Origin of the sequence: Runella defluvii (assembly GCF_014195535.1) — a bacterium.
Classification (GTDB): Bacteria; Bacteroidota; Bacteroidia; order Cytophagales; family Spirosomataceae; genus Runella; species Runella defluvii.
The window spans coordinates 57,672-114,950 of record NZ_JACIBY010000002.1 but is presented as its reverse complement, the minus strand read 5'-3'; the positions used below and the strand labels follow the sequence as shown (position 1 = coordinate 114,950).

The following is a 57,279-nucleotide window of genomic DNA, read 5'->3' as shown; positions in this document are numbered from 1 at the left end:
ATTCCAAGGCTTCTAGCCTAGTTTGGTAATAGCAAGGCTAGAAGCCTGTAAATAAGGGATACGAGCGGGGACGCTTGTACCATCGAACGGTGATGTGGTCGTTGTTATTTAATCTGCCATGCAATTAGTTTTCCAATTTCTAAAATAGTCCGATATTACCTTGTCAATATTCTCTCTTGTCGCTCCTTCCCAATACCATTGATTTTCTGAATAGGATAAGTCGTCTTTAGCGAAATAAAGGGAATAGAAATCATACAAATATTTTTTATAGCCAAGTTCAATACATATGTCTTTCAGTATACCAAGTACGTTGAAATTGTCGAGTTGTCCTTCAAAGGACTTGTCAATTAAATAACTCGTATAGTTTTTTATAGTTTGGTCTTTGTCCGAAGAGTCAAGTTGCAACTCCGCCAAAACTTTGTCTGTAAGCTCTTGCATTTGGAATTGATTAAAAGGCTCACTTTCGCCCGCAAGAATTGTCAAATTTTCGGTGTCGAAACCAACCATAAGCATATCAACTGCCCAATCAACCCAAGTCTTGTCAATGTCTCGGTTGAGTGCTTTAAAGGCTAAAATTTCAGATGTAGCTTTTACTGGTTTCATCTTATCTGTTCGGTCGTCCAATAGTGCAGCATAATGATTTCGGGCTTTGTGATTGGGCGGGTTTCGGAGCATCCAGAAATCTTTCGGTATTAACCAGCACTGAACTTGAATAGAAACACAAAGCTCTAAGTTTGCACGCCACCCTGCCTAACGTAAAACCCGTGTTATGAGTCCGTTGTTAAATCAAAATTTGCCCAAATAATTTTTCTGTTTTGCGTCGTAAAACGCAAAAAATGATTGTAAATCGAAGTCACATTAAAAGAGGGGGCTAGTGTCAACCACCATGTTTCGTTGTCATCTTTCAAATTTATAGCAGCCAAAAAATACATTTTCTCTATTTCGTTTCTTGTCACTTCAAATTCTGTATTCTTGTATTTTTTGTAAGCGAAGTCGTAAAAATTGGCTGCAATAGCCTCATAGTCAGCGGCAAATTTTTTGACTAATTCAATTTTTTTATTTAGGTCTTGGTCAATATTCTCAACAGAAATACTTAGTTCGACTTTGTTGCCTGGGCAAATATTATCTATAAGTCCAAACCACTCTTTGTCTCTCTTATTAAATTCAATATTTCCAAAACCTTCTATTGTCATACAGTTGTCACTTAATATGCACTCAAAAATATACGAAACCCCAACTATACAGCCGTTTCGTACAACTAGACAAATATAGGGGTATTCGCGAAACTGCCGATAGCGCGAGCGTTTCGCTTGTGCTGACTATTCCAAGGCTTCTAGCCTATTTTGTCAATAGCAAGGCTAGATGCCTGTAAATAAGGGATACGAGCGGGGACGCTCGCACCATCAAACGTCACTCGCCCCGACATCCGTCGGGGCGAAACAACCTAGCGTCTTTGACGCCATGGAAACGAATTCACTGCTTTTGACGAGTTACCCGATTCAAGGCAATCAGGGAGCCTAGCATGAGAGCGATGCCCATTAGTTGCGAGAAACTGATGGGTTCTTTGAGCAAAAAATGTGCCGTCAATACCGCTACGGGCAGCTCGGCAGTAAGTACCAAACCGCTCGTCGAAGCACCAATTTTGGGCATACCGATGGCAAAGAGAATAGGGGGTAATACCGTACCGAAAAATGCTAAAAATACCCCCCATTTGAGCAGACCTAGGCCGAAGTGGTTTTCAAACACAAGGCTGTGGAAGTTCATCAAAAATATCGCGACCGCCGAGCCAATCATCATCCAGGCGCTTTTGGCTTGCCACGAAGTTGCTTTGTCGGCTCGACTGTTGATGACAATGTAAAGGGCATATACCACCGAGGCGCAGAGCACAATAACAACTCCGCGCAACGACAACAAAAACGGCCCTTGCGCGAGTAACCCACTCGCCAATACGCTGCCCCCTAAAATAACAACCGTAATGATGCCTTCGGAAAGTAAAGGTCGTTTGCGGAAGAATAGCCATTCGAGCAATAAACTAAACCACGTAAACTGCATCAACAACACGATAGCGACGGAGGCGGGAATGTACTTGACCGATAGGTAGTACAAAAAAGTAGCCGCTCCAATAGCCGCCCCCGCCACGAGCAACAACGGAATTTGGGAACGGGAAGCATTAGGTTTGCCCGATGCCCCCCATACGCCTAGCAAAAGTAACGCCCCGAGCAGGGCTTGTAAAAACGCGATTTCGGCCGAATGATACCCGTAGCCGTAGGCCAACTTAACAAAAGAAGACAGAATTCCGTAACTAACAGCGCCCGTTAGTACCATCAAAATGTATTTAGTCATAAAAAAGATTGTCTAGCGATGAATACAATAAAAACTGCGTGTATGGGCAGAAACTAAACAACCGAGCGGGCTTGCCAATAGGCAATACAAACACGCTTCTTCCGAAGAAGAATGGACTCAAAACCCAAACAGACTGCTTAGTTTAGCAGGCTACTGGCGGAGGAAGTAAGCTTGAAAATGTAGAAGGATACATAAACAAAAAATTGAATGAGGCGAAGGTAACGATTTTTGGGGAAGTAATAAAGCTGATAGCGCGAGCGTTTCGCTTGTGCTGACTATTTACAGGCTTCTAGCCTATTTCGGTAATGGCAAGGCTAGAAGCCTGTAAATAAAGGGGTACGAGCGGGGACGCTCGCACTGTCGAAATGTTCAAAATGATGTAATGAATAGAGGAAGAATGGGTTTGAAGTAGGTTATTGATGCCGTAGTTTAGGGTATCAACATCATTTTTACTGATATATCGCATAAATTGAAGAAGCATTTACCCCAAACTCTCTTTTGAAAGCTGTTGAAAAATGCGATAAATTTTCAAAACCAACCTCCAAATACACATCAGATGGCTTTCTGTCCTTTTGTGCGATAAGAAAATAGGCCATCTCCAACCGACGTTTTTGTAGCCATTTTTCGGGAGTTGCGTTGAATATCTTCGTAAAATCCCTTTTAAACGATGAAATGCTGCGACCTGTGAGCTGAGCGAATTGCGTAATAGGAACATTGTATGAAAAATACCTGTTCATATACGCTTCTAAATCAATTTTATGGGGTTCGCTAAAATCAAACAAAAAGTTTTTCATGGCTGGTTTTTGAAGCAGTATTTCAATTATTTCGGTCGTTTTTATTTGGGCTAAAATTGGCGTCAGTTTTTCGGGTTGAGAAAAATACGGCATAAGCGAATTGAAATAGGCTTTCATAAACGCATCATTTTCTATTGCGATATTTGGCTCACCCAAATAGACTCCGTCTGCTTTTACGTCATATTGATCACTAAATCTTTTTAATGTTTGGTAATCAATACAAATGCTGATGGATTTAAACGGTTTTTCTCCATCGGCTTTTTTTACAGTTTTTACCAATTGATTTTTTCGTACCAAACCCAATGTCCCTGGAGGGTGAGAAATGACTCCTTCGGGTGAAAATACTTCTGAAAAGCCCGATACAATAAAGACCAGCCAATGCTCGGATACGAAAGGGTCATGCGAAAATTCTCCTGTGAGTGAGGAGAATAATACGATATTATGTTTTACTAAATCTCTCATTGTACTAGCCTTTAAATTGATTCATAATTATTTTATCCAATACCTTATCAGAAACGATTTTTCGAGCAGTTAAAATTTGTTTTGCATTAAAGCCCCCCGAATACCGTGTTTTCGGACTTTTAGCTTCAATGCTTTCTTTTATCAGTTTGGCAATGACAATAGGTTCTGGAAAATTATCGCTTGCATTTAATTTTTCTAAACTATCGGCCATTTCTTTGTAAATCGTGTTGGATGAAGTACGTTTCAATGTTTGGTTGGCAACATCTGCCCATTCCGACTTTATTCCGCCTGGTTCAATCACAATTACATCAATTCCGAATGACTTTACTTCCAATCGTAAGCTATCGCTCAATGCTTCAATTGCAAACTTGCTTGCGTGATACCATCCTGCCATCGGAAAGGCGATTTTTCCACCAATGGAAGAAATATTGATTACTTTTCCGTACTTGTTTTGTCGCATTTTGGGGAGCACCAATTGCGTTAAACGCATTGCGCCAAAGACATTTACCTCTAATTGGTAACGTGCATCTTCCATTGATACGTCTTCAATTGCACCTGACGAACCAAAACCTGCATTGTTTATCAAAATGTCGATACTTCCTGCTTCTTTGGAAATTTGCTCAACACAGGCTAAGATGCTTTCATCTTTTGTAACATCCAACGAAATTGGCTTAATTCCGTAACTTTTTAAGTCTTGCATTTTTTCTGTTCTGCGGGCAGCACCATACACATTGTAGCCATTTTGTGCTAAATAGATTGCGGTTGCTTTACCAATTCCTGCCGAAGCTCCTGTTACCAATACTGTCTTTGTCATGATTTTTTGTTTTTAAATGATGACACAAAAGTAGGCAAGTGCAGTGGGGGAGAGGTTTTCCGAAAAGTCCAAATTTGTTTGGTGAGAAGCTCAAGGGGTGGGGAGCAAAAAAAGTAAACCAATCATGATTTACTTTTTTGAAATTGTATTAATCAGCCGATAGTGCGAGCGTTCTGCACCATCGAAAATAAGTTTAACCAATTTTGTTTGTATTTTATACTCGATAAAGGCTTCAATAAAAGTAGCATCCAAATAATATAACAGGTGTTTTCTGTATCAAAATAATTGGCCGTTTTAAGCTATTCGGTTATAAACTGTTTGATGTTCTTAATATCAATTCAGCGACTTTTTATACTCAATTGGCGTCACATTTGTTTTTTTCTTAAATAATTTGTTAAAACTTTGTGAATGTTCAAAACCTAATTGATAGGCAATTTCGGAGACTGATAATTGTGTAGCAGTAAGATATGTTTTGGCTTTTTCAATCAACTTTTCATGAATATGTTGTTGTGCATTCTGTCCTGTGAAGGAACGTAACATATCACTTAAATATCGTGGGGAAACATGTAGCTGACTAGCAATGTATTCAACAGTAGGTAAACCGTTTTGAAGGGCGTCCGCATTGTCAAAGTAGTTATTCAGTAACTTTTCCATTTTTATCAGCAAATCATTGTTTACCGTTCTTCTTGTTATAAACTGTCGTTTATAGAAGCGGCTGCTCAGGTTGAGTAATACTTCAATGTGAGAAACTAAAACCTCTTGGCTAAACTCGTCAATTGAATTGCTTAATTCATCTTTTATGTTTTCGAAGACAGATATTAAAGTTCGTTTTTCTTTATCAGAAACGTATAAACCTTCATTGGCATCATAATTAAAGAAACCGTAATTTTTTATTTTTCCCCCTATGGGCGAGTGACGGATAAAATCAGGGTGAAAAAGCAATGTATATCCCGAGTAATCAATACCATCTTCAGCACTTGAAATGACCTGGTGGGGCGAATAAAAACAAAGCCCGCCTTCGGCGAAGTCATAATAACCTTGCCCGTATTTAATTTTTCCCGCGAAATTGAACTTGAAAGAGATTTTATAAAAATCCAACACCAGCAATTTGGGGATTTCTTCATCGGGTAGTTTTATGTCGGAATAGTTTACTAAACTAACCAATGGGTGCAACGGTTTGGGCAGTCCTAAAGCCGTTTGTAATGCTGATATAGAGCTGAAACTTAGTGGTGTTTTTTGTTTCGATTTCATCTTGCAAATTTAAAAATAAGGCTTAGCGGAATTGAAAATATTCTCAAAATAAAGTGTAACAAAAAAACGTTGTTTGTTGCTCATACTTTTCTGGCTTTGTGCTCGTACTGCCAACGGGCAAATACCCATTCGCAGCACGAACATGATTAATTTTTATGTCATTTTATAAGGTTTAAAACCCTATGGTGGGTTTTCTGTCTCTGCCAATTGCAGTATGGCCTGTGCGACTTTTTTCTTTGACTTTATAACGTTTCTGCCAATTCGATTAAATTGCCGTCAAGGTCTGAGAAGAACGCCAGCCGCTTGCCGATGGCAGGCAGGTTGAAAGGTTCGCCTACGATCGTTACGCCACGGGATGTAAGTTCAGCAAGCGTTTCATCAACGCTATCTACATTTAGGCAAAAATGATGATAACCTTCAGGATGCAGGCTTTCATTAAGGTCTGTGAATTTTTGTTGAGGAGCAGGATTGGCACCAGCTAATAATTCAATCCAAAAATTATCATCGTTAGCGGGGGCCAGATAAGCCAGTTGTAAGTCTCCAAAAGGCCATTCATGGACTACCCTGAAGTCTAACTTTTCGGTGTACCATCTTTTACTGGCTTCAAAGTCTGGAACTCGTAGTGCAACATGTGCTCCTTTGATGCTGCTGAGTTTGCTGTCGGTGTTCCGTGTAGGAACGTTGATAATTGTGCTCATATTTTTTTGTTTTAATTTGATGGCACAAATTTCAATAGGTTTTATCTTTTGTGTGTAGCTGTATTGAGTTAGGTTGTAGCCAAAATGACGGTGTTCAGATTTTGGGAAAGAATCGTCTGGCCATTGCTACCGCCGACAGCGCGAACCATTTCAATGCTTCGGGCCTAGTTTGGTAATAGAAGGCTGGAAGCCTGCAAATAAGGGGTACGAGCGGGGACGCTCGCACCATCGAAATTTACAAAAGTTTCGCCGTACTTTTTATAACGTTACGCCCACCAATCACCCTACTACAAATTTACAAAAAAAGCCCCGACAACATCCCGTCGGGGCGAAAAAGGTTTAGCGTCTCCGACGCCTTGGCAGGAAAAACTAAAACTGAATGGGTAACTCAATCACGGTGGTGTCCCAGCCCATGCGTAGTAGGGCATTGGTTCCTTTCGGAAACTGAATAGAGAAATTTTCGATGACCGTGTCTGATTTTTTCGGGCTCACCGTAAAACGCGCCACGTCGTTGGCTTCTTTGTACTGATACGCCCCCCAATAGTTGAGGTCTTTGTTCAAAATTACTACCCATTCGTTTTCATTGGGAATGGTAAAAAGGGAATACGTACCCGCCTTGATTTTTTTGCCTTGGAGGGTCGCATCTTGGTAAAACGTAATTTCGGTGTTTTCATTGGCACCCGTCCGCCAAACTTGACCGTAAGGAATGAGCTTCCCAAAAATTTCACGGCCATTTTTCGCAGGGCGACTGTACAAAATGCGCACCAAGGCTTTTTCATCTCCTTTGCGGTCATGGGCAAAGTTGTCAGGGAAGTAAGCCGCATCCATCGGACTTTTGTCCACGTTGCGAAACCCTTGGGCCGACGCTCCCACCCAAGCAAAAAGTACGAAAGCGATGATTACTAAGCTATTTTTCATAATTGTGAATTGGTTATCTGTGTATTGGTTATCCGTTATCCGTGTACTGGTTATCTGTTATCCGTGTACTGGTTATCTGTTATCCGTGTACTGGTTATCTGTTAACGAGGTTGATGTCAGCGAATAACAATTAACGGATAACAGTTAACGGACTGTCTTGTCCTAGCATAGGTTGACCACAAAATCAACTATTAACTATGGACAAATTGCACAATTCTAAGAATTTATCAAAGGTTGTTCGACATTTCAGTGTTGACTTTAAGAAACAAATCATTGCTCAATTAGATGCAAACCTACTTACTATTGCTGATATTGTCAGACAATACGAAGTATCTGCTGTAAGTGTATGCCGATGGCGACAACAGTATTCTAAACATTACCAAAAACCGACAAGATTAGTCATCGAAATGGAATCAGAAGCACTAAAAACGAAGGCTTTATTAGAACGAAATGCGGAGTTAGAGCGCATTATTGGGCAAAAACAATTAAAAATCGACTACTTAGAGAAGCTAATAGAAATAGCTTCTTCGGACTTAAAAATTGACCTAAAAAAAAGTACAAATACCCCACTTTCGATTACTTCAAATCTCATAGAAAAGACTTGAAAGTAACGATGAAAACTCTCTACGAGTTAGAGAAAGCAAGTAAACAAGCACATGCCCAACATCAAACTAAGGAGTTGATGGCAACTATCAACGAACAAGAAATTTTGAATCAAATTGCTCAATTGCGAATTAAACACCCTGTGTTAGGGTTGAAAAAGCTCTACCACAAAGTTAAGCCCGTTAACATGGGTCGAGACCGATTTATTACTCTGGCTATGTCGGCTAATTTAGGCATAGAAAAAGCTAAAAACTATCGTAGAACGACCTATTCAACCAAAAGCAATCGGTATAGAAACTTGTTAGAAGGGCTTTTAATCGATGATATTAACCAACTATGGGTAAGTGACATTACTTACTTTTGGGTAGTAGACAGGTTCTTTTACATCGTACTAATTATGGATGTTTATTCCAGAAAAATCATTGGCCATTATGCCTCAGCCTTATTGGTTGCATTGGCAAATGTAGGAGCATTAAAACTGGCCCTTAAAACTCGAAAAGGGCAAATGCTAAATCAGCTTATTCACCATTCGGACAAAGGTACTCAGTATGTTTTCAGTGAATATGTGCAATTACTCCAAGATAATAACATTCAAATTAGTATGGCTAATACAGTTTATGAAAACTCCCATAGTGAACGCCTGAATGGAATTATAAAAAATGAATATTTATCGCATCGAAATATTCAAACTTTACAACAACTCATCAAGCACTTAGATAGAGATGTTAAACTTTATAACCAGGATAGACCCCACTGGGAGCTAAACATGATGTCACCCATTGAGTACGAAGAGTCTCTCTCAAAAACACCAAAATGTCAAAGAACAAAAATGTCTATTTACGTAGACAGTAATACAGTTTGTAACCAAAAATTTGCAAACCAACTTGTACTTTTCTAAGTTTACAATTTATAAAATAAGTCAACCTATTTCAGGACAAGACAGACGACGTCCCCCTACCTCATACTAGGACGGGGTAAAACGGGGAGGCTCTCGTGGCCATCTTCGCCAACGGCTTGGACGGCAAAGAAATAATTGTCTTTGGAATAAGGCAACGTGAGGCCGTTTTTATCCGTAAAAAACTTCTTTTGCCAAAAAGGCCAGTTCGTTTCGCGCATCAACACGTAGTACCCTTTGACCTTGCCAGCCTTGGGCGCTTGCCAAAACAGCGAAGTGCTGTTGGTGAGGTTACGGGCTTCGAGCGTGACGTTTTGGGGCATCGACGGCGCTTTGGCCAAGTTCGACAGCGTAGCAAGGTTAACCGCCGTGTTTTTGCGCAAATACTCAAAATCCATGTTTTTGGCATAATCGCCGTATTCCACGCCTTTTTCGGTGCGCAGGTCTTGGTGTTGGTTGTTGAAATTTTCGTTCATCTCCGTCAAACGCACGGCGGCAAAATCGCGGTTGACAAACGGAGTGTGGTCGCCGCCACGGAGGTAGCGGTCGTTGCGGTAAATGAGCTTGATTTCGAGGTTGTCCACGTAACGCTCGCCTATTTCCTTGACGTAACGGGCCAACGTACGCGCTTTTCCGTCGTTTTCAGTGCCGTATTGGCGAATGCCGTTGGCGCGTTTGTCGGTGTCAAACGCAGGTAATCCTTCGCTGAATACCCGCAGTTTGGTGTTGTCAATCAGGCGGGTGTCGGGGCTGTGGTTCGAGCCCATAATGTCGTTGTTGAGGAGCGCTTCCAAGTTCCATTTTTCGTTGGTGGCTTTTTCGGCCAAATGGTTCGCACCGTACAAGCCCTGCTCTTCACCGCTGACTACCACAAAAATAATGGTGGCAGGAAACGAGGCTTTGCTCATCACCCGAGCCAACTCAATCACCGCTGCCGTTCCGCTACCGTCGTCATTGGCACCTGGAGCGTCGGCTTCGCGGTTGTTGACGTCGGTCACGCGGCTGTCGATGTGCCCACTGACCATAAAGATGCGGTCGTCGTTGGGGTCGGTGCCTTTGAGGGTCGCCATCACATTCCCGATTTCGTGGGCTTTGTCCACGCGCCGCCCGTCGGGTTCCAGCATCCAGGTGTCAATGACAGCCGTCATGCGTCCGCCCGACTGCTTGGCGTAGTCATTAAACTTGCTCAAAACCCAACGGCGAGCCGCGCCAATGCCCCTTTTGGGGTCGGTAACGGTGCTGAGGGTGTGCCGTGTGCCAAAACTGACCAATTTGTCAACGTGACTGCGGAGGCTGTCGGGCGAAACTTCGGCAACGAGCGACGAAATTTGCGGGTCGCGCAAAACGACCTGTTGCGCACGGACAAAGCTCGAAACTAAGAGGGATCCAATAAGTAAAGTAGTGGTTTTTCTCATGCGTGTAGGTTTTGACAGATAACTTATGGCAACGACGAAAAGTTGATGGCAGGCGGCGACTTTGCGGCATTTCTTTGGAATGTGCCGTCGAGTGGGACAAAATCGTTGAAAAAACCACAATTTTTCAAGAAAAATGCGCCCTTGGAAAGTCCTCCCGCGTAGTCTTTTCGGTAGTTTTTGCGGGCCGTGGCGTCACCCGTAAACTTGGCTTCGGTTAGCTCTATCCATTGATTCTGAGACGTCCATACCCATTGGTTTCCGTACAAAGCCATGCGGGATTGGTTGCCCGTGTCAGGGGTGAAATTTTCCAAAAACGAATAAAGTGATTTGAGGTAAGTATTGGTTTTGGGACGCTTAAAACTGGCAATCAACCGCCATTGATTTTCTTCAGGGGCAAAGAAATAGGCCGTGTAACTGGTGTAATTGTCGGTGGTTGGTTTGCCCTGCAACAAAAAACGGTACGTGTTGCCTGCCTTCCACGGGTACTTGAGGTAGCTTTGGCCACCTGAGCCTTCGTTGCCAAATTCACCTGTATAAACATCCGCCCCTTTCTTGAGCATCACAATTTTCTGGTCGTCGGGAATGGCGTTAGGGTTGTCGGTAGAAAACGGACTCCAAACCGAAAACAGCACCCTACGCTCCGTCGGGGAGTTGACCTGCATTCCAAAATATCCTTCGCCAAAGCCGTTGGCCATGTAATACGAGCCTATCACGTCTTCTTTCTCAGGAACAGTCAGTTCGCTGTAAAACCACTCGATGTTTTGGTTGGCAGGAAGCGTATAGCGAAGGTGTACCGAAGGGCCTCGACGTCCCCAGTAAAAGTAGTTGTCAGTATTGTTTTTGACAAAAATAGTACCGCCCCCAAGCGCGCTTCCGCTGAGGGTAAATTGCTGTAAATCACCAAAGTTGTTGCCGCTTCGGCGCATACCTTGCGCGTCGATGGCAACGTAGCCCGCTTGCGAAATTTCCCATTCACCGATGGCGTATTCTTGCGTTGTAGTAGGGACGATTTTCACCTGAAAAGGTTTTCCCAAAACCGTAAATTGAACCTCACTTTCGCTCGCTCCGCCTTTGAGGGTAGCCGAAAGTTTGAGCTTTCCTGCTTGACTTACCCGAACGTAGGTGCGGCAAATTGTCGAAAGTTGATTCCATTGAACCAGTCCATCGTTGGTGATTTTTTCATTTTTATCGGTCGAATTCAGCAACCACGCGTTGCCTCCCACGGGTACGATTTGAGAAGGGGTTTCGTGAAACGGAGCAGGAACTTGAGAGGTGGCAGTACAAGCCGACAAGCAGCTAAAGATAGCCCAAAGGAGCAAATTAAAACGGCAAAATTGACGCATAGAAATGTAGAAAAGAGAGTGGTTTTGGTTGTTGGAACAAAACTACAGGAAAAAACGTGGAAATAGCTATCTATAACTTTTAGTAATAATTGATGCGTTTTTATGATTGGCGTGTTATTGCAAAACGTTCTACTTTTGCTGTCGTAAATCTGACTGGTTAAGCAGCGGATAAAACTGAAAAAAGTAATAAATTTTTCAAAAAATAAATCTTTTCTGTTAAAATCCGTGATAACCCGTGTTGGAACATCCGTTCAATCCGTGTCCCAATACCGTGCACCGATAAAATTACTAATAGTTATGATAACAACAGATATTTGTATTGTAGGAGCAGGGCCCGTGGGGCTGTTTAGCGTTTTTGAAGCAGGACTTCTCAAAATGCGTTGCCATTTGATTGATGCCTTGCCGCAGGTAGGGGGGCAGTTGTCAGAAATTTATCCCCAAAAACCTATTTACGATATTCCAGGCTACCCCACCATCAAGGCGCAAGAGTTGGTGGATAACCTCATGGCGCAAATTGCTCCCTTCAAACCAACGTTTACGCTGGGCGAGCGCGTGGAAAAAGTAGAACGCCAACCCGACGGTTCGTTGATCGTACGTACGTCTGACGACACCGAGGTGCATTGCCAAGTGATGGTCATTGCGGGTGGGTTAGGATGCTTTGAGCCACGTAAACCAGAAATTCCTGATTTGGAACGGTTTGAAGGAAAAGGAGTGGCTTACATGGTCAAAAACCCAGAGAAATTTAGGGACAAAAACGTGGTGATTGCAGGCGGTGGCGACTCTGCCCTCGACTGGACGGCCTACTTGGCCGACGTGGCCAAAAACGTTACCTTGATTCACCGCAGCGATTCGTTTCGTGGCGCACCCGATTCGGCAGAGAAAGTGTTTGAGTTGGCGCAACACGGTCGTATTAACCTGTTGTTGCAGTCAAATGTAGTTGGCTTAAACGGCAATGGTCATTTGAAAGAGGTAGTTGTGGCGGCCAAAGACAAAAGTACCACCCAACTGTCGTCCGACTTTTTTATTCCGCTGTTTGGTTTAAGTCCGAAACTCGGCCCCATCGCCGATTGGGGGCTAAACATCAGTAAATCAGCCATTGAAGTAAATACGCTCGATTATTCGACCAACGTCGAGCGCATTTATGCCATCGGAGACATTAACACCTATCCTGGCAAACTCAAACTGATTTTAACGGGTTTCCACGAGGCCGCCATGATGTGCCAAAGCGCCTTCAAATACGTGTATCCCAATCAGCACCTCAGTTTTAAATACACGACGGTAAACGGAGTAAATGCTTTTTAATAACGCTGCAAACGACATGATACAATTCACAATAGAAGACCGCACGGGTGAGCGCCAAACGCTAGAAATTCCCGAAGGAATAGGACTCAATTTAATGGAGGTTTTGAAAGCTTCCGAGTATTTGATTTTGGCCACTTGCGGAGGAATGGCGCTCTGTGCCACTTGCCACGTGGGTGTCTTGGACGGGGGAGAAAACTTGCCATCGGTAAGCGACGCCGAACTGGATATTTTGGACACTTTGCCCTCTGCTACCTCGTGCAGTCGACTCGCCTGCCAACTACGGGTGGACGAAACCCTGCAAGGAACGACGTTTCAACTACTGGGGGAGGAGGAATAACGCCTCCCCAATCTATAACTACTCTATTGACAGCCTTTTATTTCGGCCAGAAACGTACTTGTTTTTTCGGCAGAAAAGCCAGGAAGCAAGGTGATGGAGTTACCTGCTTCATAGACGACGTTGGCGTTGGGCGTAAAATTGACGTTGCCCACTTTTTTATTGGAAGTAAGGGTCGTGGATGCTTTGAATCGCTCCTTTTCGGTGACCACGTTGTAACCTACTGCTAGGGTATTGGTGGCTACTTTCACCGTGACAGTTTCCGTGCCGCCTGTGCTGCAATTGGCGGAATAAGAAGTAGTAAGCGTAGGACTTACGGTGATTGAAGCCCCCGTTTGTGGACTTGCTCCACCCCGCCAAGTTATCGTGCCCGCGCATCCACTCGCTGCCAGGGTAATGGACGTTCCTGGACAAATAGCAGGCCGCTCGGGTGAAATGGCAATCACCGCTGGGACAGTGCAGTTTTTAGAATCTCCCGAGATGCTCCAGCCCTTACCTCCCGAGGCGACGGGCGTAGTAAGGAGCGTGCGGGCCGTTTCTGCATTGCAGTACGTAAGATTTGAAGCACCCATATTTCTACCCGTTACCGAGCCAGCCGCAAAAGCGGTGAGCGTCGCATCGTAGTTGGCCACACTCATGCCGCAGTTACCCAAAAAATTAACGAGATCCACATTGGGGTTAAGATGGTTACCCCAAGAAGCTAAATTTTGGTTAAAGGAACTACAAGCATAAAACATACTAATTAAATTTGTCGCGGAAGCAGTGTTAAAATTGTTCACTGATTGGTTAAAATCACGGCAATTGTAGAACATAGAACGCATACTTGTAACGGCAGCGGTATTAAAATTGCTCACTGATTGGTTAAAGACAATACAACTAGAAAACATTTCCCACATAGTGATAACCTTTTCGGTATTAAAATTACTTACCGATTGATTAAATGCACGACAATTAGCAAACATAGAACGCATATTTGTAACGGCAGCGGTATTGAAATTGCTCACTGATTGGTTAAAGACATAACACTCATTAAACATGCTATTCATACTGGTAACCTTTTCGGTATTAAAATTGCTAACTGGTTGGTTAAAGCTATGACACAAAGTAAACATTCCATCCATATTAGTAACGGCAGCGGTATTGAAATTGCTCACAGATTGGTTAAAGACAAGGCACTCCCCAAACATATAACTCATATCAGTAACGGCAGCTGTATTAAAATTGGTCACTGACTGGTTAAAGACATAACATTCATTAAACATATAACTCATATCAGTAACGGCGGCTGTATTAAAATTGCTAACCGATTGATTAAAGGCATGACACAATGTAAACATTCCATACATATCGGTAACGGCAGCGGTATTAAAGTTGCTCACCGATTGGTTAAAGGCAAGGCAGCGCCCAAACATTGAACTCATATCAGTAACGGTAGCAGTATTAAAATTGTCCACCGATTGGTTAAAGGCACGACAATCATAAAACATACCGCTCATATCAGTAACGGCAGTAGTATTAAAATTGCTTATTGGCTGGTTAAAGGAGCGACAAAAAGCAAACATAATACTCATATTGGTAACGGCGGCGGTATTAAAATAGCTTATCGATTGGTTAAAATTACGGCAATCATAAAACATAGCACTCATATTGGTAACGGCAGCAGTATTAAAATTGCTTATCGATTGGTTAAATATATAACAACCAGCAAACATATAACTCATATTGGTAACGGTAGCGGTATTAAAATTGCCCATCGATTGGTTAAAGGAACTACACCCGAAAAACATATAGCTCATATTGGTAACCTTTTCAGTATTAAAACTGCTCACTGATTGGTTAAAAGATCTACAATCAGCAAACATATAACTCATGTCCGTAACAGCAGAAAAGTTGGGGGTATCAGTGGCCGTGAGTGTCATGTTTGAGCAGCCGTAAAAAGCGTTCTGCATACTGGTCCAAGCCACTGTACCCCATTGCTTTATTTCCATGAGTCGTTGGCGGTCTGTTCCATTGTTGATGATAATCCTTTGAAAATTAACGGGGTCAATGCTTAGGTCGATGATGGCATTGGCAGGTAAGTTTGTGATGATGAGCGTACTTCCGCTAAACGTTCCACTGCCAGAGGCTGCTCCACCTACCTGCTGCCAAATATAACTTACGGTACCAGCGGTGGCTACGCCAAATGTCAAGGTCGTGGCAGCGCCGCCTGTTTTCGATAAATCCCAACGGGTAATAAAGGGGCTGCTTTGGGCTTGGGCAGAGTGCCACATAGTTCCCCAAGCAAGTAAAAAAATAGTCAAAAAATGGAGTACGATTTTGGGCATAAAACGTTTTTTTCGAGAGAATATTTACAAATGTAGAAAAACGTAGGTTTTAAATACGAATACTTTAAGTGCTAAAGCACAAGTTATCCGTTCAATCCGTCTCATCCGCGTGTCATCAACGACGATTTTAGCCCAGGGATGAATCGGATGCAGTAATAGGCGTCAGAGAAGTTAAGTAGTTGAGCATAAATTTTAGAGTATTAGAGTTTACACTGCTTCGTAGAAGCGTAACCTTTGTAGTAGTAGTAAAGAGAGCCATATATAAAACCCTTTTGCTTCGGAGAAGCATAACAAAGCACCAAGTTATGCTTCTCCGAAGCAAAAATTAAAAAATCACCTGCTGTTACTACAAATGTTGCGCCTCTACCGAGGCTACTTTGAATTACTCTAAAACTTTTGCTTTATTACTTAAATGAAAAATATGAGGAGGGGTAACTACTTTATTGACAGCCTTTTATCTCCGCTAGAAACGTACTCGCTTTTTCGGCAGAAAAGCCAGGGAGCAAGGGGATGGAGCTACCTGCTTCATAGACCACGTTGGCATTGGGCGTAAAATTGAAGGTATAATGAAACTTTAACGAGAGCAATTTTTTGTATCTCCCAAAATAGTCCAACCCTTACCACCAGAAGCGGTAGGTTTGGTAAGGAGTGTGCGGGCGGCTTCTGCATCACAATATTTAAGATTTGTAGCCCCCATACTTATACCTTTTGCCGAGGCTGCCGCAAAAGCCTTGAGAGTGGCATCGTAGTTGGCCACGCTCATGCCGCAATTGTCTAAAAAATTAGTTAAGTCAACATAGGCATTGAGTTTGCTGCTCCAAGTAGCCAAGCTTTGATTAAAGGCACTGCAACCATTAAACATTCCACCCATATCGGTAACGGCGGCGACATTAAAATTACTTACCGATTGATTAAAAGCACTACAACCAAAAAACATTGACTTCATGAAAGTAACAGCGGCAGTATTAAAATTACTCACAGATTGGTTAAATTTACTACAACCGCTAAACATACCATGCATATTAGTAACGGCTGAGGTGTTAAAATTACTAACCGATTGGTTAAAGGTACTACAATTAGCAAACATATCACTCATTTCAGTAACGGCTGTAGTATTAAAATTACTAACCGATTGGTTAAAGGTACTACAACCAAAGAACATATAACTCATATTGGTAACAGAGGCGGTGTTAAAACTACTTACCGATTGGTTAAAGGCACTACAGCCAGAAAACATAGAGCGTATACTGGTAACGGCTGAGGTATTAAAATTACTCACAGATTGGTTAAATTTACTACAACCGCTAAACATACCGTACATATCAGTAACGGCTGAGGTGTTAAAATTGCTTACTGATTGATTAAAGGAGCTGCAACCAACAAACATAAAACTCATCTTAGTAACAGCGGCAGTATTAAAACTGCTTACCGATTGGTTAAAAACTGTACAACCAGAAAACATACCGTACATATTAGTAACGGCTGCGGTATTAAAATTGCTGACCGATTGATTAAAGGCACGACAGCCAGAAAACATTCCCTCCATATTAGTAACGGCTGCGGTATTGAAATGACTTACCGATTGGTTAAAGACATAACAATCGCTAAACATATAACCCATATTGGTAACGGCTGTAAAGTTGGGTACATCAGTAGTTGTGAGTTTCATGTTATAGCAGCCCTGAAAGGCGCTCTGCATACTAGTCCAAGCCACCGTGCCCCATTGTTTTACTTCCATGAGGCGTTGGCGGTCTGTTCTGTTATTGATGATAATCCTTTGGAAATTAACGGGATCAATGCTTAGGTCGATGATGGCATTGGCAGGTAAGTTTATGATGGTGAGCGTACTCCCGCTAAATGTACCACTGCCAGAAGCTGCTCCACCCACCTGCTGCCAAGTATAACTTACGGTACCAGCGGTGGCTACGCCAAATGTTAAGGTCGTGGCAGTGCCGCCTGTTTTTGATAAATCCCAACGGGTAATGAAGGGGCTGTTTTGGGCTTGGGCAGGGTGTAGTATGGTTCCCCAAGCAAGGAAAGAAATAACGAGAAGTTGGAGGAAAGTTTTAGGCATAAAACGGCTTTTTTCGAGAGAATACTTACAAATGTAGAAAAACGTAGGTTTTAACTACGAATGCTTTAAGTGCTAAAGCACAAGTTATCCGTTCAATCCGTCTCATCCGCGTGCCATCAACGACGATTTTAGCCTACGGATGACTCGGATACAGTAATTAGGGCGCCAGAGAAGTTAAATGAAAAATAGGAGGAGAAATAACTGCTCTATTGACAGCCTTTTATTTCGGCCAGAAACGTACTTGTTTTTTCGGCAGAAAAGCCAGGGAGCAAGGTGATGGAGTTGCCTGCTTCATAGGCCACGTTGGCATTGGGCGTAAAACTGACATTGCCCACCTTTTTATTGGAAGTAAGGGTGGTGGATGCCTTGAATCGCTCCTTTTCAGTGACCACGTTGTAACCTACTGCTAGGGTATTGGTGGCTACTTTCACCGTAACGGTTTTTGTACCTCCCGTGCTGCAATTAGCTGAGTAGGAAGTAGTAAGTGCAGGGCTTACGGTGATTGACGCCCCCGTTTGTGGACTTGGGCCACCCATCCAAGTTACCGTGCCCGCGCATCCACTCGCTGCCAGGGTGATGGACGTTCCTGGACAAATAGCGGGCCGCTCGGGTGAAATGGCAATCACCGCTGGGACAGTGCAGTTTTTAGAATCTCCCCAGATGCTCCAGCCCTTGCCCCCCGAGGCGACGGGGGTAGTAAGGAGCTTACGGGCCGTTTCAGCACCGCAGTAGTTAATATTTGAAGCACCCATATTTCTACCCGTTACCGAGCCTGCGGCAAAAGCGGTGAGCGTAGCATCGTAGTTGGCCACACTCATGCCGCAGTTATCCAAAAAGCCAATGAGGTTCACATTAGCATTAAGTTGACTACCCCAAGAAGCTAAACTTTGGTTGAAAGAACGGCAATAAGCAAATATATAATTCATACTCTTGATGGAAGCGGTATTAAAATTGCTAATTGGTTGATTAAAAGTGCTACAACCAAAAAACATATAATTCATATCAGTAACTTTTTCAGTATTAAAATTGCTTACTGATTGGTTAAAAACAGTACAATCAAAAAACATATAACTCATATCAGTAGCCTTTTTAGTGTTAAAATTGCTCACTGATTGGTTAAATGAGCTACAATCAGAGAACATCGAACTCATATTAGTCACAGCAGCGGTATTAAAATTGCTGACCGATTGGTTAAAGGCATAACAACCATCAAACATCCCCCACATATCAGTAACTTTTTCGGTATCAAAATTACTGACCGATTGGTTAAAAGTGCTACAACCAAGAAACATCCCGCTCATAGTAGTCACAGCGGTGGTATTAAAATTACTTACTGGTTGATTGAAGTTCCTACACTCCCAAAACATACTGCTCATACGCGTAGCCTTTTGAGTATTAAAATTGCTGACCGATTGGTTAAATGAGCTACAACCAGAAAACATCGACCAAAAATCAGTAACCTTTTGAGTATTAAAATTGCTGACCGATTGGTTAAATGAGCTACAATTACTGAACATTCCGCTCATAGTAGTCACAGCGGCGGTATTAAAATTGCTGACCGATTGGTTAAATGAGCTACAATTACTGAACATTCCGCTCATAGTAGTCACAGTAACGGTATTAAAATTGCTCACTGATTGGTTAAAGGCACGACAACCAGAAAACATCGAACTCATATTAGTTACAGCGGCGGTATTAAAATTGCTGATTGATTGGTTAAAGGCACGACAACCAGAAAACATATAGCTCATATTGGTAACTTTCTCAGTATTAAAACTGCTCACTGATTGGTTAAAGGCACTGCACTCCCCAAACATTCCACTCATATTAGTCACAGTGGCGGTGTTAAAATTGCTCACTGATTGGTTAAAAGATCTACAATCAGCAAACATATAACTCATGTCCGTAACAGCAGCAAAGTTGGGGGTATCAGTAGCCGTGAGTGTCATGTTCGAGCAGCCCCAAAAAGCATTCTGCATACTGATCCAAGCCACTGTCCCCCATTGCTTTACTTCCATGAGGCGTTGGCGGTCTGTTCCGTAATTGATAATAATTCTTTGAAAATTAACGGGGTCAATGCTTAGGTCGATGATGGCATTGGCAGGTAAGTTTTTGATGGTGAGCGTCTTTCCGCTAAACGTACCACTGCCAGAGTCTGCGCCACCCACTTGCTGCCAAGTATAGCTTACCGTACCAGCTGTTTCTACGGCAAAACTTAATTCCGTAGCTGTCCAGCCTGTTTTTGATAAATCCCAACGGGTGATAAAGGGGCTGCTTTGGGCTTGGGCAGGGTGCCACATGGTTCCCCAAGCAAGTAGGGAAATAACAATAAGTTGGAGGAAAGTTTTAGGCATAAAATGACTTTTTTCGAGAGAATACTTACAAATGTAGAAAAACGTAGGTTTTAACTACGAATACTTTAAGTGCTAAAGCACAAGTTATCCGTTCAATCCGTCTCATCCGCGTGCCATCAACGACGATTTTAGCCTACGGATGACTCGGATACAGTAATTAGGGCGCCAGAGAAGTTAAATGAAAAATAGGAGGAGAAATAACTGCTCTATTGACAGCCTTTTATTTCGGCCAGAAACGTACTCGCTTTTTCGGCAGAAAAGCCAGGGAGTAAGGTGATGGAGTTGCCTGCTTCATAGACGACGTTGGCATTGGGCGTAAAACTGACATTGCCCACTTTTTTATTGGAAGTAAGGGTCGTGGATGCCTTGAATCGCTCCTTTTCGGTGACCACGTTGTAACCTACTGCTAGGGTATTGGTGGCTACCTTTACCGTAACGGTTTCTGTACCTCCCGTGCTGCAATTGGCTGAATAAGAAGTAGTAAGCGCAGGACTTACGGTGATTGACGCCCCCGTTTGTGGACTTGCGCCACCCAACCAAGTTACCGTACCCGCGCATCCACTCGCTGCCAGGGTGATGGACGTTCCTGGACAAATAGCGGGCCGCTCGGGTGAAATAGCAATGACCGCTGGGACAGTGCAGTTTTTAGAATCTCCCCAGATGCTCCAGCCCTTGCCCCCCGAGGCGACGGGGGTAGTAAGGAGCTTACGGGCCGTTTCTGCATCGCAGTACTTAAGATCTGAAGCGCCCATATTTCTATCTGTTACCGAGCCAGCCGCAAAAGCTTTGAGCGTAGCATCGTAGTTGGCCCCACTCATGCCGCAGTTATTCAAAAAGCCACCGAGGTCCACATTCGCATTGAGTTGACTACCCCAAGAAGCTAAACTTTGGTTAAAGGCACTACAACCAGAAAACATATAGCTCATATCAGTCACCTTTTCAGTATTAAAATTGCTTACTGATTGGTTAAAGGCACTACATTCAGAAAACATAAATCTAATATTGGTAACAGCTAAGGTATTAAAATTGCTTACTGATTGGTTAAAGGCACTACAATCAGCAAACATATAGCTCATATCAGTAACCTTTTCAGTGTTAAAATTGCTCACGGATTGGTTAAAGGCAGGACAACGATAAAACATATAACTCATATTAGTAACCGCGGTAGTATTAAAATTACTTAATGATTGGTTAAAGTTACTACAACCGAAAAACATATAACTCATATTAGTAACCATTTCAGTATTAAAATTACTCACTGATCGGTTAAATAAACTACAACCCATAAACATCCCACTCATATCTGTGACAGCAGCAGTATTAAAATTGCTTACTGATTGGTTAAAGGTTATACACCCCAAAAACATATAGTTCATATCAGTCACCTTTTCAGTATTAAAATTGCTCACTGATTGGTTAAAGGTATTACACCCCCAAAACATATTATTCATAAGAGTAACCTTTTCAGTATTAAAATTGCTCACTGATTGGTTAAAGGCATGACAATTATAAAACATACCACGCATATCGGTGACGGCAGCGGTATTAAAATTGCTCACCGATTGGTTAAAGACATTACACCCCCAAAACATATTATTCATATGAGTAACCTTTTCAGTGTTAAAACTGCTCACCGATTGATTAAAAGAGCTACAACCTTCAAACATACCACTCATATTGGTCACCTTTTCAGTATTAAAGTTACGTACTGATTGGTTGAAGGCACGACAAACAGCAAACATAAAGCTCATATTGGTCACCTTTTCAGTATTAAAATTGCTCACGGACTGGTTAAATAAACTACAATCTGAAAACATACTATTCATATTGGTAACGGCAGAGGTATTAAAATTGCTCACGGATTGGTTAAAGGCACTGCAACCTAAAAACATAGCACTCATATTGGTAACGGCAGAGGTATTAAAATTGCTCACGGATTGGTTAAATGAATTACAAAAAGCAAACATCCCACTCATATCAGTAACTGCTACGGTATTAAAATTACTCACTGATTGGTTAAAAGCACAACAAACAGCAAACATATAACTCATGTCCGTAACAGCAGCAAAGTTGGGGGTGTCAGTAGCCGTGAGTGTCATGTTTGAGCAGCCGTAAAAAGCCCTCTGCATACTAGTCCAAGCCACTGTACCCCATTGCTTTATTTCCATGAGGCGTTGGCGGTCTGTTCCGTAATTGATATTAATCCTTTGAAAATTAATGGGATTAATGCTTAGGTCGATGATGGCATTGGCAGGTAAGTTTGTGATGGTGAGCGCACTTCCGCTAAACGTCCCGCTTCCTGAGGCTGCGCCACCCACCTGCTGCCAAGTATAACTTACGGTGCCAGCGGTGGCTACGCCAAATGTCAAGGTCGTGGCAGTGCCGCCTGTTTTTGATAAATCCCAACGGGTAATGAAGGGGCTGTTTTGGGCTTGGGCAGGGTGCCACATGGTTCCCCAAGCAAGGAAAGAAATAACGATAAGTTGGAGGAAAGTTTTAGGCATAAAATGACTTTTTTCGAGAGAATACTTACAAATGTAGAAAAACGTAGGTTTTAACTACGAATACTTTAAGTGCTAAAGCACAAGTTATCCGTTCAATCCGTCTCATTCGCGTGCCATCAACGACGATTTTAGCCCAGGGATAGCTCAGATTTGCCACAGTTTTTAGGAATGTAACAATCTTCGGCTGAATGAGAAGGATAAAAAAAAATGGGACTGGTTGTAAGCAACCAGCCCCACGGCAAAAACGGTTAATAATGAAAAAAACTATTGCCCCGAGTTAAACTGGAGCCATTCTACGCCAAACAAACCATTGCCTTCGGGCACCGATTTGGTGGTCGTGAAAACCAAATATAAATTGTGTACTTTGTTGTCAGGCTTGCGGAGCGATAACGTTACAGCCCCCATTTGACTGTTCGATACTTCGGTCTGACCAATCAACGCCCCCGTTGGACTATCCAAACGTACTTCGATGGTGCCGCCTACGGTGCGGTCAGGAGTGGCATACACCATGCACGATAAACTGCTGACATCGGTCAAATCCACGTCTTTGTAAAGTGCGTAGCTACCATTTTTCACTGGAGCCAATACTTCCGATTTTGTCGGAAGCTCAACCGTCGTCGCGTCTTTGGCTTCGTCGTTCCAAGTTGCTTTCAATTTGGCAGGACGCAAGGCCACCGTGCTTGTAGAAGTCTGAGGACCAACGACAGGATTTCCTTTGTCGGTGTAGCTGGCCCTGAAAATATACGAACCTTCTTTTTGTTTAGCCGCTGTTACGTACTCGCCTTTCACAGGTTTTTTGTCGGGGCCTTTTTCGTTGCCCAACGACATGATGTACTTCACGATTTCTTTGGCTTCTTCTTTCTTGATTTGAGGGTGGGCGCTCATGGCTTGTTCGCCCCATACGCCACCACCACCGTTGATGATTTTATCGGCTAAACGGCTTTCAATATCGCGCGCACCTTTGTATTTTTTGGCTACGTCGCGGTAAGCAGGGCCAATCGACTTCTTCACTACGTCGTGGCAGGCTTTACAATCCGACAAATCCATCAAGCGTTTGCCCGTCGCTACGCCCAAATTGGCTTGGTGGCCTTGTGCCAAAATCGTTTTGTCAAAGCCTTCCAAGTAATCCACCGTTACGGTGACATCCTCTGGATTGATTTTTTGATTGGCCAAACTGCCGTCTTCTTTGTCCGAAACTTTCACTTCGTAAGCAACGGGTTTGTTTTCCCAGTAAAACGATTTGTTTCCTGCCAATGCCACTTCTACTTTAGGAGGTTCGTTTCCTACTTTTACCTCTACGCTGCTGCTACGTGCGTTGCCTTTGCTATCGGTTACTTTGAGAGTAGCGGTGTAAATGCCTGGTTTTGTGTAGGTAAATGTTGGGTTAGCCACGGTACTTTTGGGCAAACCTTTTCCAAACGTCCACTCGTATTTGAGGGCATCACCGTCGTAATCCACCGTTCCTTTCGACGAAAACTCGGCTTTCATGGGCGCTGCACCCGCTTTTTTCTGCACACTTGCCACGGCCAACGGCTTACGATTGCCCGCGTTGTAGGTGATGCGCGACAAGCGCGAGTCGTCGTTTTGGGCAAACCAAGTGTTACCGTATTCGAGTACGTACAACGAGCCGTCCACCGCAAACTGCATGTCGATAGGGTGGCTAAACTTGGTGTTAGGCATAAACTCTTCCATTTGCACAAAGTCGCCGTCTTTGGTCATGGTCACGGGGTGAATCCAGTCGCGAATCCATTCGTAAGCAAACAGCTTGCCGTCGTAGTGACGAGGGAATTTTACGTTGGTTTCTGGATAATCGTCGTAGTAGTAAACAGGCCCTGCCATGGCATTACGACCTCCTTTTCCTACGATTGGGCCAAACTCAGGTGAGTCGGCGTAGGGGTAAAAAATGAACGCTTTTTGTGCAGGAGGCAATTCGGTGATACCTGTGTTGTGGGGAGAATCGTTGATGGGCTTGAGCGGGTCAAAACGTTCACCCGATACTTTGGTGCCCATGTCATAGCGATTATAAGGACGGTTGTCGCCAATAAAAAGAGGATAGCCAAAATACCCTGCTTTACGGGCTTGGTTTACTTCATCATAGCCTCGCGACCCACGTGTTGGGCTGTCGTTGCCTGCGTCAGGGCCTACGTCACCCCAGTACAAATAATTGGTGCGTTGGTCCACCGAAATACGGTACGGGTTACGTGTTCCCATGGTATAAATCTCTGGACGAGTTTTGGCTGTACCTACGGGGAATAAGTTACCCGCTGGAATGTCATACCCACCTTCAGGACGAGGCTTGATACGAAGTACTTTACCGCGCAAGTCGTTGGTGTTAGAAGACGTTGAGCGGCCGTCCCAATTGGCGCGACCAGGGCGACCATCGAGAGCGCCGTAGCCTTCGTTGCCAAACGGATTGATGTCATCTCCCGTTGAAAGGTACAAATTTCCTTGTTTGTCCCACGCAATCGACCCACCCGTGTGGCAGCAGTCGGTACGTTTGACGGGCACGCGCAACAAGACCTGTTCGGTGCTAGGCAGGAGCGTATCTTTTTCGGTATCGTACTTCATACGAACCAATCGCTGCGAAGTATCTGCTTCGGTCGATACGGGCGAATAGTACAGATAGACCCATTTGTTCTCTTTAAAATTGGGGTCTAGGTTGATACCCATCAAGCCGTATTCTTGCAGAATGTACACAGGTAGGTTGGCTACTACTTTGTACGAATTCGGTTTTTTGGGGTTGAACAATTTTACTTTCCCTTTGCGCTCGGTTAAGAGCACGCGCTGGTCTTCCAGTACTACAAGCTCAGTGGGTTCGTCGAGCTTTTCAAGTAGAATGTTTTTGGTAAAGCGGTTTTCCTCAGGGGGAGTGGAGGTTTGCCCCATCACTGAGGGCGACATCGCTGTTAGGAGCAAGCAAGCAGCCAGTGCCAATGATGACTTAGACCCAAAAAATGGCTTCATAATGTAGTTTAAAATGAAAATTTGTATTGTGTTACCTTATAAAGTACGGCTATCGAATAAACTAATTTGCTGACTTACAAGTTTTATGAATTAATAAGAAATTGTATATAGTACGATGTAGGAAGTAAAATGAACTATCGAAAAAAATAATTCGTTCTTTTCTTGCACGGTTCATACAATTTAACCGATATTTGTCACGTTTTTTTTCAAAAACAAAATCACAAAAGTGGCCAAAACGCTCTCACATACTCGCTGCGCACATACTACGCCATTTATTTGTAGGTCCGAAAGGACACAATGATACCCGTTTGCCTATGTGGTAAACATACTTCGCACTTTCCCCAAAAATCATCAATTTTCAACACCAAAGCGGATTATTTGTCTCCGCAGAGGATTTAATCCTGACTAAACGACAATGTCAAACATCGAAATCGTATCTGACCAATACATTGTAGAAACAGCCGAAGAAAAACATTTTGACCTCGCCGAAACCATCTGCAAAGAGATGGAAGAAAGCGCCAAACAACGCGGAACAGGGATTGCCAAACGCTCTCCTGTTTACATCCGCGAAAAAATGGCCGAAGGTAAGGCAATCATCGCCACTACGCTTTTGGGCGAGTGGGTTGGTTTTTGCTACATCGAAACCTGGGAACATGGCAAATTTGTGGCTAACTCGGGGCTTATCGTTCACCCTGATCACCGTAAGAGTGGCATCGCAAAGGCCATCAAGCGCAAAGCATTTGAGTTGTCGCGCGTGAAATATCCTGAAGCAAAAATCATTGGTATCACTACGAGCCTAGCCGTGATGAAAATCAACTCGGATTTGGGCTACGAGCCAGTCACTTTTAGTGAGTTACCAGCGGATGATGCTTTCTGGAAAGGCTGTTCTAGCTGCGTAAACTATGACGTACTGACGCGTACCAACCGTAAAAACTGTTTGTGTACGGGAATGATGTACGACCCGCATGTAGCCCATAAAAGTGGGAAAAAAGCACCTTGGGATTTCTTGAAAGAGTCGAAGTTATACGAACGTTGGATGCGTCTCAAACAACGCGTGTTGCTACAACGCGAAATCAGAGAAGCAAAAGCACGTCATCGTCAACAAGAATTAGAAGTAGCGTAGGAAAAGCCTACCTTGCATACTAACCCGCTGGCGTTAAGGTCAGCGGGTTTATTTTTTTAGTAACCTTCCTTAGATTATCTTAACTTTGCGGCAACTAATTGTATTTACCACCGATGTCAGAAAAAAAGAAAGTTGTTTTAGCATTTAGTGGAGGTCTTGATACCTCGTTTTGTGTCAAATATTTGTCAGAAGACAAAGGCTACGAAGTTCATTCGGTATTGGTCGATACTGGAGGTTTTTCGGACGAAGAACTGAAGGCCATCGAAGCTCGTGCGTATTCGTTGGGTGTAAAGTCGCACGCGACTATCTCAAAAACAGCGGCTTACTACGACGAGTGTATCAAATACTTGATTTTTGGAAATATTCTGAAAAATAACACGTACCCACTTTCGGTGAGTGCCGAGCGTATTTTTCAGGCGATTGCAGCGGCTGAGTTTGCCAAAGAAATTGGCGCAGCAGCCATTGCCCACGGAAGTACAGGCGCAGGAAACGACCAAGTACGTTTCGACATGGCGTTCCGCATCATCATGCCTGAAGCCGAAATCATCACTCCGATTCGCGATATGCGCCTTTCACGCGAAGCCGAAATCGAATACTTAAAGTCAAAAGGAGTTGATCAAGAATGGCATAAAGCAGCGTATTCTATCAATAAAGGTTTGTGGGGAACATCGGTAGGTGGAAAAGAAACCTTGACGTCAAATAACTACTTGCCAGAAAGCGCCTTCCCAACGCAAGTAAGCAAAACCGAGGCCGAACGTGTTACGTTGGGCTTTGAAAAAGGTGAACTTTGCTCACTTAATGGCGAAGCGATGAGTGCGGTAGAAGTGATTCAAAAATTGACCGAAATCGCCGCACCTTTCGGTATCGGACGCGACATCCACGTGGGTGACACCATCATTGGTATCAAAGGACGCGTTGGTTTTGAAGCAGCCGCGCCGTTGGTGATTATCAAAGCGCACCATACGTTGGAAAAACACGTATTGAGCGAGCAACAATTGTATTGGAAAGAACAATTGGCCAACTGGTACGGAAGTCTGTTGCACAAAGGCCAGTTTATGGAGCCTGTGATGCGCAACATCGAGACATTCTTGGCCGATACTCAAGCGCACGTTTCGGGATTGGTACACATTCATTTGGCACCGTACCGTTTCCACGTTGAAGGCATTGAATCAACATACGATTTGATGTCGTCGGTGTTTGGTAGCTATGGCGAAATGAACAACGCTTGGACTGGCGATGACGTTCGTGGTTTTGCCAAAGTAGCGTCAAACCAAGTGATGATTTATCAGAAAATTAGTGAGTTGAATCAGTAATTCGTTGTCTGTTAATTGTTATCTGTTATCAGTAGTGAACAACTAATAACAGATAACAATTAACGGATAACGAAAATCTCAAGGGCCGCATGAGAAAAGCTTTACCCTTTATAATCGCGTTTTTGTTGGTGGTGTTGGAGAGTAGGGCCCAAAACGAAGGGTGGGCTATCTGTAACAGCGGTGCTAATTTGTACTTCAAAATAGTAGGAAGTGGCAATCCCGTTCTCGTCGTTAGTGACGTGGGAAATTCTTCGAGCTACTTAAAAGAACTCGTCCAAAAGCTATCGGAAACCAACCGTGTTGTCTTCTACGACCCGCGCGCAACGGGCAAAAGCCGTTTTCCATACATTAGTGATTCTACGGTCAATTTCAACAAAGCCGTGGCCGACATTGAAGCCCTCCGAATGGTATTGCGTATCCCGAAATGGTCGGTGATGGCGCACGGTTTTGGGGCTAAAATTGCCTGTGCGTACGCGTCGCAAGCGGGTTCGCATTTGGGGCAGCTTATTCTTGTGAATCCCGTGTCGATGACAACCTTACCCAATAGCTCAGATGTGTATTTTGACACGCACGAGGACTACGGTTTTTCGGGAATGCTGTCGCAAGAAGTCATCAATCGGCGATTTGAAAAACTACAACAGCATCTTCAGACAATTTCGCCCGATTCGGTGGCACGCGCCAAAGCCATCATGGGTTTTCAGGCCGCCACTTACGTACACGATACCCTTCACGAGCCCATAGCGGCAGGGTTTTTGTACGAAAAAATTCAGAATATCGACGTAAAGAGCAGGGTAAGTAGTAAATTTGTTCCTAATCCGTTTGATTGTGTTACCAGCATTCGTCAGCGCGGAATCCCCGTCATGGTGGTATTGTCGCGACAACGCTTTAATCTCAGTGGATTGGTGAATTATTGGAAAAAAGCGCTGCCTGCGGCCTCTATTGCGGTGATTGACCGAGCGCATCACTTTCCTTGGTTGGACAATCCTGCGGTGTTTTACGCAAAAGTAAATACGTTCTTACAATCATTTATCCCCGAAACGAATGTCATCGTCGCCCAAAAAAAAGTTAGTCGTCCTGTCAGGCGCGGGTATCAGCGCCGAAAGCGGTATTAAAACCTTTCGCGATTCGGATGGATTGTGGGAGGGCTATAGCATTGAGGACGTGGCCACGCCCGAGGGCTGGCGCAAAAACCCGCAGTTAGTACTTGATTTTTACAACGAACGCCGCAAACAGGCGCTTTCCGTCGAGCCAAATGCGGCTCATTTGATTTTGGCTGAATTAGAGCAACATTTTGACGTTCAGATTATTACCCAAAACGTCGATAATTTGCACGAAAAAGCAGGTTCAACCAAAGTGCTCCACTTACACGGAGAGTTGTTTCAATCGCGCAGTACGAAAAACCCCCGTTTGGTGTATGATATGAAAGGGTGGGAGCTGAACTTGGGCGATAAATGCGAGCTTGGAAGCCAACTACGACCCAATATCGTGTGGTTTCATGAAGAAGTGCCTATGATGGAACCCGCCGTTGAACTGACTGAGCAAGCAGATATTTTTGTGGTGGTTGGTACGTCGTTGGTGGTATATCCTGCGGCGGGCTTGGTGTACTACGTTCGTCCCCGTGTGCCGATTTTTGTGGTTGACCCCAAAACGCCAGAGTTGGCTGGGAGTACCAAGTACGTCACGTTTATTCCCGAAAAAGCAACGGTGGGTATGGAGCTGTTGAAAGAGACGTTGTTGAGGGAGTACGTTTAGGAAGGGGGTATGAAACTTTGCAGGTGACTATGCAAAGTTAAACACATAGGCCACATAGAATTTTCACATAGCACACAAATCTATTGTTTACTATGTGTTTTAAAAGAAATACTACCCAATCCTGCATTTATTCGTACACCCTTTGGGAATGAGCAAAAGCAATGCGAATGAATGTTTTGTATTATGCAGATGTTACAAAACTGGAGAAATTTGTGATAACTGAACAGAGAATGAAAGCCGAACGAAAGACATTAAAAAGTACTGCCCGAAAAATTTTGACTGACAAGAAGATAATTCAAGCCAAAGGCATGGAAAGGGCTGCTAGCGAAGATGGAATCAAATTTGTCAAACCTTTCTCCATTACATCTCTATAAAATCCTTTATTAGAGCGTTTTGAATCAGATTTTCGATTTTTACGCTCTTACCTCAAATAAATCGGAGGTATAAAATCTGCAAAAGAATTATCAATTATACAAAATGCAACTTTTAGACGGTAAGGCCCTGTCGGCGCAGGTAAAAGCCGAAATCAAAGTAGAAGTGGATAAAATCAAAGCGGAAGGCGGAAAAACGCCTCATTTGGCGGCGATTTTGGTAGGAAACAACGGCGCAAGCGAAACCTACGTAGCGTCAAAAATCAAAAGCTGCGAAGAAGTTGGGTTTAAGTCAACGCTTGTGCGTTTGCCCGACACTACTTCAGAAGCGGAGGTTCTATCACACATCGAAGCTCTCAACAACGACGCAGACATCGACGGTTTTATCGTACAGTTGCCGCTTCCTTCTCACATTTCTGAAAACACCGTGATGGAAGCAGTAGCCCCTGAAAAAGACGTGGACGGCTTTCACCCCATCAACGTGGGTCGTATGTGCAAAGGCTTGCCTGCGTACATTTCGGCTACCCCGTTTGGGATTTTGGAAATGCTAAAACGCTACAACATCGACACCGCTGGCAAGCATTGCGTAGTAGTAGGACGTAGCCAGATTGTGGGGCTTCCGATGAGTATTTTGATGCAACGAAATACCGCCCCAGGCAACGCTACCGTGACGATTTGTCACAGCCGTACGCACAACTTAAAAGAGGTTTGCCAGAGTGCCGACATCTTGATTGCGGCCTTAGGACGCCCCGAGTTTATCACCGCTGACTACGTAAAAGAAGGCGCGGTTGTGATTGACGTGGGTATCACCCGCGTGGTGGACGAATCCAAAAAAAGCGGGTTTGCCATTAAAGGTGACGTTAAGTTTGACGAAGTAGCGCCCAAATCAAGCTACATTACCCCTGTCCCAGGAGGAGTAGGACTCATGACCATCTGTGGCTTGATGACGAACACGCTTTTAGCCTCGAAGAAGGCTATTTTTAAATAGGGGATTTGGTTATCCGTTAACTATTATTTGCCATCAATACGAATAACGGTTAACAGATAACCAATAACTTTACCTAGCTAGGCATATAATTCAAATCGTTATTACGCTTGAGTTTGATGATACCCGTTGCGTTCAGGAATAAAATGAACGGATAGGTAGGGTCAAACTCATGCCATTTTACGCCAAAATTGGCCCTTCCACCCAATTTGTGGTGGTTGTTGTGATACGATTCTCCCATCATCAAAAAGTCGAATGGAAGCAGGTTTTTGGCCGTATCGTTTACTTTGAAATTGGTATAACCGTACTTGTGCGCGTACCAGTTGATGATAACTCCGTGCACAGGCCCCATCAAAAAGTGAATGGGCAACAGCAAAAACATCCACCAAGCCGTCGCAAATTTGATGTAAAATAGCGTGTACAAGACTCCCCAACCAATACGAATAATCCAATAATCCCCGAGGCGCTCCATAAACTGCCAGTGAGGAACATCCTTTTTAAACTTGGCAGGAATTTGGTCCTCGCGGTGTAAAATGTTGTTGTAATAATTCTTGGTTTTCCACATCATATCAAAAAGACTCGACGAAAAACTCGGCGAATGAGGGTCTTCTTCGGTGTCGGCATAGGCGTGGTGAAGGCGGTGCATTACCCCATACGCGTACGGACTCAAAAACGAAGAACCTTGAAAAATAAAGGTAAGTGTGTAAAAGAATTTTTCCCAAAACGGGCTCATTGTGAACATTTTATGGGCGGCATAACGGTGCAAGAAGAAGGTTTGCATCAAAAGAGACAAATACCAGTGGGCTACAAAAAAAACAAGAATATACATAAACGGAGAAAATGAATTGTGACTATACTACCACAAAAGTATCGGTCGGGTTTGGAAGAAAAGATGAGAAAAATCAGGTTTCTTTGTTTTTTAAAACATCATAGAAAATGACATTTAACGATTTTAAACAAAGTCTCTCGCTCTCAGGGCCATCGTCGGATTGTCCTATTTTAGTAAAAGCTCTATGGTACGACGCCAAAGGGCAGTGGGATGAAGCACACGATATAGCTCAGTCGCGTGAAGGCACGCGCGACTACGACCGCTTGCACGCGTATTTGCACCGCAAAGAAGGCGACCAATGGAACGCAGGCTACTGGTACCGCCGTGCCCGTGCCGAAATGCCTTCGTATTCGTTGGAACAAGAATGGGAAGAATTGGTAAAAATGTGGCTGTGATTTTGAATGTCGAGGGTAGAAGGGAGAGTGTCGAATGTGTTTCTGGTTGCTCACAACCAGAAGACGCGACGTTGTAGGTAAATGCAAGTAAAAAAATACTTTTGGAGAACAGAATCTATTGACCCACTTTTTACTATTCTTTTTCCTATGAAGTCTTTCTTTTTTGTTTTGCTGTTGTTGTCGGCATCTTTCTCAGGGTTTTCTCAAGATAAAATAGGGATTGTCAAACACAACCACATCGCACTTCAAGTGGCCGATTTGCAGGCGAGTGCGAAGTTTTATGGGGAAGTGTTGCAATTGGAACGCATTGAAGTGCCTGACAATTTAAAGGCGATTCGGGCGTGGTTTAAAATTGGCACTGACCAACAAATTCACCTGTTGGCTGGACGTACACAGCCCGTAGTCAACGACCGAAATGGTAGTCATTTTGCGATTTTTGTGGCTTCCATGGAAAAAGCAGAAGCGTACCTAACTCGCCTAAAACTCCCTTTTCACAAACAAACACGTTTTGACGGAGTCATTCAAATCTACGTTCCTGATCCCGATGGGTATTTGGTCGAACTCAACGAGTGGAAACCTTAACGAGTGTCGAAGGTAGAATATCGAGTGCAGAGGGTTGCTTACAACCCGATTGAGCGCCAAGTGTGCTTCATATTTCGTTGAATTTGTTTCAGGTTTTGAGAAACCTGAAACAAATTCAACGAAATATGAAGCACGTTACAGCTTATTTCCTCGCATAATGTGCCGCAGGTTGTGAGCAACCTGCGTTTAAGTTTATCTGTTACTTCCTCGCATAAAAATACAAGTTAACTGACGGAACATTTCGTCGCTCGCTGAGGGTAAAATAACCTTTGTTGTTTAAGTCAAAACAAACTGCTTCGCCTTGAGGCTCAAAGATATACGGCAAGCTTTTGGTAGGGGCGCGAAGCAGCACTTCGCCTACAGTTTCGGTGGCTTTGCGTTTCCAATAATAAATGGCAGTATAGCCTCGAACGATAACTTCAGTACCAATCGTTGAAATTGCACCGCCTGTCAAATCAGCTCCGACGGTCATTTCTCCCACTTTTTCGGCAGTGATAACTTCCGTCGTAGATTGAGGGTAAGCCAAGCGATACACACGGGCGTTGGTGAGCCATTTGGTGACGACGTAAATGTCTTTTGTCAAAGGGTCAAGCAACAGCGTTTCGGAGTCATAAGCCCCGTCGGGAAAGCGAAAACGAATCCAATCAAAATTGGTAATTTTAGAGGTTAACGTGCTAGGCTCTGGAAAACGGTAGATTTGTTTGATGTCCCGAACGTTGGAGTTATCTCCAATATCAGCCAGATAAATGTACGACTCATTGGCATCGGGGCCTGGGCCAACGGCCATGTCTTCCCAGTCATAATTGATAAAAGGAGTGGTATAATTTGCCACAATTTTACCTTGACGGTCAAGTAGATAAATGCGGTCAGGCGAGCCAGCATCTTCGTGCGTCCAGAGAAAACCAGCTTGTTTTTTACTGTCGGCCAAGCCTGAAGCCTCGTCAAGTTCATCGGCGGGAGAAACAGCATGAGCGGTCGGGGTTCCTGAAAAATTCTCAGACAACTCCGTAGGTTCACCAGGAGTTGGGGTCGGTTTTTCACACGATACTACTAAAAAGGCGCAGATACTTACCAAATAACAAAGTTTATTCACGGCAATTGTTTTCAAAGTTTTGTAATAATCAGCTCCACGCGGCGGTTGAGCTGACGAGTTTCTTCGCGGTTGTTATTGGCAATTGGCCTACTGGAACCAAAGCCTTTGCCCGTAATTCGACTGGGGGAAATGCCTTTTTTAACCAAAAAAGCCTTCACTACTTCCACCCGCTGACGAGAAAGGGCTAGGTTTAAATCAAAATCCCCTCGGTTGTCGGTATGGCCTTGGAGCTCGATATTGGCCGTTGGGTGTTCTTGCATAAATTTGAACAAATTCTCCAATTCCGCATTCGACTCAGGCAGTAATTCGGGCTTGCTTTGGGCAAAACGCAGGTTCTGCAATACAATCGCTTTCCCAACAGAAACGTTTTTGTTGTCTAATGAAGTATAGTTTTTGGGAGGTTCAGGCGTATTTTCTTTGGGGACTTCCTTGGGTAGAGGCGGAGAAACCACGGGCTGGGGGGCAACGGGAGTAGGGGTATTTACCACCAAAGGCTGGCTGATTTTTTCTTCAAGTAGTTGAAAATCACGCTTGATGCTAGCAGGGTCAACCACGTAGTCGTACAATTTAATCATTGCTACAGCTCCGTCACTGGCTTCGTCTTTGACGATAAGGTCATCAAAGAAAAAGTTGAGCATACCGTCTTCGTCGATGATGCCTTGGGAAAAACGGTCAGTAAATTCAACTTTCGACTCCCCGTCCACGTACATTTTAAGCTGGTTCGTTCTGGCATCCCGCGCTACCACGTAGTGGGTATATTCGTTGGGGTTGACGGGGGCTTTGGTTCCGGTCGCGAAATTGTAAAAATTGAGTTTGCCGTAGAAAATATAGCAGCCATTGTCAGATTTACGATTTTTAAAATCAATGACTCGTTTCCAGCTGTCTAAGGAGGTAAATCGGAAGTAAATCTCAATGGTATATGAACCGCTCAGGAAACCATTGGCGGCACGGTTGTCAAACTGTAAACCACAGTTTCGGTCGAATACATAAACGGTACGTTGGAGGTTTTTGAGTTCGGGAAGTTTTTCGTTTTGAAATGTGCCTTCTTGACCCAACACCTTGAGTTTCGGGAGCTTGCCCGATTCTTCTTCAAACGAGTTTTCAAAACGATAAACGGCAGTCCTCTGAGCTTGCACGCTCGACAGCAACGCAACAATACACCATAAACACAGGATAGTGAAACGCATGGGCTAGAGTGGAAAGGGTGAATACTATGCCAAAAGTAGTGAAATTGATTCAGACTTTTCAGAGCCTTTCTATCTCCTCTTGGGTCAGCCCTGTTGATTTTAGAATGATTTCAATGGGGAGGCCATTATGTTTTAATTCGCGGGCAATTGCTTTTTTCTCGTCTTTGCGAACCCTTTCTTCTTCGTCTATTTGCATCGTCCACAACATACTAGCTTCATACCTTAGATTTTCGATGTGTTTATGGTAGTTGAGGCGTTCTTCTTCATTAAGGTTATCAACTCTCCAGAGTTCTTTGGCTTTCGAGATTCCTTTGGCTTTAAATTCGTCTTTGATTTCGTTGTTTTTAAAGTAATAAATCCATTCATCTAGTGAATCTTTGGCCACGTTATTGAACTGATTTACTTTTAAAACGTAATACTCGGGAAAAATTTGGTATGGTTCTATTTTTCCAAGAATTTCAATTTGTTTGTCCGAAAGCCTTAATCTGTCAGAAGTATGAATGCCTAGAAAGTCGGTTTTCCCATGATAGACGTAGTCGTTACCTTGGCCTAGATCAAAATAGACGATATTGATGGAATAAACTTTTTTGATGTTTTTGTAAGGTTCCCCGACAGAAATATAATCAGTAATCACTTTGGAGGTGCCGTAAGCCATTCGATGAAAATAATCGTATTCATTTTGGTTCTGGATTTCTACAATCACTAGCTCTTCTTTGGCATTTTTAATAAGTATATCGACTCGATTAAACTTATCAGAATCAATGCGTTGATTGCTTTCGCTCTCCAGAATAGTCTGAATCACAATATCTTCTTTGAACAATTCTGAAAGAAAGCCTTCCAGTACAGAGTAATCAGCTTTGTTCCTCAACAATCGCTTTATAGCCCAATCAAATCGTATTAAATTTCGGTTGTTCATTGTTTTGGTTTTTAAATTTTTGCCCTATTTCTGAATCTCCCCCTTCCACTGAAATCGCGAATCAAAAACCATTGGAGTTGTGTTGGTTACGCTGATTCGTTGCGTATCTGGGTGGTGGGGGTTGATGAGATAGTTAAATTCTTGCGGGACAATACTACTTGGAACTTTGAGCACTGCCGCTTCGCTGTCGAATACAAAATCGTCGCCAATTGTTTGGGTCGTGAGGGTAGGGGGCTTTGCGTTCCAGTCGTCGGGTAAGTCGTTGAGGATTACTTCCAAAATAGGTAGGTCGTCGGGAATGTCAATTTCGACGTAATATCTATCTAGTGGCAAGTCCTCGCTCAAATCGAGGTGAACGGAAACTTCCAAGGTCGCCAAGGCACGACTTTCGGCAGTATATACCAATCGGGTATGCAAACTATTCCATCGGTAGCCTTTGGTCATGGAAGCACCTATACCTAACAAAGTGGTTTTTAAGTATTTTTCTCGTTCAATCCTATAAACTTTCATTAGGCAAAATTTCCAAACTCAATTCGGTTGAGGCAAAAAGTTACTTCATCAATTCCTGTAACAGTATCTAATAAACTTTCGGGGGTGTGTCCACCAAGAGATAGGTTAGGTTTTTTTAACCAACGCTGAAATTTATCTTCCTCATTGTTAAATACTTCCAGTCCAAAATCAATCAGCTCAGTGATGAGGACGATTAATTCACTGTCGCGAGTGTCGAGCAACGAATGTTCGCTTTTTTTCTTGTTGTAGGTGGTTTGCGGCATTCCCACAATGGAGAGCACGGCCTTTACGGGGCGATTTAAGCGTTTGCTGATGAGTTCAATGCTATCGTACGGAATCCCACGTCGGATGATTCCTACTCGTTCCATCTTGTTACTCCAAGTATATTTTTTGCCTTCTGATTCAATCACCCATTTTTGGTGAGTTGTTGCTGCTTCGGATGCCTTTTTTACACTTCTTTGAGTGTTAAATGGCAAAGTATTACTGATTTTGTGTGCCATTATGCAACATATTTGTTGTGAAGATATAACAAATAGGTTGTATCAGAAAGTTCTTTGCGCTTAATTTGATGTTTCAATTCAATCAATCTGCGATGAAACCTGCATCCACCCTCGAAGTGTGGCTACGTGGCCCACTCCCCGAAATTCCCGCTTTATTACAACCCGTGGCTCATGCACTTTTACAAGCCCGCGAAGAGGTGGAAAAAATAGCTGGAGGGTTTCCCAACGAAAAACTATGGGAACGACCCGTTGGGGTAGCCTCGGTAGGCTTTCATTTACAGCATCTTACGGGGGTATTAGACCGTCTTTTTACGTACGCGAAAGGCGAAATGCTCAGTCCATCGCAACTCGAATGGCTGGCCAATGAAGGAAAGCCGCAGGCTGGTCAAGCGTCGTTTGAGGAACTGTTTCAGCATTTTAGCCAGCAAATCGACAAAGCCCTTGCCCAACTGAGCGCTACCGATACTTCTACATTGTTGGAGGGTCGTGGCGTGGGGCGTGCTCAAATTCCTTCTACGGTATTGGGACTTCTTTTTCACGCTGCCGAGCACACCCAACGGCACGTCGGCCAACTACTCGTGACGGTGGCGGTGGTGGGTAGGAATGTCGAAGGCAAAGTGCAGAATGTCGATTTATAAAAATAGGATGATTCAGAAACAAATGCCCCCAATATGTAAATGTTCGACATTTTGCACTCGACATTCGACACTTTCAAGATAGCTTTAGGTGAAGAATTGGATAGGGTTTGCCCAAGCCATCGGTTTCGGAGCGGTTAATGATTTGGAAACCCATTTTCTGGTAAAAACCTACGGCTTGGGGGTTTTGCTCATTGACATCGACCCGTGTTACGCCTAGTTCATGGATGGCGTGTTGAACAAAAAACGACCCCAATCCTTGTCCGCGAGCATCGGGGTGAATAAAAAGCATTTCAAGTCCATCGCCGTGGACACCCATAAAACCCATAATAGCACCGTCGGTACTCCGAATACATTCTAAATGGACGGCTTTGAGGTATTCGTTGAGAATGAGGGGTTTGAAGTAGAGAATGTCAGATTCGGGTAAAAAATGATGGGTGGCGCGTACCGAAGCTTCCCACAACTCGGTGATTTCGACGTAATCGGTGACTGCGGCCATTTCAATGACGAGCGGCGTAGAAAATTGTGGCATAGGTTTCAAACGTAATTTTTATAAAAGTACATGGATTGGAATGTTCTTGTATTTTTGCAACTCATTTTTCTGTTCCTAACCACTTCTTCAACCTATTTTATAATGGGCCCGACAACCAACTCATTTCTATTTTGCCGTAGCGCTGCGCGTTTATTCTGTTTTCTTTTGCTGTTTGGCTCGGCCTCGCTGAAAGCGCAGTTGGCCGCTCCGTCGTTGAAAATTAGCTGGGAAATTGTGGAAAACAACCACAAAGGTAAAACGGCTTCGTTGACTTCGTTTACTTTTACAAATACGTCTAAAAAAGCGCTTCCCAAGTCAGGATGGAGTTTGTTTTTTAATAACGTTCGTACGATAGATACGACGGTTTCTCCCGATTTTACCATTCGGCATGTCAATGGTGATTTGTTTCAATTGATGCCTACGGCGGCGTTTCAGGGGCTAAAAGCGGGTGCTTCCACCACAATTTCGTTTATTTCTTCGGCTTGGGTAGTCAATTTTACCGACGCCCCCGCGGGCTTGTATTGGGTGTGGGAACAACAGCCCGAACGCGGCTATCCGCTAACCGATTATACCATAAAGCCTTCTACCCAACCGCGTCAATACCAGCGTTTTGCGGGAGATAAATTGGGGTTGATTACGCCCGAAATGATTTTTAATCAAAACAAAGCGACGGAGGAAATTGCCGAAAAAGAATTGCCTAAAATTCTCCCTAGTCCACAACAATACCGCGAACGAGGTGGGTCGTATGTCATTACTCCTCAAACCGTTTTGTCTGTGCCTGAGGCATTTCGCGATGAGGCGAGTTATTTGGGTAGCCAACTTGCGTCGATGCTAGGTTCGCCTTTGGCGTTTTCTACCGAAAAACAAACCACTGGAATTGTACTTAAACAAGAAACCATGCCTAACGAAGCGTACCGTTTGATGGTTAACCCGAGTGGAATCGAAATTACGGCGGGCGACCGAGCGGGGGCTTTTTACGGAATACAGTCGTTGTTGGCGTTATTGCCACCGTCGGCTTGGGGAAAAACGCAGTCAAGGTTGTCGGTCACAGGCGTAGAAATCAGTGACCAGCCGCGTTTTGGGCACCGTGCGATTATGCTCGACGTCGCTCGGAATTTTCACTCAAAAGCGCAAGTAATGAAGTTGCTCGACTTGATGTCTTCCTACAAACTCAACGTGCTACACTTGCATTTTTCGGACGACGAAGGTTGGCGTTTGGAGATTCCATCGTTACCCGAATTGACGCAAATTGGCGCCGTGCGCGGCCACGGAACCGACCCCCTCAAATTGCTTCAACCATCTTTTGGTTCAGGCCCTGATGCTTCACAGAACGCAGGTACGGGCTATTACAGTCGCCAAGATTTCTTGGAATTGCTGCGTTATGCCACCGCGCGTCACATCAAAGTCATTCCCGAAATCGAAGCCCCTGGGCACGCCCGGGCGGCTGTGGTGGCGATGAAAGCCCGCTACTCCCAAAAAATGGCTCAAGGGCAAAAAGAAGAAGCTGAAAAATACCTTCTGCACGACCCCGCCGACCGCTCAGTGTATCGTTCGGTACAGTCGTGGAACGATAACGTGATGAACGTGGCCATGCCGTCAACCTACCGCTTTTTGGAAAAAGTAACCGACGAAATCGTGGCGATGTATCGTGATGCCAACGCGCCTCTCGAAACCATTCACTACGGCGGCGATGAGGTACCAGGAGGCGTATGGACGCAATCGCCTGCGGTGCAGCAGTTGCGTCGTGACAATCCGAGTATTCAGTCAACCGACGACCTTTGGTATTATTTTTACGGAAAAGTAATAGACATTGCCCAAAAACGTGGTCTTTATGTCTATGGTTGGGAAGAAGTAGCGATGCGCAAAACCATGCTCGACGGTAAAAATCACGTCATACCCAATCCTGATTTTGTGGGAAAAGGGGTACAAGTGGATGTGTGGAATAATGTGTTGGGCTGGGGAGCCGAAGACTTGGCCTATCGCCTTGCCAATGCGGGCTACAAAGTGGTGCTTTCGTGCGTTACGCACCAGTATTTTGACATGGCCTATTACAAGTCGTTTGACGAGCCTGGGTATTATTGGGGCGCGTACACCGACGTTGACAAGCCCTTTTCGTTTATTCCGTACGATTATTTCAAAAATTCAAAAGAAGACCGCTTGGGCAATCCGCTCGACCGCTCGATTTTCAATGGGAAGGAACGCTTGACGGATTACGGGAAACAAAATATTGTAGGGATTCAAGGATTGCTGTGGAGCGAGACAGTCAATTCGCCCGAACGGATGGAGTACATGATGTTGCCAAAATTACTTGGAATGGCCGAACGGGCGTGGGCATTGTCGCCAACGTGGGCGGAGAAAAACGACGATAAAGCCTATCAAAAAGCGTGGTCAGTGTTTGCCAATCAACTCGGCAAACGCGAGCTTCCTCGTTTGGATTTTCGCGCGGGCGGGTATGCGTATCGGGTGCCAACGGCAGGGGCTGTGGTTGAAAACAACCAAGTAAAAGCCAACGTGCAACTCCCTGGACTGACGATTCGATACACCACCGATGGCTCCGAGCCTACAGCAACCAGTGCGGTGTATAGCCAGCCTTTACCCGTAAGCAAAACGATTAAAATGAAGGTGTTTACGTCCAATGGTCGCTCAAGCCGCACGGTAGAGGTGAATCCGTAGGAGGGGAAAATGATTTTTTACTTATTTTCATCAAAGTCTCCCATTAAATCCTGAAATGCAGTGGTAATAGCTTCTTTATAAGGGTTATCCTTTTTGATAATCAGAGAATTAAAGTAGGTTACATCCAGAAGCGGATCAATAAGCGAAATCATAATGATTAAAAAGCATTACGAGGCAGATTTTTTATGGTTAGGTAGGTGGAACAGCCTCAAGAATCTTGTTGGTTTCTCGGTAGCGCTCAGCCAATCGTCGTGAAACTTGTAAAGCTTTTTCATGCTTATCGGCTTTTGTTGAATTTTTTTTAGTTTCCATGATGAGAATGTTTTTACAAATTTACAACGGTTCTTATCTTCATCTACGAAAACGATTTTGTGGGAAGGGGTATTGTCAATCTATCAAAGGTAGTTAGCAGCCCCCCTAAACCCCCGCAGGCTCAAAATAGACCTTCATCAGTTGATGGGCGGCGAGGGTAGGCAGGGCGTAAGTAACGCCTTTGGTATCAGCGAATTCGACTAAAAAAACATCTTTGTCTAATACCTCTACAATAGTTCCTAACTCTCCTTTACGGAGATTGGTGTGGGGCAATGCTTCCGTCAATACCACCACATCTAATAATTCAAGGGTTTCCATGTCTTTTTTTGGTGGATTTTCTACCTCAATATCCACAACGTATAAGTCGCCATACTGGTTTGATTCCGTGAAATTAGCTTCATTTTTTAAAATAGATTGCAAAATAGCGTTTTTCAATTGTTGAAAATGCTCAATTGAGAACCCAAGTGCTGACTTAAATACCTTAGCTTTGTGTTTGCCAATGGGATGCGATTCTGATAAACAATAATCCATCAATTTTCGGTCGTCAATGAAGGCTCGATTAGCATTAAGCGGAGTCATGGAAGTAATGGTTTCGAACTCGATTTTGAAAATATAGATAAAATCTTGAAGGCTTTTTACTTCTCATTCAACCGCCTCACTCCCAAATACAACGGGTAGCTCAAAACCAAGAAAACCACGGCATATACACTGCTGCCAGGGTCTTGGAAACCTGCCCCAACTAGAAATGCCACCGAAGCAACGAGCACAATCCACGGCACGACGGGGAAGCCAGGGACTTTCCAAGGACGAGGGACGTTGGGTTCGGATTTGCGAAGGTACAACAGCGACGCAAAGCCCGAAGTATAGCCAATTACGAAGAAAAACGTAGCAATGTCGGAGAGTTTGCCACTGGCTTCTTTTCCGCTCAAAATAAACACAATGGCCATCGCGACCGACAGCGGCATGGCAATGCTGGGCGTACCTCCTGCATTGACCCGTGTTCCTTGGCGAATAAACAACCCATCGCGACTCATCGAATACAACACGCGAGGGTTAAACATCACTTGCGCATTGACAATCCCCAAAATCGAAATCATCAAGAAAAAGGTCACTATTTTGCCCGATTGTTCCCCAAAAATGAGCGTAATGGCGTCGGCAGCGGCGAGTTTGGATTGTTGGAGGGCAGGCATGGGTAAAATGTATAAAATGGCCGCGTTGACCAATAAATAAATCACGACAATGAGCAACAGCCCTCCAATCATCGACTTGGGTAAGTTACGCGCAGGGTCGGCGTCCTCTTCGGCAAAATAGGCCGCCGTGTGCCAGCCGTCGAACGTGTAAAAAATAGCCTGTAAAGCAAAAATCAACGACCCAATCATCGAACCTTTGGCGACGGCATTGGTGGTAGTTTCGACGACTTGGTCGGTAGAAACATCGTTGCCGTACACAAAACAAATCACCACAAAGCCAAATAACCCAACGGCTTTGGCCACACTCATGATTTCTTGGGCACGGCTGGCGGTGCGTAGCCCCACCCAGTGCAATAAACCCAACCCAATGAGAATGGCCGTGGCCATGTAGCTTTCATAACCCGCCGTGGAGGGGAGAAGTAAAGCGATGTATTCGCTCATGGTAAATGCCCCAAAGGCCGTAGCCGCCGAGGTGCCCAGCCAACTGTTGAACCCCACCACAAATCCTGCGTATCCTCCAAAAGCCCGCCGCGCATATACGTACCAAGCCCCTGCTTTTGGGAAAGTCACTCCTAACTCAATGGTACATAAGACTCCCAAAAGCGCATAAACACTTACCAGTATCCACACCCCCATGATGAGCCACGGGTCGCCAAGGGCTTGGGCAATGGGGCCTGGTTTTCGCAAAATTCCTGTGCCGATGGTTCCACCAATGGTGACGGCAATGCCGAAGCCTACGCCAAGAATTTTAAGCAGCTGATTGTCTTTGGATTGGGTGTCTGTTGATTGCATTTCAATTAGGTTTAGGAAATTCCTTTCATTATTGTCGATACAACGATGAAAAGGGGAGTGGGCAGCCGTTGCTAAATTGGTAAAAAAAGGCCAATAAGCCTAATTTTTGGCGTCTTTTGGCATTTGTGAGATACTACTTCTGTACAAATAATCATTATCTTTGATACGATGTCTATTCCTAAACCCCTTTATCATTATGGAAACTCTTCACCAGTTTTTAAACAGAATTGCCAATCTTAAAACCTTTTTTGTGCTTTTGGCGGCGTATGTTGTATTCCCTGGGTATATTTTAAAAAACGCCGAAGCCAACATCAATCAGTTTGCAGGGAAACCCATCGGACCTATTGACCTTACTTTTGGTTTAAATCCTTCCAAAACCCTAGAAATGGTGGCTGCGTATGGGGAGCAGGGGCGCGCCTATTACGCACAAGGGGAAATGACGATGGATGTCATTTATCCGATTGTTTATACTTTTTTATTCGCAGTTATTCTCACGCTATTGTTTCGAAATAAGCCATATACTCCTTTTCGGTATGTCAATTTGCTTCCTTTTCTCACAATGCTGTTCGATTTTATAGAAAATGTGTTTATTGTCATCTTGTTATACCGTTATCCTGAGCAGTCGATGATAGTGGCGGTATTGTGTGAAATAGCCAAATTGTTGAAGTGGTTATCGCTGGTTCCAGTAGTATTTGCAGTTCTGTACGGCCTTTTCAAAAAAATACGTATTCCTAATGCTTAACAATTATGACAAGTCAACAAACGCCCTCGGAAATTTATTCGTCATTAGAAACTACCATCAACCGTTACATTGCTTCGCTTGATAAATATACCAACGAACAATTTTTACACAAACCCGCCGAAGATGTTTGGTCGCTTGGACAGATGTATGAACACGTACTGATGACGGCTAATTTTTCTTTTTTGGCCAATACTGTTCGGTGTTTGGAACAACGCAAAGGACAACTTGGGGGTGAACATAATGCTTACGGCGATAATATTTTCAAACACAATGGTTTTCCGCCCATCAAAGTAAAAGTGCCTGAGAGCCTTGGAAAAATAGAACTTATCCCAAAAACCCAAGACGAATACCGCGAGCAATTGAAGAAAGTCTTGAGCGATGCCAAAGCGTTGATTGAACCCGTCGCCAACGATGCGGGAGAGTACAAGTGCTACCATCCTGTTTTTGCGTGGCTCAATGCCCACGAGTGGTTTCATAACCTAGAGATGCACAGTCGCCACCATTTGCGTCAACAGAAAGAGCTGGAGAGTTTAGTATTTTGAGACTATAATTCGTTATTTTTGTTAAAGATAAATTTTAGATAATAGACGGCTATGATACCCACTGCACAAACAACATCATTTCCTACCACGCTTGAAGAATTTGAGCGTTGGGAGTCTAACGATGGCTACAAATATGAATGGAATGATGGTGAACTGATTAGATTTACGGGAATGAAAAGAAAACATCTAAAAATTATTCAGGCTTTGAATCTTTTGTTTGATACAACAAAGGCAAAAAAACAAAAAGCACTACTTATTTGCGAACAAGATGTAATGCTAACGGGAATTCAAATGAGACGCCCCGATATGGCACTTTTTACTGATGAACAAATTAAAAGCGAGGAAGATGAACCTATTCCAGCCTTTTGTATTGAAATCATCTCTTCTAATGACCAAATCAACGACGTAAAGAAAAAACTCAAGGAATATTTCAAGCATGGTGTGAGAGTAGTATGGGTAATACTTCCCGAAGAAGACATGGTAGAAGTTTATACGTCAGTAAAAAACGTCAAAATTTGCTTAGAAGATGATATTTGTTCAGCCGAACCCGTGTTGGATGATTTTAAAATCTCAGTAAACGAATTACTCAAATAGTCTCTTTATTTTTCCACAAGATACTTCACCATCAATTCGCCTGCGCGTTCGGACGCTCCTTTTTCACCCAAAATGGCTTTCACTTGTCGATAGTCGTTGATTTGTTGCGTTCGTTTGAGGCCATTGGGTAAAATAGCTTCTAGTTCGCTCGTAAGATTTTTGGGGGTCAGCTCATTTTGAATTAGCTCTTTAACGGCTTCTTTTTGCGCAATGAGATTGACCAACGAAATGTACGGAACCCGTATCAATCGCTTTGCAATGGCGTAGCTGACGCCCCCTGTTTTGTAACAAACTACCTGAGGGACTTCAAAAAGTGCAGTTTCGAGTGTGGCGGTACCTGAGGTGACAAGCGCGGCCGTAGCGACCGAAAGTAAGTCGTAAGCAGCGTCCGTGACGAGTCGTACCCCTTGTGCTACAAAAGGAGCATAGAGCGTTTGGGGAAGGTTACTAACAGCCGCAATCACAAATTGTGCACGGGGGAAGTGTGGCTTGGTTTGTACCATCAGCGTCAACATTTGCTCCACTTCTTGCTTGCGACTTCCTGGGAGTAGCGCCACAATGGGTTGGGCTGGGTCAAGTTGATGGTCGGCCAAAAAGGTTGGATTGGGCGTAAAATCGGCAATGGCGTCAAAAAGAGGATTTCCTACGTAGTCCACGTCGTAGTTGTATCGGTGAAAAAACTCTTTTTCAAACGGGAAAATCACGAATAGGCGATCTACGTCGCGTTTGAGTTTGAGGGCACGTTTTTGATTCCAAGCCCACACTTTGGGCGAAATGTAGTAAAAGGTTTTAATGCCGTTTTCTTTAGCAAAACGAGCGATTCGCATGTTGAATCCTGCGTAATCAATCAAAATCACGACATCGGGTCGATAAGCGAGAATATCGGCTTTGCATTTTTTCATAAAACCCGAAATCGTACCCAGGTTTTTGGCCACCTCCCAAAAGCCCATAAACGCCATATCGGCATAATGCGTCACCAACTCAGCCCCCGCTTCTTGCATCATTTCACCACCCCAAGCCCGACATTCGGCTTGCGAATCGTGGCGACGAATGGCCTTAATGAGGTTGCTACCGTGCAAATCGCCCGAGCGCTCTCCTGCTATAAGATAATATTTCATGGGCTGCTAGTTGACCAATTTGGTGGAAAGCGAATCAATCTGAATCGATTGTTGTAAATAACGCAAATCGTAGCCTGTTCCTTTCGGACTTAGGAGTCCGATGCGATACGTGTCGGGGGCAAAGTTTTCGTTGTAAACCGTCAATTCAAAACCAGGTTTATAGACCCGTGCCGAAGTGAAAAACGCGCGTTTCCCACCTTGAATGGGTAAAGTAGGAAGCAAATAGGTTTTATTTTTTGCAGATTTTAGTACCAAAAACACGCCAACACCTTCGCCAAATTCTGGCTGAAGTACGTCTGCATTAATCAAGGAAAACTGCGCAACTGTTTGAGGATGTCCAAAAAAATCAATGTTTTTTTGAGTGGTTGTAAGCGTAAGTTTCAATGCGTCGCGCTGAGTAGTATCGGCGGGTAAACTGAGTAATTGTTCAGTAGCGGCACCGAGTGGAAAATTTTCAAAACGGTATATACCTTTTTGGTAGGCAGGAAGCGTGAAAAAATCGGCCAATTCGCTCCGAAAATGGGTGGTGAGTTTGCGGTGCTGTCGCCAGTTATAGTGGTCTGCAATGAGGCTTCGACGGCGTTCGTCCATATCTCTTTGGTATTGATACAAACTCATGGTCATAAAAACACCTCCAAAAACAACGGCTATCCGAAACACCCAAGAAGGAGAAATGGACTTCCAACTCAGCAACGCTAGGTACGTAAGTGTCAATAAATGAAGGGGATATAAACTATATCGACTCGTGAAAACCGAATAAACGTCGCGTCCTCCTCTTGATACCGCAATGATGCCAATCGTCAGAATCGAAAATACAAAAACCCCAACCCAAAGATAGGGACGACCCGAACGGGGGCGCTGAGGTACCATGAATAGCTGATAGCCAAGCCACAACGTAATGCCTAGCAAACTCAACATTCCTACCAAAAACGAACTCCACAACAACCACTGAGGGCTACTGCCTTTGAAAGCCGCCATCCAGCCACCCGACAATGCCGCAAAACTTACCAGTAGATTTCCGACAAATTCGCCCGAGAAGGCCACTTTAGTCGCTTGTCCTACTTGATAGTTGAGAAAATAAGCCAATAAGGATGCAATCATTCCGATGGTCCAGAAGGCACTTTTTTTCCAGTCTTGGGTCAAAAGTAAAACCGCTAACCCCGCAGGAAAAACCAGAAATCCATTCCCATTGGTAAAAGTAGCGGCAAACCCAACGACCAAAGCCGCCCCAAAAGCCCAATGGTTAGTGGAATAGGAAAGTAGTGCTAAGGTGCCGAAAACCAGTAGGTTGAGGGTAGTATGTTGCATCCCGTTGATTCCCCAAAGCGTCACATCAAACACAAAGGGTGTAAGATACCACAGCAGTACTGGTAAGAAAAACCAAGCATTGAGCCCACGTTTGAGAAAACTCAAAAACCAAAATCCCAAAATCCCCAACAAACTCAGATTGACGACCCCAATCAGCGTTCGGTAATTGATAAACCCTTCTACGGCATAGCCTGTGAGCGCAATGGAGCGCGGAATAAGAATACGGTGGTCATTTTCAGGCTCTAACAGCAGTTTGATTTTCTGCCACCAACTGAATTCTTGCGTCAAAAGCGTGTATTTTACCCGAACCAAATCATAGTCGTCAGTAATAGGAATATTGACAGCATACATGTTGATATACCACAGGTAGCTTCCGATGATTAGGAATACAAGTAGCCAGAAAAAAAGCCCGATACGTGGTTGATTCACAATGATTTTTGGGGATTGGAACGCGAATATCGTTTAAAGCGAGCTTATTCGCCGTAATACTCTACGTAGTTTTTGGGGGTTTCAATGAGCTTGATGTAGTGCAATTTGGCGTGAGGTGCCACTTCGTTTAGTCCTTTTGCTAGGATAGCCCAGATTTCAAGGACAAAATTTTCACAGCTAGGAATGATACCTTGCATAAAATCTACATCGAGATTAAGATTTCGGTGATCAACTTTGTCAACCACACTGTCTTTCATCAGTCTGCCGAGGAGTTTCATGTCCACCACAAAACCCGTTTCTGGGTTGATAGGGCCTTTTACTGTGACAATCAGCTCAAAGTTGTGGCCGTGAAAATTTGGATTGGCACAAATGCCAAATACTTCGGTGTTTTTTTCATCCGACCAGCTAGGGTTATATACCCGGTGGGCGGCATTAAAATGTTCTTTTCTTGTTACGTAAACTATCATTCTAATCGACAGTCAATAGTCCACAGCGCCGAGAGTGCCGTATTAAAAATAAGAGAAACGGAGTCACTTTGCTGTCTAATAAGTTTCGACAAAATTACGACCAAAAAACGGTATCCAAAAACATCCTAGATTTCATTGAAAATTCTTTAAAAAGTTAAATTTATTCATGGAATTTTCAATGATTTTTTGTGTGAAATAATACCTACCTTTGTAGCGTTTTTTTTGAGTATTTTTACTGTTCCAACTAATTGACTACCCACTATTTAAACGCCTTATCATAAGCTATTTCTATGATCATTGTCACTGGGGCTGCAGGCTTTATCGGAAGCTGTCTTATCAGCAAGTTAAACGAGGAAAATTTCAATTTTATCATCGCAGTTGATGATTTCTCGAAAATTGAAAAAGCACCAAATTTAGAAGGTAAAAAAATTCAAGAACGAGTGGAGCGCTCTGCTTTTTTTGAATGGTTAGACCAAAATTACTACGAAGTAGAGTTCATTTTCCACATCGGTGCCCGCACAGATACGACGGAGTTTGACCGTGATGTTTTGGAAGAGCTTAACGTTCGCTACTCACAGCAGATTTGGCAAAAATGTATCGATTATCAAATCCCGTTGGTGTATGCCTCTTCGGCGGCCACCTACGGTTTAGGGGAATTAGGCTACGACGACAACGAATCGCAAATCCCGCAGTTGAAGCCGCTCAACCCTTACGGGGAATCCAAAAACGATTTTGACATTTGGGCGTTGCAACAAGAAAAGAAACCTTTCTTCTGGGCAGGCTTGAAATTTTTCAACGTGTATGGCCCCAACGAATACCACAAAGGACGGATGGCATCGGTGATATTCCACGCCTACAACCAAGTAAAAGCCTCGGGTAAAATGCGCCTCTTCCGCTCACACCATCCCGATTTTAAAGATGGCGAACAAATGCGCGATTTTGTTTATGTAAAAGACCTACTGGAAGTATGTTCGTTTTTGATGCACCACCGTCGCAACTCAGGTATCTATAATCTTGGAAGTGGCAAGGCGCGTACGTTTAAGGATTTGGCCATCAATACATTTACGTCGATGGGGTTAGAGCCAAACATCGACTTTGTGGATACACCAGCCGACATTCGCGACAAGTACCAGTATTTTACCCAAGCTAATATGAACAAATTGCGTTCGATTGGCTACACCAAACCTTTCCATACGTTGGAAGAAGGTGTGAAGGATTATGTTCAAAACTATTTGTCGAAAGAAGCATATTATTAACCTTGAGGCAGGCTGTTTATCTCCCGCCTAAGCAAAAACCCCGACCACTGGTCGGGGTTTTGTCTTTTATGGCTTTGTAAGAGGAAAAAAGCGATAGAACGGCTGTTAGAGCAATTCAACAAGGTCTTCTAATTTGTTGATGATAGTGCAATTGGCTCCCACTTCAATGTCTTGCCCGACTACTTGGTAGCCAGTAAGTAATATTTGAGCTTTGGGGAACTGCTGACAAAGTTTGTTGACGTATGTCTGAACTTCGTCGTGGGCAGGTACGGAGGTGATGTTTGCAAAGACATAATCAGGTTGATGAACATCATAGGCAAAAACGAGCTCATTAAACGGCAGTGTTTGTCCCAAATAAACAACCCGATGGTGATGCGCCCGAATGACGTAGCTGGTAAACAACAGGCTGATTTCGTGCAATTCACCTTCTGGTAAAAACAGTAAAAATTTCTTAGAATTGGGATGGTATTTTATTACTTGACCGTCGATGGCAACAATGACTTTTTGTCGAATCAAGTTGCTCATAAAGTGCTCTTGTGCAGGCCCAATAGAACCTGTAAGCCACAGCGTACCGATGCGAGTCAAGAAAGGATAAATGATATTGAGCATGGTATTTTCAAAGCCATTTTGAAGAAAATTGGTGCTAATAATTTTTTCAAAACGATCTTCGTCCAAGTCAATCATCGCAATTGTGAGGGCGTGAATTTGGTCTGGATAGTTCAGTTTTTGATCGGAAATAGCCATAACTTCTTGGCTAATTTCGTCCAAAGAAAATTTCGCAATGTCCGAAATTTTGTATCCGTGATCTTTCAGCAAAGAAATATTGAGGACCAATTTTAAGTCTTGGTCGTCATACATCCGAATATTGGTGTCAGTACGCTTTGGCTGAATAATGTTATAGCGTTGCTCCCAAATGCGAATTGTATGTGCCTTAATGCCAGAAAGTTGTTCTAAATCTCGTATGGAATAGTTACTCATTTGGCGTTCACTTTAAGTGTATCAAGCTTTTGGGTCTTACTGTATTGGCTTTTGCCAAAAGTCAATACATTTGCTCTTATTGTGGTAACTTTTTGTTTCCGAAAATGTTTTGACTTTTCTTTATCTGAATAAATAAAGTAGGATGTTGAGCCCCCAAAAAAACGAGCATTGAGCAAGGACGTACATGAATGCCACTGGATTTTCTTTGCGAAAATTAGCACGTTCAAAATACCAAAGTAAGCCCGCTGCAATAATGAACCAAGCGACGTAGTTTTGAAGAGGAATTGTGTTGTTTTCCCAACTCCAAAAGTCATACGTAATAGCGACTTTTTCAATCAAAAAGTCAAGAAAAACGATGCAGAAAGCAATAGAAATTATTCTGATGGGGGAGCTAACTTTCCAATCGACCATAAGAATACCTGCCGAATAAATAATTGCGAGCCAGTTAAGACCAATGGTCAATGGAACGCCAATGACTTTCCAGCCTAGTGTTTCGCCGTACTGATAATGTCCAAAAATAAGACCTGTGTGGACGCCCAGTGCTTCTACACCAAATCCAATGAGATAGGTAACGATGCAATAAATCACAAAAGAACGGTTCCAGTCTTGGTGAAAAATCATCATGATGAACAATGAAGTTACCAAGTGAAAAGGAACGAGTGCTTTGAAGAACTCCTCGGATTCTCTAAGGAACAAACCTGCCAATCCAGTAAGGTTCATAGCAGGTAGTATAATCCAGCAGGTGTATTCAAAGGTGGACGAGGCGCGCAGAGATGAGAAAAATGTTTTCATATAGTAGTACTTATCTAACAAAAACTCGGAGAAAAGGTTTTTTGAATCGATAAACACAAAAAATCCCAACGCTTTGCATTGGGATTTTTTTAGGGAGGAAGATGGGGTTCGAACCCACGGCCTTCGGAACCACAATCCGACGCTCTAACCGACTGAGCTACAACCTCCGTGTTTTGGGAGTGCAAAGATAAGCACACCTTTTTAAATTTTCCAAGCCTTAGCGCATTTTTTTCGTAGATTTGCAACATAATTTTGTAAACTATTTTAAATCATGACGCTGAAGAAACGCATAGACGAGGACATCAAGCAGGCCATGCGCGATAAAAATCAGGATACACTCCGCGCATTACGTGCCATTAAGTCGTTGATTCTCTTGGAAGAAACGAAAGAAGGAGCAAGTGGAGATTTGAGTGCCGACGATGAACTGAAGCTGTTGACCAAAGCCGCCAAACAACGTCGTGATTCGGCCTCTATTTATGAACAACAAAATCGTCCCGATTTGTTGGAAAAGGAAGTAGCCGAAATCGCGGTCATTGAAAAATATTTACCACAACAACTTTCAGAGGAAGAAGTAAAGGCCAAACTCGTGGAGATTATTGAGCGGGTAGGGGCTAAATCGCCTGCTGAAATAGGTAAAATCATGGGCGTTGCTATGAAAGAACTGGCAGGCCAAACCGACGGTAAAGTGGTACAAACACTGGCGAAAAGCTTGCTCGTGGGATGAACACCCTAGATTTGCTCATTATTATCCCACTCGCTTGGGGAGCATTTAATGGCTATCGCAAGGGGCTACTCGTCGAAGTTGTCGGCGTAGCAGCCTTTGTGATAGCCATGATTGTGGGTTTTAAATTTCTTCGTTTTGGTACCGATTTGCTCGCACCTTACCTGACGGTAGAGCTTACGCGTAAGTTTTTGCCATTTATTGGCTTTTCAGTTATTTTCTTCCCGACCATCTTCATGGTCAACCGCATTGGGTATTCGTTACGTTCCATGCTCCGTTATACCATCTTAGGCACGCTCGACAACCTAGCAGGGGCTGCTGTTGGTATATTTACGTGGGTGTTTGGTATCAGTGTTTTCTTTTGGTTGCTTAGTACGATTGGGGTAGCCATGCCGCCCAAATACCGCAACGAAAGTTTTTTATACGAATATACCGTTCCCATTGCTCCCAAAATTATCAGTGTCATCTCTGATTGGATTCCCGTAGGTGGCAACCTCATTCGTGAATGGGGAAGAGGAGAGTAGAGAGAGAATGGCGATTTTCGTGACTCATCTCTCATCACTTATCTCTCATCACTCATCTCTCACCACTCCTTTATCGAACCCGCTGAATACTTTCAGACAAAACTTCATAGATGCCTTGCCAAGCAGGATAGCGTTCGAGGTAGTCGAGGTGCGTTTCGATGGTTTGATGGTCGCCACGGCGTGCTGGCCCTGTCTGGACGAGCGCAGGGTCGGGGCTTTGAAGGGCCTTGCGGAGTGTTTCGCGGATGAGGGGTTTGAGCAAGTCAAACTCTAGGTGCTCGGCATCCAAAATTCGTTTGGAGATGGCCAACAAATGATTGCTGAAATTGCAGGCAAAAACCGCCCCAATGTGCATCAAACGCCGTTCTTCGGAGGTCATAAGATAAACAACATTACTGATGCCTTGGGCCAATTGAATCAGCATTTTTTCCGTAACGGCTTCCGACGATTCGATGCAAAATGGTACATCAACTAGCGATAGTTCGACGTCTTTGCTGAACGTTTGGAGGGGATACAAAACGCCCGTTTTGGCAGGAATGTCGCTATAAATATCAATAAGCTGCTGAAATTCTGCCAGTGATTTTGTGCCTGAAGTGTGAACCACCGTACAGTTTTCGGGAAGTACCAACCGCGAAACCACGTCGGTAAGGGCATCGTCGGCAACGGCCAAAATGAGCAATTCGGCAGTGCTTTCGGCAAAGTCAAGGTCGGGAGCGATGTGGGTATCGTATAGTTTATTGACAAGCCGACGAGCGTTTCGGGCATCGCGACTGTATATTTCGACAATATGGTGGCCTGCGTTTTCGAGGGCTTGGGCTAGGTGCCAAGCTACGTTTCCTGCTCCTACAAAAGAAATGCGCATAGTTTGGACAAGTCAGATTGAGGGTCAAATATAAAAAAATAACCCGTCGGCTGGTGAGCACGACGGGCGATCAAAGCGGGCTAGTTGAACGTTTGGTAATAAAAAGTCACTTTGGTGGCCTAAATGGCTTTTTTCCCAAACTGATACATGACCTTAAATCGAATACCTAAGTTGCGGTTTTCGGTGAGGTATGACGGTTTTTGTAAATAAGGGGCAATATAAGTTTCTGCTTGGACGACAAGGTGTCTCCATTGTTTTTCAACACCAGCGGCCGCAATAAGGTCGTTTGACAGCGTAGGTTTAAGCACAAAATCTCCCCGTTTTTGTGTCAATTCTCCGTTGCGTTCGCGGGTATAAAAACTAAATGATTGACAAGCGGATAAATTAAAGTTGGTTCCTCCCGATAATAAAAAGGCAAACCCGTCATTCATTGGCCAACGATACGTCAAACTCACGGGTAGCTGCCACAAAGTAGCACTGGTTGAGATATTGAACGCTTGAGGTGGCGCCATTGGCGGTTGAATGGGCCCTTTTTTGTTCCAATCTTTAAAATCGCTTTTCGTTTTTTCCTTAAAATTATCTTCGGTATAGTATTGGGGCCCTATGATAAAAGCACGCGCTAGACCCACGTTTATACTCCAAAACTTGCCCAAAAGCAAGCTTGTATTGGCCGTATAAGTGGTTGAGCCATTGCTAATGTTTAAGCCAACACCCATTCTGAATTTCATGTTTTTAAACGAAATTGAAGGAGGAGGAGGTGGTGGTGGTGCGGCCGCCGAGGCCGCAGTGGTAGCCGCCGAAGTGGAGGTTGCCTGATTAGAAGGGTTTGATAACTTCGTATAGGCATACCGCTCTACTTTGGCTTCTGCGGGAGGGATACCCGCTAATTCTTCGATTTCGGTGCGGGGTTCTAGCAAGGCGATGGCTCCCGACTCGCTTTCTGAAAGAGCACTTTCAGGGCGTATTCCATTGGATTCTTCAGAAAGAACTTTGGACGTTTGGTATGTGCCTGTATTTGTGTTGTTTTTGCTGGTTGATTGTTGCGAAACCAACGAGCTGTTTTTTGAAGAAATCGACTCGCGAGCGGCAATTTGGTTGCGGTTGACACGACCCGCCTTTGCCTCGTTTTCACGGGCGGGGCGGACGGGATTGCGGACTGAGTTGGCATTTGCATTTACCCCATTTCCTCGTTGGATCACATCTTCTTTCTCAATTCCTTTTTTGTTGATAACATCGCTTTCAACTTCGCCCGACACGTCGCTAACGGCATCCACTTGTTTGGGCGTACGTTCAAATGCGTTGCTGATTCGTTGGTTAGGACTTTGACGAATAATCTTTCCAACATTTTTGAGGCGTTCGGCTACGGCGGGTTCTTGGCCTATTGTTTCGTCGGGGCTTTCGTCATTTAAAGAAGGTACAGATGAATCATAGGTATTGAGTTTAGAAGATTTTACTTCGATGTATTTGGTAATATAAACAGTATCTACGCGGGTAGTCACTCGAACGGGAGCGTCTTTTTGCTTGGCAATAGTTGCTTTAAGCTCGACTACTTCGTGGTCCAGTTTTTTGTTGGTTCGATACTGATAGACATTGGCAAATACCATCATGGCAGCCGCTACACTAGCAGCAGTGTACCATGCAGTGCGCGCACTAAAGCGTTGGAAAAAGGGCTGTGAAGTATGGGCTGCTTGGTAAGCGGCAAACTTCGACCAGTCGTCTTCTTGAAAACTGGGCTGAATCCCTTCCAACTTTTGGCGTATAGCTTCGTCAAATTTATCGGGTTTCATTGTTGTTGGTAGCGTGTTTTCACACTTAGTTTATTGTTTTTGGGCTGAAAATCGCCGTTTAATTCAGTAATTTGGGGTACTCACTTAAACTTCTGTTCTACTTTCCCCTCGCTAAAAAGCGGGTATGATTGCTTGATTAACTCTTGCAAACGGGTACGGGCTCGTGAAAAATGCGAGCGTACGGTGGCTTCATTAAAATTGAGCACATCTGCAATCTCACGAAGCTGGTAGCCGTCCACCACGTGCATCGTAAAGACAGTACGATAAATCGGTTTCAACTGTTGCACCAAAGCCAAAATCTCCTCGGCAGATATTTGGTCAATGACCGACGCGTCGTTTGATGGCTCGTGAATATTATCTAGCCCAATCTCGCCATGAAATTTTTGATGCTTTCGGTAATAGCTAATCGCGGTATTGACCACAATCGTCCGCAACCAAGCCTTGAAAGGCTGGGTGAGGTCGTAGCGGTCGATGTGCTGGAAAACCTTTAAGAAACTTTCGTTCAAAATTTCTTCAGCTTCTTCCATCGATGACGAATACCGCAAGCTGATTCCCTTGGCATAACCGAAAAATTGCTGAAAAAGCACCCTCTGCGCGCGGCTGTCGTTGCTCCTGCACGCTTGGATGACTTCCTCCAGGTCATCTTCGGTAAAGTTGGTTTTTTTTCGAAAAAACAAGGTAGTAACGGATTTGGATGGTTGTTAGCGGCTTCAATATCTGCCTGATACATACACGCCTGTACGCTATTATGTGGCCTAGTGTTGCAACAAATTACACTTTTTTTTTCTTAAAAAAATTTAAAACTTTTTTGCCACGCCCTGCAAAAACCCTACGTAATGGCTACTGAAATCAATTTCCAACTATCAATTTTTCAACTTAACAAAAACAAACCATGAAAAAGACATTGTTTTTTGTGTTCGCGTTAGTAGGGCTATTTTTGGTGAGCTGCAACCGTGAAGACATCAACGCCAATTCGACAACGGAAGATTTGACAGAAGTAGTGCAGCTTTCGGCAGCTCGTGCTGCGGCCACAACCGACACTGTAACCAAACAAAAGTGTAAAGGTAAGCTAACCGAAATCGAAGAAGCAGATTTGCCAGCAGCCGTAAGTTCTTACATTACCACAAACTACGCGGGAGCGGAAATTCAGTTTGCGGGAAAAGACGCAGCAGGACAAATTGTGGTAGGGTTGAAACTCGCTGACGGAACGCACACTGGCGTACTCTTTAACGCAGATGGTACTTTCAACAAAGTGCTTGAAAAGTATGGTAAAAAAGCCAAGTTGACAAGTGTTGAAATTGCCAGTCTGCCAGCGGCTATTACAACGTACATTACGTCGAACTACGCCACCTATACGGCCGTGAAAGCAGGAACAAATGAAGCAGGGGATTTCTTTGTTGTGGTTGAACTTACATCGGGCACCGACGAAGAGAAAAAAGCATCTCGTAAAGTAGTACAGTTTACGGCAGCAGGTACGTTTACGCAAGAAACAACGCCGCCAGCGCACCCACAACGCGGTAAAAAAGGAAAAAAAGGCCGCTAGTTTAGCTCTTTCGCAACCCAAGCCATAAGCTTGGGTTGTTTTTCTTAATAATGTCTAGTTAGAAGTACATACACTATTACACACCTAAAGTTTATGAAAACAATCTCAAACCTCTTCTTAGGAAGCATTTTCGCGCTATTGAGTGCTGCCCTTTTGTCAAGTTGTTCCAAAACAACCGTCGATCCTGAGCCCGCCGACCAAGTGATTGGGTCGTACAACGGCACTACCTACACTGAGTCAATCAATGGCGTAGCCCAAAGCATTGACTTAACCAATACAAGTATCAAAGAAAACATAACGATTGAGATGTCAGTGGCCAAAAAATCGGCGAACATCGTCAATATTGTCTTGAAAATTTCGCAACGCGATAGCACAGGTACCATGCAATCTTATACCGAAACCTACGATTCCATTGAGCTCAAAGCCTTAGGCAATGGGTCATTTGATATGTTGTCGGTGGGTGAAACTATTGGGCAGATTGGCAATGGAGCCATAAAACTCCAAGAAACTTATACCGATACCGATGCCACAACG

The 57,279-nt window shown here is 43.9% G+C and carries 56 protein-coding genes and 1 tRNA gene (1 of these 57 cut by a window edge); 22 read left to right on the top strand and 35 right to left on the bottom strand.

Translation table 11 applies throughout. The features are described 5' to 3' along the window. Positions 1 to 108: 108 nt before the first annotated feature. The 8 genes from FHS57_RS05340 to FHS57_RS05300 form a co-directional block, all read right to left on the bottom strand. Positions 109 to 603 carry a hypothetical protein gene (locus FHS57_RS05340; RefSeq protein ID WP_183971864.1) on the bottom strand — a complete coding sequence of 165 codons (495 nt, stop codon included), beginning with the start codon at positions 601 to 603 and terminating at the stop codon, positions 109 to 111. A 164-nt stretch (positions 604 to 767) separates the two neighbouring features. After that, on the bottom strand, positions 768 to 1,193 hold the full coding sequence (locus FHS57_RS05335; RefSeq protein ID WP_183971863.1) for a hypothetical protein: 426 nt from the start codon (positions 1,191 to 1,193) through the stop codon (positions 768 to 770). Between the two features lie 280 nt (positions 1,194 to 1,473). Further along, the gene (locus FHS57_RS05330) at positions 1,474 to 2,343 is read right to left on the bottom strand and encodes an EamA family transporter (protein ID WP_183971862.1); all 870 of its coding nucleotides are present in this window, start codon (positions 2,341 to 2,343) and stop codon (positions 1,474 to 1,476) included. A 449-nt stretch (positions 2,344 to 2,792) separates the two neighbouring features. Next, the gene (locus FHS57_RS05320) at positions 2,793 to 3,599 is read right to left on the bottom strand and encodes a helix-turn-helix domain-containing protein (protein WP_183971860.1); all 807 of its coding nucleotides are present in this window, start codon (positions 3,597 to 3,599) and stop codon (positions 2,793 to 2,795) included. A gap of 4 nt (positions 3,600 to 3,603) precedes the next feature. Next, positions 3,604 to 4,413, bottom strand: coding sequence for an oxidoreductase (locus tag FHS57_RS05315; RefSeq protein ID WP_183971859.1), 810 nt, complete (start codon positions 4,411 to 4,413; stop codon positions 3,604 to 3,606). Positions 4,414 to 4,746: 333 nt separating this feature from the next. Then, positions 4,747 to 5,664, bottom strand: coding sequence for a helix-turn-helix domain-containing protein (locus FHS57_RS05310; RefSeq protein WP_183971858.1), 918 nt, complete (start codon positions 5,662 to 5,664; stop codon positions 4,747 to 4,749). Between the two features lie 242 nt (positions 5,665 to 5,906). Beyond that, a complete protein-coding gene (locus FHS57_RS05305) occupies positions 5,907 to 6,362 on the bottom strand; it encodes a VOC family protein (protein WP_183971857.1) in 456 nt (151 codons plus the stop codon). Positions 6,363 to 6,731: 369 nt separating this feature from the next. Beyond that, positions 6,732 to 7,280: a DUF2911 domain-containing protein gene (locus tag FHS57_RS05300; protein ID WP_183971856.1), complete on the bottom strand. Its 549-nt coding sequence runs from the start codon at positions 7,278 to 7,280 to the stop codon at positions 6,732 to 6,734. Positions 7,281 to 7,477: 197 nt separating this feature from the next. Here FHS57_RS05300 and FHS57_RS05295 point away from each other — a divergent pair, with 197 nt between their 5' ends. Continuing rightward, positions 7,478 to 7,885: a transposase gene (locus FHS57_RS05295; protein ID WP_183971855.1), complete on the top strand. Its 408-nt coding sequence runs from the start codon at positions 7,478 to 7,480 to the stop codon at positions 7,883 to 7,885. Positions 7,886 to 7,893: 8 nt separating this feature from the next. Then, a complete protein-coding gene (locus FHS57_RS05290) occupies positions 7,894 to 8,781 on the top strand; it encodes an IS3 family transposase (RefSeq protein ID WP_183971854.1) in 888 nt (295 codons plus the stop codon). 56 nt (positions 8,782 to 8,837) lie between these two features. Here FHS57_RS05290 and FHS57_RS05285 read toward each other — a convergent pair whose 3' ends face one another. Further along, a complete protein-coding gene (locus tag FHS57_RS05285) occupies positions 8,838 to 10,193 on the bottom strand; it encodes a M20/M25/M40 family metallo-hydrolase (RefSeq protein ID WP_183971853.1) in 1,356 nt (451 codons plus the stop codon). A gap of 23 nt (positions 10,194 to 10,216) precedes the next feature. Then, positions 10,217 to 11,536, bottom strand: a complete 1,320-nt coding sequence (locus tag FHS57_RS05280; RefSeq protein WP_183971852.1) for a DUF3472 domain-containing protein — start codon at positions 11,534 to 11,536, stop codon at positions 10,217 to 10,219. 297 nt (positions 11,537 to 11,833) lie between these two features. Here FHS57_RS05280 and FHS57_RS05275 point away from each other — a divergent pair, with 297 nt between their 5' ends. Together FHS57_RS05275 and FHS57_RS05270 are read left to right on the top strand one after the other, a co-directional pair. Then, positions 11,834 to 12,838 carry an NAD(P)/FAD-dependent oxidoreductase gene (locus FHS57_RS05275; protein WP_183971851.1) on the top strand — a complete coding sequence of 335 codons (1,005 nt, stop codon included), beginning with the start codon at positions 11,834 to 11,836 and terminating at the stop codon, positions 12,836 to 12,838. Between the two features lie 16 nt (positions 12,839 to 12,854). Further along, a complete protein-coding gene (locus FHS57_RS05270) occupies positions 12,855 to 13,175 on the top strand; it encodes a 2Fe-2S iron-sulfur cluster-binding protein (protein WP_183971850.1) in 321 nt (106 codons plus the stop codon). 23 nt (positions 13,176 to 13,198) lie between these two features. Here the strand turns inward: FHS57_RS05270 and FHS57_RS05265 are convergent, their stop codons facing one another. From FHS57_RS05265 to FHS57_RS05240, 6 genes are all read right to left on the bottom strand, one after another. After that, positions 13,199 to 15,496: a BspA family leucine-rich repeat surface protein gene (locus tag FHS57_RS05265; protein ID WP_183971849.1), complete on the bottom strand. Its 2,298-nt coding sequence runs from the start codon at positions 15,494 to 15,496 to the stop codon at positions 13,199 to 13,201. Positions 15,497 to 15,936: 440 nt separating this feature from the next. Beyond that, positions 15,937 to 16,083: a 3-coathanger stack domain-containing protein gene (locus FHS57_RS05260; protein ID WP_183971848.1), complete on the bottom strand. Its 147-nt coding sequence runs from the start codon at positions 16,081 to 16,083 to the stop codon at positions 15,937 to 15,939. Then, complete coding sequence (locus FHS57_RS05255; RefSeq protein ID WP_183971847.1) at positions 16,071 to 17,570, bottom strand: BspA family leucine-rich repeat surface protein; 1,500 nt, start codon at positions 17,568 to 17,570, stop codon at positions 16,071 to 16,073. Before FHS57_RS05255 ends, FHS57_RS05260 begins: the two co-directional genes overlap by 13 nt. Positions 17,571 to 17,776: 206 nt before the next feature. Continuing rightward, positions 17,777 to 19,924 (bottom strand): BspA family leucine-rich repeat surface protein, encoded by a 2,148-nt coding sequence (locus FHS57_RS05250; RefSeq protein ID WP_183971846.1) that lies wholly within the window; start codon positions 19,922 to 19,924, stop codon positions 17,777 to 17,779. Between the two features lie 206 nt (positions 19,925 to 20,130). Continuing rightward, positions 20,131 to 22,428: a BspA family leucine-rich repeat surface protein gene (locus FHS57_RS05245; RefSeq protein ID WP_183971845.1), complete on the bottom strand. Its 2,298-nt coding sequence runs from the start codon at positions 22,426 to 22,428 to the stop codon at positions 20,131 to 20,133. Between the two features lie 264 nt (positions 22,429 to 22,692). After that, entirely contained in the window at positions 22,693 to 25,392 is a 2,700-nt protein-coding gene (locus tag FHS57_RS05240; protein WP_183971844.1) for a PQQ-dependent sugar dehydrogenase, read from the bottom strand. 415 nt (positions 25,393 to 25,807) lie between these two features. On the opposite strand from FHS57_RS05240, the gene FHS57_RS05235 reads away from it, so the two are divergent. The 6 genes from FHS57_RS05235 (at position 25,808) to folD (ending at position 30,939) form a co-directional block, all read left to right on the top strand. Continuing rightward, positions 25,808 to 26,515, top strand: a complete 708-nt coding sequence (locus tag FHS57_RS05235) for a GNAT family N-acetyltransferase (protein WP_183971843.1) — start codon at positions 25,808 to 25,810, stop codon at positions 26,513 to 26,515. A 113-nt stretch (positions 26,516 to 26,628) separates the two neighbouring features. After that, entirely contained in the window at positions 26,629 to 27,828 is a 1,200-nt protein-coding gene (gene argG, locus FHS57_RS05230) for an argininosuccinate synthase (RefSeq protein ID WP_183971842.1), read from the top strand. 89 nt (positions 27,829 to 27,917) lie between these two features. After that, positions 27,918 to 28,940: an alpha/beta fold hydrolase gene (locus tag FHS57_RS05225; RefSeq protein WP_183971841.1), complete on the top strand. Its 1,023-nt coding sequence runs from the start codon at positions 27,918 to 27,920 to the stop codon at positions 28,938 to 28,940. Beyond that, positions 28,870 to 29,580, top strand: coding sequence for an SIR2 family NAD-dependent protein deacylase (locus tag FHS57_RS05220; protein ID WP_183971840.1), 711 nt, complete (start codon positions 28,870 to 28,872; stop codon positions 29,578 to 29,580). The genes FHS57_RS05225 and FHS57_RS05220 overlap by 71 nt, the downstream gene beginning before the upstream one ends. Positions 29,581 to 29,810: 230 nt before the next feature. After that, complete coding sequence (locus FHS57_RS05215) at positions 29,811 to 29,954, top strand: hypothetical protein (protein ID WP_221225554.1); 144 nt, start codon at positions 29,811 to 29,813, stop codon at positions 29,952 to 29,954. Between the two features lie 103 nt (positions 29,955 to 30,057). Further along, positions 30,058 to 30,939: a bifunctional methylenetetrahydrofolate dehydrogenase/methenyltetrahydrofolate cyclohydrolase FolD gene (gene folD, locus FHS57_RS05210; protein WP_183971838.1), complete on the top strand. Its 882-nt coding sequence runs from the start codon at positions 30,058 to 30,060 to the stop codon at positions 30,937 to 30,939. Between the two features lie 73 nt (positions 30,940 to 31,012). Here the strand turns inward: folD and FHS57_RS05205 are convergent, their stop codons facing one another. Next, entirely contained in the window at positions 31,013 to 31,765 is a 753-nt protein-coding gene (locus FHS57_RS05205; RefSeq protein WP_183971837.1) for an acyl-CoA desaturase, read from the bottom strand. Between the two features lie 107 nt (positions 31,766 to 31,872). Here FHS57_RS05205 and FHS57_RS05200 point away from each other — a divergent pair, with 107 nt between their 5' ends. Then, a complete protein-coding gene (locus FHS57_RS05200; protein WP_183971836.1) occupies positions 31,873 to 32,160 on the top strand; it encodes a hypothetical protein in 288 nt (95 codons plus the stop codon). A 147-nt stretch (positions 32,161 to 32,307) separates the two neighbouring features. Next, positions 32,308 to 32,742 carry a VOC family protein gene (locus FHS57_RS05195; protein WP_183971835.1) on the top strand — a complete coding sequence of 145 codons (435 nt, stop codon included), beginning with the start codon at positions 32,308 to 32,310 and terminating at the stop codon, positions 32,740 to 32,742. Positions 32,743 to 32,941: 199 nt separating this feature from the next. Here the strand turns inward: FHS57_RS05195 and FHS57_RS05190 are convergent, their stop codons facing one another. From FHS57_RS05190 to FHS57_RS05170, 5 genes are read right to left on the bottom strand one after another with little or no spacing between them, the layout of a single operon-like run. Next, positions 32,942 to 33,850 (bottom strand): YjiK family protein, encoded by a 909-nt coding sequence (locus tag FHS57_RS05190; protein WP_183971834.1) that lies wholly within the window; start codon positions 33,848 to 33,850, stop codon positions 32,942 to 32,944. Further along, the gene (locus FHS57_RS31745) at positions 33,847 to 35,022 is read right to left on the bottom strand and encodes an OmpA family protein (protein ID WP_229601267.1); all 1,176 of its coding nucleotides are present in this window, start codon (positions 35,020 to 35,022) and stop codon (positions 33,847 to 33,849) included. The genes FHS57_RS05190 and FHS57_RS31745 overlap by 4 nt, the downstream gene beginning before the upstream one ends. A 58-nt stretch (positions 35,023 to 35,080) precedes the next feature. Further along, entirely contained in the window at positions 35,081 to 35,938 is an 858-nt protein-coding gene (locus FHS57_RS05180; RefSeq protein ID WP_183971833.1) for an Rpn family recombination-promoting nuclease/putative transposase, read from the bottom strand. A 24-nt stretch (positions 35,939 to 35,962) separates the two neighbouring features. After that, on the bottom strand, positions 35,963 to 36,448 hold the full coding sequence (locus FHS57_RS05175; RefSeq protein WP_183971832.1) for an RES family NAD+ phosphorylase: 486 nt from the start codon (positions 36,446 to 36,448) through the stop codon (positions 35,963 to 35,965). Beyond that, on the bottom strand, positions 36,448 to 36,948 hold the full coding sequence (locus FHS57_RS05170; protein ID WP_183971831.1) for an Xre family toxin-antitoxin system antitoxin: 501 nt from the start codon (positions 36,946 to 36,948) through the stop codon (positions 36,448 to 36,450). Before FHS57_RS05170 ends, FHS57_RS05175 begins: the two co-directional genes overlap by 1 nt. 92 nt (positions 36,949 to 37,040) lie before the next feature. On the opposite strand from FHS57_RS05170, the gene FHS57_RS05165 reads away from it, so the two are divergent. Beyond that, a complete protein-coding gene (locus FHS57_RS05165; RefSeq protein ID WP_183971830.1) occupies positions 37,041 to 37,586 on the top strand; it encodes a DinB family protein in 546 nt (181 codons plus the stop codon). A 73-nt stretch (positions 37,587 to 37,659) separates the two neighbouring features. On the opposite strand, the gene FHS57_RS05160 is transcribed toward FHS57_RS05165, so the two are convergent. Next, complete coding sequence (locus tag FHS57_RS05160) at positions 37,660 to 38,115, bottom strand: GNAT family N-acetyltransferase (RefSeq protein WP_229601266.1); 456 nt, start codon at positions 38,113 to 38,115, stop codon at positions 37,660 to 37,662. Positions 38,116 to 38,217: 102 nt separating this feature from the next. On the opposite strand from FHS57_RS05160, the gene FHS57_RS05155 reads away from it, so the two are divergent. Further along, positions 38,218 to 40,788, top strand: a complete 2,571-nt coding sequence (locus FHS57_RS05155; protein ID WP_183971829.1) for a beta-N-acetylhexosaminidase — start codon at positions 38,218 to 38,220, stop codon at positions 40,786 to 40,788. A gap of 189 nt (positions 40,789 to 40,977) precedes the next feature. Here the strand turns inward: FHS57_RS05155 and FHS57_RS31960 are convergent, their stop codons facing one another. The 3 genes from FHS57_RS31960 to FHS57_RS05145 all read right to left on the bottom strand — a co-directional run bounded on the left by FHS57_RS31960 (position 40,978) and on the right by FHS57_RS05145 (position 43,082). After that, positions 40,978 to 41,100: a hypothetical protein gene (locus tag FHS57_RS31960; protein WP_262889933.1), complete on the bottom strand. Its 123-nt coding sequence runs from the start codon at positions 41,098 to 41,100 to the stop codon at positions 40,978 to 40,980. Between the two features lie 105 nt (positions 41,101 to 41,205). Further along, positions 41,206 to 41,679: a DUF4926 domain-containing protein gene (locus FHS57_RS31740; protein ID WP_229601265.1), complete on the bottom strand. Its 474-nt coding sequence runs from the start codon at positions 41,677 to 41,679 to the stop codon at positions 41,206 to 41,208. Positions 41,680 to 41,735: 56 nt separating this feature from the next. After that, positions 41,736 to 43,082, bottom strand: coding sequence for an APC family permease (locus tag FHS57_RS05145; RefSeq protein WP_183971828.1), 1,347 nt, complete (start codon positions 43,080 to 43,082; stop codon positions 41,736 to 41,738). Between the two features lie 196 nt (positions 43,083 to 43,278). On the opposite strand from FHS57_RS05145, the gene FHS57_RS05140 reads away from it, so the two are divergent. Genes FHS57_RS05140 through FHS57_RS05130 form a run of 3 tightly spaced genes read left to right on the top strand, consistent with a single transcriptional unit; the run spans position 43,279 to position 44,960 of the window. Further along, positions 43,279 to 43,824: a hypothetical protein gene (locus FHS57_RS05140; RefSeq protein ID WP_183971827.1), complete on the top strand. Its 546-nt coding sequence runs from the start codon at positions 43,279 to 43,281 to the stop codon at positions 43,822 to 43,824. A 5-nt stretch (positions 43,825 to 43,829) separates the two neighbouring features. Then, positions 43,830 to 44,366, top strand: a complete 537-nt coding sequence (locus tag FHS57_RS05135; protein ID WP_183971826.1) for a DinB family protein — start codon at positions 43,830 to 43,832, stop codon at positions 44,364 to 44,366. A gap of 51 nt (positions 44,367 to 44,417) precedes the next feature. Continuing rightward, positions 44,418 to 44,960, top strand: a complete 543-nt coding sequence (locus FHS57_RS05130; RefSeq protein ID WP_183971825.1) for a Uma2 family endonuclease — start codon at positions 44,418 to 44,420, stop codon at positions 44,958 to 44,960. Positions 44,961 to 44,965: 5 nt separating this feature from the next. Here the strand turns inward: FHS57_RS05130 and lpxB are convergent, their stop codons facing one another. Genes lpxB through FHS57_RS05115 form a run of 3 tightly spaced genes read right to left on the bottom strand, consistent with a single transcriptional unit; the run spans position 44,966 to position 48,279 of the window. Further along, positions 44,966 to 46,078 carry a lipid-A-disaccharide synthase gene (gene lpxB / locus FHS57_RS05125; RefSeq protein ID WP_183971824.1) on the bottom strand — a complete coding sequence of 371 codons (1,113 nt, stop codon included), beginning with the start codon at positions 46,076 to 46,078 and terminating at the stop codon, positions 44,966 to 44,968. Positions 46,079 to 46,084: 6 nt separating this feature from the next. Next, the gene (locus tag FHS57_RS05120) at positions 46,085 to 47,815 is read right to left on the bottom strand and encodes a hypothetical protein (RefSeq protein WP_183971823.1); all 1,731 of its coding nucleotides are present in this window, start codon (positions 47,813 to 47,815) and stop codon (positions 46,085 to 46,087) included. Positions 47,816 to 47,859: 44 nt separating this feature from the next. Next, a complete protein-coding gene (locus FHS57_RS05115; RefSeq protein WP_028527066.1) occupies positions 47,860 to 48,279 on the bottom strand; it encodes a 6-pyruvoyl trahydropterin synthase family protein in 420 nt (139 codons plus the stop codon). 293 nt (positions 48,280 to 48,572) lie between these two features. Between FHS57_RS05115 and rfaD the strand changes: the two genes are divergently transcribed. Continuing rightward, positions 48,573 to 49,538, top strand: a complete 966-nt coding sequence (gene rfaD / locus FHS57_RS05110; protein WP_183971822.1) for an ADP-glyceromanno-heptose 6-epimerase — start codon at positions 48,573 to 48,575, stop codon at positions 49,536 to 49,538. Between the two features lie 105 nt (positions 49,539 to 49,643). On the opposite strand, the gene FHS57_RS05105 is transcribed toward rfaD, so the two are convergent. From FHS57_RS05105 to FHS57_RS05095, 3 genes are all read right to left on the bottom strand, one after another. Then, a complete protein-coding gene (locus tag FHS57_RS05105; RefSeq protein ID WP_183971821.1) occupies positions 49,644 to 50,516 on the bottom strand; it encodes a MerR family transcriptional regulator in 873 nt (290 codons plus the stop codon). Between the two features lie 120 nt (positions 50,517 to 50,636). After that, positions 50,637 to 51,308, bottom strand: coding sequence for a carotenoid biosynthesis protein (locus FHS57_RS05100; RefSeq protein ID WP_183971820.1), 672 nt, complete (start codon positions 51,306 to 51,308; stop codon positions 50,637 to 50,639). A gap of 92 nt (positions 51,309 to 51,400) precedes the next feature. Then, a tRNA-His gene (locus FHS57_RS05095) sits at positions 51,401 to 51,476 on the bottom strand. 103 nt (positions 51,477 to 51,579) lie between these two features. Between FHS57_RS05095 and FHS57_RS05090 the strand changes: the two genes are divergently transcribed. Both FHS57_RS05090 and FHS57_RS05085 read left to right on the top strand, forming a co-directional pair. After that, complete coding sequence (locus FHS57_RS05090; RefSeq protein WP_183971819.1) at positions 51,580 to 52,032, top strand: GatB/YqeY domain-containing protein; 453 nt, start codon at positions 51,580 to 51,582, stop codon at positions 52,030 to 52,032. Then, positions 52,029 to 52,553 carry a CvpA family protein gene (locus FHS57_RS05085; protein ID WP_028527070.1) on the top strand — a complete coding sequence of 175 codons (525 nt, stop codon included), beginning with the start codon at positions 52,029 to 52,031 and terminating at the stop codon, positions 52,551 to 52,553. Before FHS57_RS05090 ends, FHS57_RS05085 begins: the two co-directional genes overlap by 4 nt. 70 nt (positions 52,554 to 52,623) lie before the next feature. Here FHS57_RS05085 and FHS57_RS05080 read toward each other — a convergent pair whose 3' ends face one another. From FHS57_RS05080 to FHS57_RS05070, 3 genes are all read right to left on the bottom strand, one after another. Further along, a complete protein-coding gene (locus FHS57_RS05080) occupies positions 52,624 to 53,415 on the bottom strand; it encodes a Rossmann-like and DUF2520 domain-containing protein (protein WP_183971818.1) in 792 nt (263 codons plus the stop codon). 119 nt (positions 53,416 to 53,534) lie between these two features. Then, a complete protein-coding gene (locus tag FHS57_RS05075; protein WP_183971817.1) occupies positions 53,535 to 55,202 on the bottom strand; it encodes a hypothetical protein in 1,668 nt (555 codons plus the stop codon). Between the two features lie 80 nt (positions 55,203 to 55,282). Then, the gene (locus FHS57_RS05070) at positions 55,283 to 55,879 is read right to left on the bottom strand and encodes an RNA polymerase sigma factor (RefSeq protein ID WP_183971816.1); all 597 of its coding nucleotides are present in this window, start codon (positions 55,877 to 55,879) and stop codon (positions 55,283 to 55,285) included. 215 nt (positions 55,880 to 56,094) lie between these two features. Here FHS57_RS05070 and FHS57_RS05065 point away from each other — a divergent pair, with 215 nt between their 5' ends. Together FHS57_RS05065 and FHS57_RS05060 are read left to right on the top strand one after the other, a co-directional pair. Continuing rightward, on the top strand, positions 56,095 to 56,745 hold the full coding sequence (locus FHS57_RS05065) for a PepSY-like domain-containing protein (RefSeq protein WP_183971815.1): 651 nt from the start codon (positions 56,095 to 56,097) through the stop codon (positions 56,743 to 56,745). Positions 56,746 to 56,838: 93 nt separating this feature from the next. After that, a protein-coding gene (locus tag FHS57_RS05060) for a hypothetical protein (RefSeq protein ID WP_183971814.1) crosses the window boundary here: on the top strand, positions 56,839 to 57,279 show its 5' portion. The gene runs 51 nt beyond the window's last position; the window shows 441 of its 492 coding nt (coding positions 1-441); its start codon is at positions 56,839 to 56,841; the stop codon falls past the right edge of the window.

Bases quoted from the DNA above. Each gene is read 5' to 3' on its own strand.
- FHS57_RS05340 (WP_183971864.1), bottom strand. From the start codon at position 603: ATGAAACCAGTAAAAGCTACATCTGAAATTTTAGCCTTTAAAGCACTC.
- FHS57_RS05335 (WP_183971863.1), bottom strand. From the start codon at position 1,193: ATGACAATAGAAGGTTTTGGAAATATTGAATTTAATAAGAGAGACAAA.
- FHS57_RS05330 (WP_183971862.1), bottom strand. From the start codon at position 2,343: ATGACTAAATACATTTTGATGGTACTAACGGGCGCTGTTAGTTACGGA.
- FHS57_RS05320 (WP_183971860.1), bottom strand. From the start codon at position 3,599: ATGAGAGATTTAGTAAAACATAATATCGTATTATTCTCCTCACTCACA.
- FHS57_RS05315 (WP_183971859.1), bottom strand. From the start codon at position 4,413: ATGACAAAGACAGTATTGGTAACAGGAGCTTCGGCAGGAATTGGTAAA.
- FHS57_RS05310 (WP_183971858.1), bottom strand. From the start codon at position 5,664: ATGAAATCGAAACAAAAAACACCACTAAGTTTCAGCTCTATATCAGCA.
- FHS57_RS05305 (WP_183971857.1), bottom strand. From the start codon at position 6,362: ATGAGCACAATTATCAACGTTCCTACACGGAACACCGACAGCAAACTC.
- FHS57_RS05300 (WP_183971856.1), bottom strand. From the start codon at position 7,280: ATGAAAAATAGCTTAGTAATCATCGCTTTCGTACTTTTTGCTTGGGTG.
- FHS57_RS05295 (WP_183971855.1), top strand. From the start codon at position 7,478: ATGGACAAATTGCACAATTCTAAGAATTTATCAAAGGTTGTTCGACAT.
- FHS57_RS05290 (WP_183971854.1), top strand. From the start codon at position 7,894: ATGAAAACTCTCTACGAGTTAGAGAAAGCAAGTAAACAAGCACATGCC.
- FHS57_RS05285 (WP_183971853.1), bottom strand. From the start codon at position 10,193: ATGAGAAAAACCACTACTTTACTTATTGGATCCCTCTTAGTTTCGAGC.
- FHS57_RS05280 (WP_183971852.1), bottom strand. From the start codon at position 11,536: ATGCGTCAATTTTGCCGTTTTAATTTGCTCCTTTGGGCTATCTTTAGC.
- FHS57_RS05275 (WP_183971851.1), top strand. From the start codon at position 11,834: ATGATAACAACAGATATTTGTATTGTAGGAGCAGGGCCCGTGGGGCTG.
- FHS57_RS05270 (WP_183971850.1), top strand. From the start codon at position 12,855: ATGATACAATTCACAATAGAAGACCGCACGGGTGAGCGCCAAACGCTA.
- FHS57_RS05265 (WP_183971849.1), bottom strand. From the start codon at position 15,496: ATGCCCAAAATCGTACTCCATTTTTTGACTATTTTTTTACTTGCTTGG.
- FHS57_RS05255 (WP_183971847.1), bottom strand. From the start codon at position 17,570: ATGCCTAAAACTTTCCTCCAACTTCTCGTTATTTCTTTCCTTGCTTGG.
- FHS57_RS05250 (WP_183971846.1), bottom strand. From the start codon at position 19,924: ATGCCTAAAACTTTCCTCCAACTTATTGTTATTTCCCTACTTGCTTGG.
- FHS57_RS05245 (WP_183971845.1), bottom strand. From the start codon at position 22,428: ATGCCTAAAACTTTCCTCCAACTTATCGTTATTTCTTTCCTTGCTTGG.
- FHS57_RS05240 (WP_183971844.1), bottom strand. From the start codon at position 25,392: ATGAAGCCATTTTTTGGGTCTAAGTCATCATTGGCACTGGCTGCTTGC.
- FHS57_RS05235 (WP_183971843.1), top strand. From the start codon at position 25,808: ATGTCAAACATCGAAATCGTATCTGACCAATACATTGTAGAAACAGCC.
- argG (WP_183971842.1), top strand. From the start codon at position 26,629: ATGTCAGAAAAAAAGAAAGTTGTTTTAGCATTTAGTGGAGGTCTTGAT.
- FHS57_RS05225 (WP_183971841.1), top strand. From the start codon at position 27,918: ATGAGAAAAGCTTTACCCTTTATAATCGCGTTTTTGTTGGTGGTGTTG.
- FHS57_RS05220 (WP_183971840.1), top strand. From the start codon at position 28,870: ATGTCATCGTCGCCCAAAAAAAAGTTAGTCGTCCTGTCAGGCGCGGGT.
- FHS57_RS05215 (WP_221225554.1), top strand. From the start codon at position 29,811: ATGAAAGCCGAACGAAAGACATTAAAAAGTACTGCCCGAAAAATTTTG.
- folD (WP_183971838.1), top strand. From the start codon at position 30,058: ATGCAACTTTTAGACGGTAAGGCCCTGTCGGCGCAGGTAAAAGCCGAA.
- FHS57_RS05205 (WP_183971837.1), bottom strand. From the start codon at position 31,765: ATGTATATTCTTGTTTTTTTTGTAGCCCACTGGTATTTGTCTCTTTTG.
- FHS57_RS05200 (WP_183971836.1), top strand. From the start codon at position 31,873: ATGACATTTAACGATTTTAAACAAAGTCTCTCGCTCTCAGGGCCATCG.
- FHS57_RS05195 (WP_183971835.1), top strand. From the start codon at position 32,308: ATGAAGTCTTTCTTTTTTGTTTTGCTGTTGTTGTCGGCATCTTTCTCA.
- FHS57_RS31745 (WP_229601267.1), bottom strand. From the start codon at position 35,022: ATGCGTTTCACTATCCTGTGTTTATGGTGTATTGTTGCGTTGCTGTCG.
- FHS57_RS05180 (WP_183971833.1), bottom strand. From the start codon at position 35,938: ATGAACAACCGAAATTTAATACGATTTGATTGGGCTATAAAGCGATTG.
- FHS57_RS05175 (WP_183971832.1), bottom strand. From the start codon at position 36,448: ATGAAAGTTTATAGGATTGAACGAGAAAAATACTTAAAAACCACTTTG.
- FHS57_RS05170 (WP_183971831.1), bottom strand. From the start codon at position 36,948: ATGGCACACAAAATCAGTAATACTTTGCCATTTAACACTCAAAGAAGT.
- FHS57_RS05165 (WP_183971830.1), top strand. From the start codon at position 37,041: ATGAAACCTGCATCCACCCTCGAAGTGTGGCTACGTGGCCCACTCCCC.
- FHS57_RS05160 (WP_229601266.1), bottom strand. From the start codon at position 38,115: ATGCCACAATTTTCTACGCCGCTCGTCATTGAAATGGCCGCAGTCACC.
- FHS57_RS05155 (WP_183971829.1), top strand. From the start codon at position 38,218: ATGGGCCCGACAACCAACTCATTTCTATTTTGCCGTAGCGCTGCGCGT.
- FHS57_RS31960 (WP_262889933.1), bottom strand. From the start codon at position 41,100: ATGGAAACTAAAAAAAATTCAACAAAAGCCGATAAGCATGAAAAAGCT.
- FHS57_RS31740 (WP_229601265.1), bottom strand. From the start codon at position 41,679: ATGACTCCGCTTAATGCTAATCGAGCCTTCATTGACGACCGAAAATTG.
- FHS57_RS05145 (WP_183971828.1), bottom strand. From the start codon at position 43,082: ATGCAATCAACAGACACCCAATCCAAAGACAATCAGCTGCTTAAAATT.
- FHS57_RS05140 (WP_183971827.1), top strand. From the start codon at position 43,279: ATGGAAACTCTTCACCAGTTTTTAAACAGAATTGCCAATCTTAAAACC.
- FHS57_RS05135 (WP_183971826.1), top strand. From the start codon at position 43,830: ATGACAAGTCAACAAACGCCCTCGGAAATTTATTCGTCATTAGAAACT.
- FHS57_RS05130 (WP_183971825.1), top strand. From the start codon at position 44,418: ATGATACCCACTGCACAAACAACATCATTTCCTACCACGCTTGAAGAA.
- lpxB (WP_183971824.1), bottom strand. From the start codon at position 46,078: ATGAAATATTATCTTATAGCAGGAGAGCGCTCGGGCGATTTGCACGGT.
- rfaD (WP_183971822.1), top strand. From the start codon at position 48,573: ATGATCATTGTCACTGGGGCTGCAGGCTTTATCGGAAGCTGTCTTATC.
- FHS57_RS05105 (WP_183971821.1), bottom strand. From the start codon at position 50,516: ATGAGTAACTATTCCATACGAGATTTAGAACAACTTTCTGGCATTAAG.
- FHS57_RS05100 (WP_183971820.1), bottom strand. From the start codon at position 51,308: ATGAAAACATTTTTCTCATCTCTGCGCGCCTCGTCCACCTTTGAATAC.
- FHS57_RS05090 (WP_183971819.1), top strand. From the start codon at position 51,580: ATGACGCTGAAGAAACGCATAGACGAGGACATCAAGCAGGCCATGCGC.
- FHS57_RS05085 (WP_028527070.1), top strand. From the start codon at position 52,029: ATGAACACCCTAGATTTGCTCATTATTATCCCACTCGCTTGGGGAGCA.
- FHS57_RS05080 (WP_183971818.1), bottom strand. From the start codon at position 53,415: ATGCGCATTTCTTTTGTAGGAGCAGGAAACGTAGCTTGGCACCTAGCC.
- FHS57_RS05075 (WP_183971817.1), bottom strand. From the start codon at position 55,202: ATGAAACCCGATAAATTTGACGAAGCTATACGCCAAAAGTTGGAAGGG.
- FHS57_RS05065 (WP_183971815.1), top strand. From the start codon at position 56,095: ATGAAAAAGACATTGTTTTTTGTGTTCGCGTTAGTAGGGCTATTTTTG.